The sequence below is a fragment of the Variovorax sp. genome (assembly GCF_965279555.1).
In the GTDB taxonomy this organism is placed as follows: domain Bacteria; phylum Pseudomonadota; class Gammaproteobacteria; order Burkholderiales; family Burkholderiaceae_C; genus Variovorax.
In genome coordinates, this window is the sequence record NZ_OZ257247.1 from 832,574 (window position 1) to 890,244 (window position 57,671).

Annotated in this window: 43 protein-coding genes and 2 pseudogenes (2 of these 45 running past the window's edge); 23 read left to right on the plus strand and 22 right to left on the minus strand. The window is 66.2% G+C overall.

Annotated elements, in window-relative coordinates; all coding sequences use genetic code 11:
• The 9 genes from ACQY8B_RS04130 to ACQY8B_RS04170 all read left to right on the plus strand — a co-directional run.
• Positions 1–1,125, plus strand: partial view of an MFS transporter gene (locus tag ACQY8B_RS04130; protein WP_422085531.1) — the 3' portion only. The gene continues 45 nt to the left of window position 1, outside the view; 1,125 of the gene's 1,170 nt are visible here — the last part of the coding sequence; its start codon lies beyond the left edge, outside the window; it ends in the stop codon at positions 1,123–1,125.
• Between the two features lie 40 nt (positions 1,126–1,165).
• Positions 1,166–2,539 (plus strand): cache domain-containing protein, encoded by a 1,374-nt coding sequence (locus ACQY8B_RS04135; protein ID WP_422085532.1) that lies wholly within the window; start codon positions 1,166–1,168, stop codon positions 2,537–2,539.
• Entirely contained in the window at positions 2,536–3,171 is a 636-nt protein-coding gene (locus ACQY8B_RS04140) for a response regulator (protein ID WP_422085533.1), read from the plus strand. Before ACQY8B_RS04135 ends, ACQY8B_RS04140 begins: the two co-directional genes overlap by 4 nt.
• A 797-nt stretch (positions 3,172–3,968) precedes the next feature.
• Positions 3,969–4,478 carry a DUF1993 domain-containing protein gene (locus ACQY8B_RS04145; RefSeq protein ID WP_422085534.1) on the plus strand — a complete coding sequence of 170 codons (510 nt, stop codon included), beginning with the start codon at positions 3,969–3,971 and terminating at the stop codon, positions 4,476–4,478.
• A gap of 776 nt (positions 4,479–5,254) precedes the next feature.
• Entirely contained in the window at positions 5,255–5,998 is a 744-nt protein-coding gene (locus tag ACQY8B_RS04150) for a HEAT repeat domain-containing protein (protein ID WP_422085535.1), read from the plus strand.
• A 133-nt stretch (positions 5,999–6,131) separates the two neighbouring features.
• On the plus strand, positions 6,132–6,734 hold the full coding sequence (locus ACQY8B_RS04155; protein ID WP_422089150.1) for a hypothetical protein: 603 nt from the start codon (positions 6,132–6,134) through the stop codon (positions 6,732–6,734).
• A 61-nt stretch (positions 6,735–6,795) separates the two neighbouring features.
• Positions 6,796–7,614, plus strand: coding sequence for a class I SAM-dependent methyltransferase (locus ACQY8B_RS04160; protein WP_422085536.1), 819 nt, complete (start codon positions 6,796–6,798; stop codon positions 7,612–7,614).
• 83 nt (positions 7,615–7,697) lie between these two features.
• Positions 7,698–8,330: a DUF938 domain-containing protein gene (locus tag ACQY8B_RS04165; protein ID WP_422085537.1), complete on the plus strand. Its 633-nt coding sequence runs from the start codon at positions 7,698–7,700 to the stop codon at positions 8,328–8,330.
• A 16-nt stretch (positions 8,331–8,346) separates the two neighbouring features.
• Positions 8,347–8,589 carry a hypothetical protein gene (locus ACQY8B_RS04170; protein ID WP_422085538.1) on the plus strand — a complete coding sequence of 81 codons (243 nt, stop codon included), beginning with the start codon at positions 8,347–8,349 and terminating at the stop codon, positions 8,587–8,589.
• Between the two features lies 1 nt (position 8,590).
• Here the strand turns inward: ACQY8B_RS04170 and ACQY8B_RS04175 are convergent, their stop codons facing one another.
• Positions 8,591–10,720: a putative bifunctional diguanylate cyclase/phosphodiesterase gene (locus ACQY8B_RS04175; RefSeq protein WP_422085539.1), complete on the minus strand. Its 2,130-nt coding sequence runs from the start codon at positions 10,718–10,720 to the stop codon at positions 8,591–8,593.
• A gap of 212 nt (positions 10,721–10,932) precedes the next feature.
• Here ACQY8B_RS04175 and ACQY8B_RS04180 point away from each other — a divergent pair, with 212 nt between their 5' ends.
• The 4 genes from ACQY8B_RS04180 (at position 10,933) to ACQY8B_RS04195 (ending at position 14,516) form a co-directional block, all read left to right on the plus strand.
• The gene (locus ACQY8B_RS04180; protein ID WP_422085540.1) at positions 10,933–11,979 is read left to right on the plus strand and encodes an SAM-dependent methyltransferase; all 1,047 of its coding nucleotides are present in this window, start codon (positions 10,933–10,935) and stop codon (positions 11,977–11,979) included.
• Complete coding sequence (locus ACQY8B_RS04185; protein WP_422085541.1) at positions 11,976–12,776, plus strand: DUF1295 domain-containing protein; 801 nt, start codon at positions 11,976–11,978, stop codon at positions 12,774–12,776. Before ACQY8B_RS04180 ends, ACQY8B_RS04185 begins: the two co-directional genes overlap by 4 nt.
• On the plus strand, positions 12,773–13,438 hold the full coding sequence (locus ACQY8B_RS04190) for a DUF6134 family protein (protein WP_422085542.1): 666 nt from the start codon (positions 12,773–12,775) through the stop codon (positions 13,436–13,438). Before ACQY8B_RS04185 ends, ACQY8B_RS04190 begins: the two co-directional genes overlap by 4 nt.
• A gap of 73 nt (positions 13,439–13,511) precedes the next feature.
• The gene (locus ACQY8B_RS04195; RefSeq protein ID WP_422085543.1) at positions 13,512–14,516 is read left to right on the plus strand and encodes an alpha/beta fold hydrolase; all 1,005 of its coding nucleotides are present in this window, start codon (positions 13,512–13,514) and stop codon (positions 14,514–14,516) included.
• A gap of 21 nt (positions 14,517–14,537) precedes the next feature.
• On the opposite strand, the gene ACQY8B_RS04200 is transcribed toward ACQY8B_RS04195, so the two are convergent.
• From ACQY8B_RS04200 to ACQY8B_RS04215, 4 genes are all read right to left on the minus strand, one after another.
• Positions 14,538–17,618: an autotransporter outer membrane beta-barrel domain-containing protein gene (locus ACQY8B_RS04200; RefSeq protein ID WP_422085544.1), complete on the minus strand. Its 3,081-nt coding sequence runs from the start codon at positions 17,616–17,618 to the stop codon at positions 14,538–14,540.
• Between the two features lie 277 nt (positions 17,619–17,895).
• On the minus strand, positions 17,896–19,209 hold the full coding sequence (locus ACQY8B_RS04205; protein WP_422085545.1) for an MFS transporter: 1,314 nt from the start codon (positions 19,207–19,209) through the stop codon (positions 17,896–17,898).
• A gap of 58 nt (positions 19,210–19,267) precedes the next feature.
• The gene (locus ACQY8B_RS04210) at positions 19,268–20,908 is read right to left on the minus strand and encodes a GMC family oxidoreductase (protein WP_422085546.1); all 1,641 of its coding nucleotides are present in this window, start codon (positions 20,906–20,908) and stop codon (positions 19,268–19,270) included.
• A gap of 131 nt (positions 20,909–21,039) precedes the next feature.
• Complete coding sequence (locus ACQY8B_RS04215) at positions 21,040–22,677, minus strand: methyl-accepting chemotaxis protein (RefSeq protein WP_422085547.1); 1,638 nt, start codon at positions 22,675–22,677, stop codon at positions 21,040–21,042.
• A 323-nt stretch (positions 22,678–23,000) separates the two neighbouring features.
• Here ACQY8B_RS04215 and ACQY8B_RS04220 point away from each other — a divergent pair, with 323 nt between their 5' ends.
• A complete protein-coding gene (locus ACQY8B_RS04220) occupies positions 23,001–23,807 on the plus strand; it encodes an IclR family transcriptional regulator (protein ID WP_422085548.1) in 807 nt (268 codons plus the stop codon).
• Positions 23,808–23,838: 31 nt separating this feature from the next.
• Here the strand turns inward: ACQY8B_RS04220 and ACQY8B_RS04225 are convergent, their stop codons facing one another.
• A complete protein-coding gene (locus ACQY8B_RS04225) occupies positions 23,839–24,171 on the minus strand; it encodes a hypothetical protein (RefSeq protein WP_422085549.1) in 333 nt (110 codons plus the stop codon).
• Between the two features lie 202 nt (positions 24,172–24,373).
• Here ACQY8B_RS04225 and ACQY8B_RS04230 point away from each other — a divergent pair, with 202 nt between their 5' ends.
• Positions 24,374–25,600 (plus strand): DUF2252 domain-containing protein, encoded by a 1,227-nt coding sequence (locus tag ACQY8B_RS04230; RefSeq protein ID WP_422085550.1) that lies wholly within the window; start codon positions 24,374–24,376, stop codon positions 25,598–25,600.
• A gap of 132 nt (positions 25,601–25,732) precedes the next feature.
• On the opposite strand, the gene ACQY8B_RS04235 is transcribed toward ACQY8B_RS04230, so the two are convergent.
• From ACQY8B_RS04235 to ACQY8B_RS04290, 12 genes and pseudogenes are all read right to left on the minus strand, one after another.
• Positions 25,733–29,161, minus strand: coding sequence for a calcium-binding protein (locus ACQY8B_RS04235; RefSeq protein ID WP_422085551.1), 3,429 nt, complete (start codon positions 29,159–29,161; stop codon positions 25,733–25,735).
• A gap of 125 nt (positions 29,162–29,286) precedes the next feature.
• Positions 29,287–29,751 carry a hypothetical protein gene (locus ACQY8B_RS04240; RefSeq protein WP_422085552.1) on the minus strand — a complete coding sequence of 155 codons (465 nt, stop codon included), beginning with the start codon at positions 29,749–29,751 and terminating at the stop codon, positions 29,287–29,289.
• Between the two features lie 4 nt (positions 29,752–29,755).
• Complete coding sequence (locus ACQY8B_RS04245) at positions 29,756–31,246, minus strand: HlyD family type I secretion periplasmic adaptor subunit (RefSeq protein ID WP_422085553.1); 1,491 nt, start codon at positions 31,244–31,246, stop codon at positions 29,756–29,758.
• On the minus strand, positions 31,243–33,486 hold the full coding sequence (locus ACQY8B_RS04250) for a type I secretion system permease/ATPase (RefSeq protein WP_422085554.1): 2,244 nt from the start codon (positions 33,484–33,486) through the stop codon (positions 31,243–31,245). Before ACQY8B_RS04250 ends, ACQY8B_RS04245 begins: the two co-directional genes overlap by 4 nt.
• Positions 33,487–33,677: 191 nt before the next feature.
• Positions 33,678–34,475 (minus strand): sulfite exporter TauE/SafE family protein, encoded by a 798-nt coding sequence (locus ACQY8B_RS04255; protein WP_422085555.1) that lies wholly within the window; start codon positions 34,473–34,475, stop codon positions 33,678–33,680.
• Positions 34,472–35,299: pseudogene (locus ACQY8B_RS04260) on the minus strand (AMP-binding protein); the annotation flags it as partial. The pseudogene ACQY8B_RS04260 and the gene ACQY8B_RS04255, both read right to left, overlap by 4 nt.
• Position 35,300: 1 nt before the next feature.
• A pseudogene (locus ACQY8B_RS04265) lies at positions 35,301–35,621 on the minus strand (Bug family tripartite tricarboxylate transporter substrate binding protein); the annotation flags it as partial.
• Positions 35,618–36,418 carry an IclR family transcriptional regulator gene (locus tag ACQY8B_RS04270; protein ID WP_422085556.1) on the minus strand — a complete coding sequence of 267 codons (801 nt, stop codon included), beginning with the start codon at positions 36,416–36,418 and terminating at the stop codon, positions 35,618–35,620. The gene ACQY8B_RS04270 and the pseudogene ACQY8B_RS04265, both read right to left, overlap by 4 nt.
• 518 nt (positions 36,419–36,936) lie before the next feature.
• Positions 36,937–38,013 (minus strand): IS110 family transposase, encoded by a 1,077-nt coding sequence (locus ACQY8B_RS04275; RefSeq protein WP_422084604.1) that lies wholly within the window; start codon positions 38,011–38,013, stop codon positions 36,937–36,939.
• Between the two features lie 293 nt (positions 38,014–38,306).
• Entirely contained in the window at positions 38,307–40,043 is a 1,737-nt protein-coding gene (locus tag ACQY8B_RS04280; RefSeq protein ID WP_422085557.1) for a cobaltochelatase CobT-related protein, read from the minus strand.
• A complete protein-coding gene (locus tag ACQY8B_RS04285; RefSeq protein ID WP_422085558.1) occupies positions 40,040–41,023 on the minus strand; it encodes an AAA family ATPase in 984 nt (327 codons plus the stop codon). Before ACQY8B_RS04285 ends, ACQY8B_RS04280 begins: the two co-directional genes overlap by 4 nt.
• Positions 41,024–41,049: 26 nt before the next feature.
• Positions 41,050–41,883 (minus strand): IclR family transcriptional regulator, encoded by an 834-nt coding sequence (locus ACQY8B_RS04290; RefSeq protein ID WP_422085559.1) that lies wholly within the window; start codon positions 41,881–41,883, stop codon positions 41,050–41,052.
• A 161-nt stretch (positions 41,884–42,044) separates the two neighbouring features.
• Here ACQY8B_RS04290 and xsc point away from each other — a divergent pair, with 161 nt between their 5' ends.
• Positions 42,045–43,868 (plus strand): sulfoacetaldehyde acetyltransferase, encoded by a 1,824-nt coding sequence (xsc, locus tag ACQY8B_RS04295; protein ID WP_422085560.1) that lies wholly within the window; start codon positions 42,045–42,047, stop codon positions 43,866–43,868.
• Positions 43,869–43,875: 7 nt separating this feature from the next.
• A complete protein-coding gene (locus tag ACQY8B_RS04300) occupies positions 43,876–45,078 on the plus strand; it encodes an acetate/propionate family kinase (RefSeq protein ID WP_422085561.1) in 1,203 nt (400 codons plus the stop codon).
• Between the two features lie 15 nt (positions 45,079–45,093).
• Here ACQY8B_RS04300 and ACQY8B_RS04305 read toward each other — a convergent pair whose 3' ends face one another.
• Complete coding sequence (locus ACQY8B_RS04305; RefSeq protein ID WP_422085562.1) at positions 45,094–46,035, minus strand: LysR family transcriptional regulator; 942 nt, start codon at positions 46,033–46,035, stop codon at positions 45,094–45,096.
• An 82-nt stretch (positions 46,036–46,117) separates the two neighbouring features.
• Here ACQY8B_RS04305 and ACQY8B_RS04310 point away from each other — a divergent pair, with 82 nt between their 5' ends.
• The 4 genes from ACQY8B_RS04310 (at position 46,118) to ACQY8B_RS04325 (ending at position 53,101) form a co-directional block, all read left to right on the plus strand.
• The gene (locus ACQY8B_RS04310) at positions 46,118–49,063 is read left to right on the plus strand and encodes a molybdopterin-dependent oxidoreductase (protein ID WP_422085563.1); all 2,946 of its coding nucleotides are present in this window, start codon (positions 46,118–46,120) and stop codon (positions 49,061–49,063) included.
• Positions 49,064–49,227: 164 nt separating this feature from the next.
• A complete protein-coding gene (locus ACQY8B_RS04315) occupies positions 49,228–49,893 on the plus strand; it encodes a 4Fe-4S dicluster domain-containing protein (protein ID WP_422085564.1) in 666 nt (221 codons plus the stop codon).
• Positions 49,894–49,897: 4 nt separating this feature from the next.
• Positions 49,898–50,830: a dimethyl sulfoxide reductase anchor subunit family protein gene (locus tag ACQY8B_RS04320; protein ID WP_422085565.1), complete on the plus strand. Its 933-nt coding sequence runs from the start codon at positions 49,898–49,900 to the stop codon at positions 50,828–50,830.
• 255 nt (positions 50,831–51,085) lie between these two features.
• The gene (locus ACQY8B_RS04325; protein WP_422085566.1) at positions 51,086–53,101 is read left to right on the plus strand and encodes a histidine-type phosphatase; all 2,016 of its coding nucleotides are present in this window, start codon (positions 51,086–51,088) and stop codon (positions 53,099–53,101) included.
• Between the two features lie 42 nt (positions 53,102–53,143).
• On the opposite strand, the gene ACQY8B_RS04330 is transcribed toward ACQY8B_RS04325, so the two are convergent.
• The 3 genes from ACQY8B_RS04330 to ACQY8B_RS04340 all read right to left on the minus strand — a co-directional run bounded on the left by ACQY8B_RS04330 (position 53,144) and on the right by ACQY8B_RS04340 (position 55,459).
• The gene (locus tag ACQY8B_RS04330; protein ID WP_422085567.1) at positions 53,144–53,968 is read right to left on the minus strand and encodes a hypothetical protein; all 825 of its coding nucleotides are present in this window, start codon (positions 53,966–53,968) and stop codon (positions 53,144–53,146) included.
• Between the two features lie 82 nt (positions 53,969–54,050).
• Positions 54,051–54,581: an Lrp/AsnC family transcriptional regulator gene (locus tag ACQY8B_RS04335; RefSeq protein WP_422085568.1), complete on the minus strand. Its 531-nt coding sequence runs from the start codon at positions 54,579–54,581 to the stop codon at positions 54,051–54,053.
• Between the two features lie 89 nt (positions 54,582–54,670).
• Positions 54,671–55,459, minus strand: a complete 789-nt coding sequence (locus ACQY8B_RS04340) for a DeoR/GlpR family DNA-binding transcription regulator (RefSeq protein WP_422085569.1) — start codon at positions 55,457–55,459, stop codon at positions 54,671–54,673.
• 224 nt (positions 55,460–55,683) lie between these two features.
• Here ACQY8B_RS04340 and deoC point away from each other — a divergent pair, with 224 nt between their 5' ends.
• Positions 55,684–56,751, plus strand: a complete 1,068-nt coding sequence (gene deoC / locus ACQY8B_RS04345) for a deoxyribose-phosphate aldolase (protein WP_422085570.1) — start codon at positions 55,684–55,686, stop codon at positions 56,749–56,751.
• Positions 56,752–56,756: 5 nt separating this feature from the next.
• On the plus strand, positions 56,757–57,671 hold the 5' end (the start) of the coding sequence (locus tag ACQY8B_RS04350; RefSeq protein ID WP_422085571.1) for an aldehyde dehydrogenase family protein. It continues 1,533 nt past the right edge of the window; 915 of the gene's 2,448 nt are visible here — the first part of the coding sequence; its start codon is at positions 56,757–56,759; the stop codon falls past the right edge of the window.

Sequence of the window (57,671 nt, forward strand, 5' to 3'; positions counted from 1 at the left end):
AACATCTACTACGCGCAGCCGCTGATCGGCCCCATCTCCGACACGCTGCAGCTGCACGCCGGCCTGGCCGGGCTCATCATGACGCTGACCCAGCTCGGCTACGGCGCCGGCCTGCTGCTGCTGGTGCCGCTGGCCGACGTGGTCGAGAACCGGCGGCTGATCGTCGGCGCGCTCTTCGGCGCGGTGATCGGGCTGGTGGGCATCGCGCTCTCGGACTCGGCCGTCACCTTCCTGGCCGCTTCCTTCGTGGTGGGCGCTTGCGCGGTCGCGGCGCAGGTGCTGCTGCCCTTTGCCTCGCACCTGGCGCCCGAGGCCACGCGCGGCAAGGTGGTCGGCAACATCATGGCCGGCCTGCTCGGCGGCATCATGCTGGCGCGGCCATTTGCCAGCCTGGTGGCTTCTGCATTGGGCTGGCGCGCGGTGTTCTGGCTGTCGGCGGTGCTGATGGCCGCGCTCATCGCGGTGCTGTGGCGCGTGCTGCCGCAGCGCCGGCCGCATGCATCGGTGGGCTATGCGCGCACCATGGCCTCGCTGCCGGGCATCGTCTGGAACACGCCGGTGCTGCGCCGGCGCGGGCTGTACCAGGGAATGATGTTCTCCGGCTTCCAGGCCTTCTGGACGGCAGTGCCGCTGGCGCTGGCGCATGAATTCGGCATGGGGCAGGGCGGCATCGCGGCATTCGCGCTGGCCGGCGCCGCCGGCGCGCTGATGGCGCCCATCGCCGGCCGGCTGGCCGACCGAGGGCTGACCCGCCCGGCCACGGGCATCGCCATCGCGGTGGCGCTGTTCTCCTTCTTGCTGGGGGCGGTGGCCATGCACTACCGCTCGCTGGCCGGGCTGGTCGCGGCGGGCATCCTGCTCGACGGCGCGGTGCAGCTGTGCCAGGTGCTGAACTTCCGCAGCCTCTTCATGCTGGCGCCGGAGCTGCGCGGCCGGCTCAACGGGCTGTTCATGACCTTCATCTTCATCTGCGCGGCGGTGGCCTCCGGCATTGCGGCGGCCGTGTATGCCTTCCATGGCTGGAGCGGGCTGTGCCTGCTGGGTGGCGGCTATGTGCTGGTGGCGCTGCTGTATTACGCGACGGAGTTCAGGCGCGGTGCGCTGCCCGTGCCCACCGGCACCTGAGGACGAAGCCGGCGGGGGCCGGTGGTAGGCTTGCCGCCCGATGAATCTCCGCATCAAGATCGTTGCGCTGGCCGTTGCACCGCTGCTCATCGCACTGGTGCTGGTGGCCCTTGCCGTGCGCCACCAGGAGCACGACCTTGCCCAGCGCGAGCGCGCCCTCATCGAGAACAGCTACATGGCCCAGCGCCGCAGCGAGCTGCGCAGCTACGTGGACCTGGCCGTGAGCAACCTGCTGCCGCTGTACGAATCCGGCCAGGACGACGAGGCCACCCGCAACGAGGCACTGCGCCGGCTGGCCGCGCTCAACTATGGCGACGACGGCTACTTCTTCGTCTACGACATGGACGGCAATTCCCTCATGCATTCGCGCCAGCCCGAGCTGGTGGGCCAGAACCTCTGGGGCATGCAAGATTCGCAAGGCCGCTTCACCATCCAGGAACTGATCAAGGGCGCCAAGGAAAAAGGCGGCGCCTACGTCGAATACGAATGGCGCAAGCCGTCGAGCGCGCAGCTGGCGCCCAAGCTCGGCTACGTCACCGCCATGCCGCGCTGGAACTGGATGGTCGGCACAGGCCTGTACCTGGACGACATCCAGTCGACCATGGACACGCTCGACCGGCAGATGAACGCCAACGTCACTGCCACGCTGCTGTGGATAGCGGGCATCGCCGCGCTGTGCATGGGCGTGGTCAGCGCCGCCGGCCTGCTGCTGAACCTCAGCGAGCAGCGCACGGCAGAAGCCAAGCTGCGCCTGCTCGCGAGGCGCGTGGTGCAGTCGCAGGAAGAAGAGCGCGGCCACCTTGCGCGCGAACTGCACGACGGAACCAGCCAGACGCTGGTGTCGGCCAAGCTGCTGATCGAATCGGCAGTGGAGTCGCTCGGCCACAAGCAGCAGGCCACGCCGCCCGCTCTCGTCAAGGCGCTGCAGCGGCTCAACGATTCGCTGATCGAGGTGCGCCGCATCTCGCACCGGCTGCGCCCCGCATTGCTCGACACGCTGGGCCTGCCCGCTGCCCTGGAGCGGCTGGTCGACGAGTTCAGGGACGAGGGCGCCGTCGATGCGTCGATGATGATCGAGGGCGAAGCCTTCGAACTGCAGCCCGAGGTGAAGACCGCGCTCTTCCGCCTCACGCAAGAAGCGCTGACCAACGTGCGCAAGCATGCCAACGCACAGCATGTGCACATTGCACTGGCCTTCGACGAGAAAGGCGGCGTGCGGCTCGAGGTGAGCGACGACGGCACCGGCTTCGACATCGATGCCGTTCAGCTCGACCCGCGCCGCGGCATCGGCCTGCGCAACATGCGCGAGCGAATGGAAGCCATAGGCGGCCAACTGACCATGTGCTCGAACGAAGGCCGCACCTCCATCGAGGCCGAAGTGCCGGCCCGCAACGCAAGGCCCGCATCCGCATGACCGCCGACAGCATTCGCCTCTTCCTGGTGGACGACCACCCGCTGGTGCGCGACGGCCTGCGCGCGCGGCTGGGCAGCATGCCCAACCTGGAGATCGTCGGCGAGGCCGGCAGCGCGGCCGAGGCGCTTGCGCAAGTCGACAGCGTGCGGCCCGACCTCATGCTGATGGACGTCGGCATGAAGGACATGAACGGCATCGAGCTTGCGGCCCTGCTGCTGCAGCGCCAGGGCGCGCCGCACATCGTGATGCTCAGCATGTACGACAACCCCGAATACGTGCAGAAGGCCCTGCAGGCCGGTGCACGCGGCTACGTGCTGAAAGACGCGCCTGCGGCGGAGATCGTCGCGGCCATCGAGGCCGTGTCGGCGGGCGGCACCTTCCTGAGCCCGGCCGTGTCGAAGAAGCTCTTCCGCACGCAGGAGCCGCGCCCCCTGCTCACGCCGCGCGAGAGCGAGATCCTTTCGGCTCTGGGGCGAGGGGAGTCGAGCAAGCAGATTGCGCGCGACCTGGGGCTGAGCGTGCGCACGGTGGAGGCCCACCGGCAGAGCATCAAGCGGCGGCTGGGCATCGAGGGGCAGGCGGAGCTGATCAAGTACGCGGTGGAGCATGCGCGGAAGTTCGGACAGAACTGATTGACTGACTGGTCGATAGCGGTCACATCGCGAATACCTGCGCCATTCGAGAATTTCTGGGCAGAAGTTTTTCTCGCGCAGGGCTGGTTTTCTCTACAGTGAATGCCCTTGTGATTTCACACCCTGCTACCGATGCAACGCGCATCGATGCAAACGTGGAGCACAAAAGGCGACGGCCAAGGTGCGCGAACACCTTGACCGTCTAACCAAGTGACGTGCATTTACTTTGGAAAGCGAGCACACCAAATGGCTGGACGAATTATGGCCGGGCCTTCAAGGCCGGCATCCGCGGACGCGACCGCTCCCACTACACCGGGGGCGTCTGATCTTCTCGAGAACAAACTGGAGCAACTGAACTCGCTGCTGTGGTGCTTCTACGGTGCGGGGGACGAGTGGTTCCAGGACGCGGGGGAGGCGCATCGGGAGAATCTGCTTTGGATTGCTTCTGATTTGGCGCGGGAGGCTGTGGCGTTGTTTCAGGAGATGAGCCCGGCTGGATAGGGGGCCTGGGGCGCCGAGTCTTTAACGATGGCTTGGCGCTTACCTGGCCTTCTGGCCCCATTCGCGCGTTTTCCGCTTTGCAGCGATCGCGGTCTGTCGTGCGTCTGCAATTGACGTCCGCTTCTTGCGAATGAACTGCCCTTCAATGCGGCCGCTCCGACTACCGGCGGGAAAAAAAGTTGGCCACAAAAGCCGGGGCGATTCAGTTCGCCCTGTGCTGTTAGCCTTGCATGGTCGGCAGAGCCTCTGCCACGCCAACTCCGGCCATCGCGCCCAATTTTAGAAGTGAACTCACTATGACCAGCCCGCTCTACAACGCCTCCGTTCCCGTCATGCAGCAGATGCTGCGCGCCATGTCCGACGTGCTCAAGAAGGCCGAAGACCACGCGACGCAAAAAAATATCGATCCAAATGCGCTGCTGCAGGCGCGGCTGTTCCCTGACATGTTTCCGCTGGTACGTCAGGTACAGATCGCCGCAGACTTCTCCAAGGGCATCGCCTCCCGCCTGGCTGGTGCCGAGGTGCCGTCGTGGCCCGACACTGAGGTCAGCTTCGCCGACCTGCAAGCGTTGATCGCCAAAGCTTTGGCCCATATCGGCTCCTTCAAGCCTGAGCAATTTGATTCAAGCGAGAGCCGCGAGATCGTATTGCGCCCCGGCACACCCAAGGAAAAGAAGCTGGCCGCAGGCGCATATCTTCTGCACTATGGACTGCCGCAGTTTTTCTTCCACGTGACCACCACCTATGCCATCTTGCGCCACAACGGTGTTGAGATCGGTAAGCGCGACTACATGGGTGCCTACTGACCCAAGACAGACAGGAGGCCAGCCACTCTGGCCACTGCCGCCCGATAGCAACTAGAGCCTGCGTCGCCGCGCGATTTGAGCTAACTGTGGATGGAGGCTTTATCTACCCTAATTTGCTTGGTGCCTGGTCAGACCAGTTTGCCGATGTTTGTAAACTCAAACTCGACTAAAACGTACCGCAGCAAGAAGTCGGATTCGGTCAACACCTGAGCAGAAATTCACGAAGCTTCGGCGGCGCGCCGCGCGAAGCTCGAATGGCGGGCCGCCGGGCCGTGGCGGGTAGAGATTCCTCCACGAACGTCACGGATTTGCCTTCGCTGCGCCTCCAATTCTTCGAAGGTGCAATGCACTCAATTTATCCGGAACGTCTTCTGAAGCTTACCTTCGAGGCTCGGATGAATGGCGGCTTTGAAGCAGCGCGTATGGCTGCAGTGGCCGCCGACTGTAGCCAGTCGCAACGGCATCGTGAAGGCGCCCAAGCTGACTTCTGCGCTACTCGGAAGGGGGCCTTGCGGCGGGTTCCTAACACGCACCTCTGCTGATTCGTAGTGTGCGGCTGGTGGTCCCACCTTGACTACTTGATGGAACATGCAGGCGCGGACTAGGCGTCGCCTGTCAGCTACGATCTGCTTTTCTCAAGATGGGTCGACTTCGTGATAGGTCGTAGCCGCGCTCGATACCAACATCTGTGCTCTAAGCAAGATGCGCAAAAGGTGCGCTCGGCAACCGTCAACGGGGGCGCTCTTCACCGTTCGTTTCGAAAGAGAGCATCTGGGATGAGTGTGTCCGCCAAAGAGAGTAAGGCCATAGAAACGCTGCGCGGCCGATTCAAGGCGATCCGCACTGACACCGACGTCTCGGACATGTTCGACTTCGGGGCCGATCTGCTGGAGCTTCAATCGGCCGCCGCGCTGGCCTTCCATTACGAGTTGCTGCGCGACACCGGCATGGACAGCGAGCTGTACGACTGGCTTTGCCGCAAGTTCAGCGAACGCGGCGACGAAGCCGAGGACCATCTGCTGGCCAGCTTCGAATGGGAGCAAGACCCGGCGATGCAAGCAACGGTGTTGCAGATGCTCGGCACGTTCAAGTACCGCAAAGGCCGGCGCCTGAAGGAAACGGCGGCACTCGCGCGCGCCGCGCTCACGTCGCCGCACGAAGACCTGCGCTGCAAGGGGCTGTGGGTGATCGGCTGGCTCGGCGGGACGACGGACATCGCGAAGGTGGCGCCGCTACTCGCCAACGACTCCGCCGTTGCAAACCGCGGATGGGCCGCCAGTGCGCTGATGCAGATTGTGCTCAACCACCGCAGCGCGGCGCCCAAGGCGCTCGACTGCCTGCGCGCGGCCCTGGAGGTTGAAAGCGATCCGGTCGCGCTTCGCGGCATCCTGGTCGCGGTGCAGGAAATCGCGGGCAAGAAATTCGGTCTGAGTTCAAGCTCTTACGACCCACCATCCGAAGAGAAGCTGCAGGCGGCGCTGGCGAAGGCACGCCGCATGTTCGCGCGCTCCGCGGGATGATCGACGTCCAGTTCCGGCCGCATCTGCCGTTTCTGCCCCCCTCCGGCCGAACTGGTCATCGCCCTGCGGCGTAGCCAGGACGCGTCGAAAGATGCCAGAGGAATCAATTGGACGAGTTCGAAGCCAATCAAGAATGCGATGCCCGGCACCGGTGAGACGAATCACTTCAACGCTCTGTGCCTTCTGTGCGCGCGTGGCGTACTCGCGTTCGACTTCCTTGGGTAGCGACCGCGGTGGGCGTGGTGGTGAACTTTTCCTCCTACGGGCTCTGTTCGTCTTCAGCCTTTTCTTTCAAGCGGTCCAGCAGCTCTCTCCGCAACAGACCGGGTTGGCCTTCTTGCCTGTGACGGCCATCCTGATGGTCATGAACATCGTCGCCGGAAGGTTGGTAACTCGCGTAGGTCTGCGAGCCCTGATGGTCGCCGGACTGGCGCTCGCCTCGTTTGGCTATCTGCTGCTGCTTCGGGTCGACGCCGACCGCTCCTATCTGACACTGGTGCTACCGATGCTGCTTGCAGCAAGCGGCATCGCGTTGGTGGTTCCAACCATGACCAACGCGACTTTGTCAGCAGTCGACGCGGCGGCAACCACCCGCTTCTTTTTCGACGCGCCTTCACACTGGACCATTCAACGTCACGACGTTGACGGGGCTTGCAGACAGGGCCACCATGGGGCAACGTGGCCGATGCCCGATCAGGCCGCTCCTGTTGAAACCAACCGGCCGTCGCCGGATTAGGCAACCCCGACACGGCACTCAAGGGCAACGCTCCGAACAGGCGCTTTCAAGGAGACACCCCATGGCCGAAACCGACAAGCTCTTCGCAGGCTCGATCCCCAAGCTCTACGACGCTCTCATGGTCCCCTTGATCTTCGAGGCCTACGCCGCCGACACGGCCGAGTTGGTAGCCGGCTCCTCCCCAGGTGCGATCCTCGAAACAGCCGCCGGCAGCGGCGTGGTCACGCGTGCGCTTGCGCCCAGGCTAGCCCCCGGCACGCGCTACGTGGTGACCGACCTCAACCAGCCCATGCTCGACTACGCCGCCAGCCGGCAAGCTGCGGATGGCCGCATCAACATCGAATGGCGGCAGGCCGACGCGCTCAAGCTGCCGTTCGAAGATGCATCGTTCGATGTCGTCTGCTGCCAGTTCGGCGCGATGTTCTTCCCCGACCGCACCGCCGGTTATGCCGAGGCGCGCCGCGTGCTGAGGCCGGGCGGGCGCTTCGTCTTCAGCGTGTGGGACCGCATCGAGGAGAACGCCTTTGCCGACGAGGTCACCAAGGCCATGGCCGGGCTGTTCCCGCAAGACCCTCCGCGATTCCTGGCGCGCACGCCGCACGGCTATCACGACGTTGCGCTGATCCGCGAAGACCTGAGCCGCGCAGGCTTCGCCAGCATCCAGATCGACACGCGCGAGAAGCAGAGCCGCTCGCCCTCGGCGCGCGACGTGGCCACTGCCTACTGCCAGGGAACGCCGCTGCGCAACGAGATCGAGGCGCGCGATGCCGGTTCGCTGGAGCGCGCCACGGACCATGCGGCGCAGGCGATTGCAAGCCGTCATGGCGAAGGCCCGGTGGCCGGCAAGATCCAGGCGCATGTGATCGTGGCGGCAGGGTAGTTGAGGGAGGGCTGGCCGGGCGGGGCCGACTGCGGGTACAAACCGAGGTTCCTGTTCTCACCTGCCTGCTTGTTCTTCCTCCAATGTCCAGCCTTCCTCACAGCCCTTCCGCCGACCGCAACAAACAGCCGATCCTCGATGCGTTGACCGCCATCCTTGGCGAAGAGGGCGCCGCACTGGAGATCGCGTCCGGCACGGGCCAGCATGCGGTCTGGTTCGCGGCGGCGATGCGCAAGTGGAGCTGGCAGCCCACCGACGCCGACGCGCGCATGCTGCCCGCGATGGCAAGCCGCATCGCGGAGGCCGCGTTGCCCAATCTGCGTGCGCCGCTGCTGCTCGACGTGATGGCGCCTCGATGGCCATCGCAGGGTTCCGCGTTTGCGGGAGGGCAGGAAGAGAAGCAGTTCGAAGCGATCTTCTGCGCCAACATGCTGCACATCTCGCCCTGGGCCACATGCGCCGCGCTGATGCAAGGTGCCGCGCGGCATCTGCGTCCTGGCGGAGTGCTCGTCACCTACGGACCTTATTTCGAAGCAAACGTGCCGGCGGCGCCGGGCAACATCGCGCTCGACGAAGACCTGCGCGCACGGGATTCCGAATGGGGCATCCGTCGCCTGGACGACGTGGCCGCGCAGGCGCAGCAGGCTGGTCTTGCGTTGCGGCAGCGGCATGCGATGCCTGCCAACAATCTGCTGCTGGTTTTCGGGCTTCGGTGATGCTCCGAATCAGGCCATGAATCTATCTCTTCGAATTCTTTTCATCGCCGGCGGCGCAATGCTGCTCGGTTTCATATCGAATGTCGTCCTGGTCGGGATCGGCCACTGGTATGAAACGAGACTGGCTCGCAGCGAGTACGACCTCTCCGACGCCTTCATGATCGCGGTCTTCGTGCAGGCACTTTGCGTCGTTGCCGGGGGGGTTGTCGGCAATTGGCTGTACCGGCGGTCGCGCAACAAGACGAGCGCCGAAACCTGACCTAGGCCGCCTCCACATACCGACTGGAATACCAATCCAGCAAATCCCCCGCAGGCAGCGGACGCGAAAACAGAAAGCCCTGCAGCTCATCGCATCCCATCGCGATCAGTATGTCGCGCTGGGCCTCGTTCTCCACGCCCTCGGCCACCACGCTCAGGCCCAGCGCGTGGGCCAGGCGGATGACGGCGTCGATCACGGCCCTGGCGTCTTCCTTGGTCTGCAGGTCCTGCACGAAGCTGCGGTCGATCTTGACCTGGCGCGCGGGCAGTTTGCGCAGGTGGCTCAGGCTTGAATAGCCGGTGCCGAAGTCGTCGATCGACAGGAACACGCCGACCCGCGCCAGCCCTTCGAAAGTGCGCTGCGTGGCCTTGATGTCTTCCATGGCGACGGATTCCGTGATCTCGCACAGCAGCAGCGTCGCCGGCACGTTGTGCCGCAGCAGCGCCCGTTCTACGCGCGCCACGAAGTCGACCTCGCGCAGTTGCATGACGGACAGGTTCACGGCCACGCACATCCGCGTGCCCTGGGCCTGCCATTGCGCGATCTGCCGGCAGGCCTCGTCGAGGATCCAGTCGCCCAGGTGCACGATGAGGCCGAAGCGTTCGGCCAGCCCGATGAATTCGGTGGGGCCGATCAGGCCGTGCTGCGGATGGTTCCAGCGCACCAGAGCTTCCACGCCGCTGATGCCGTGGCCCACGCCGTTGATCTTGGGCTGGTAGTAAAGCTCGAACTGCTTGAGTTCCACCGCGCGGCGCAGGTCGCTCTGCAACTGCAGTTGCTTGGCGGCATCGGCGCCCATGTGCGACTCGAACATCACGTAGTTGCCGCCGCCCGCGCGCTTGGCCTCGTACATGGCCGCGTCGGCGTTGGCCACCAGCTTGTCGGGCTCGCCCTGTTCGGGGTGCAGCACGATGCCGATGGAGCAAGCGATTTGCAGTTGCTTGCCCTGCACGTTGAAGGGCTCGCCCAGCGCGCGCAGCACGCGGTTGGCGGCTTCCGCGCATTCGGCCCGGTCGCGCACGCCTTCGAGCAGCAGCAGGAACTCGTCACCGCCGATGCGGGCCACGGTGTCGCTTTCCCGGGTGGTGCGGGCCAGCCGCTCGGCGGCGACGCACAGGATGCGGTCGCCGGCCGAGTGGCCGAAGGAGTCGTTGATGGGCTTGAATCCGTCGAGGTCGACGAAGAGAACGGCAATGCACTCTTCGACCTGCAGCTGGTTGGCGCGGTTCATGCGCGCCAGGGCGTGGCGCAGCCGGTCTTCGAACAGCACGCGGTTGGGCAGGCCGGTCAGCGCGTCGGTGAAGGCGCGCTTCTGCAGCTCCTGGTTGGCTTGGGTGAGTTCGGCGTTGGCCTCTTCGAGCGAGCGCGACAGGCGCCTGGCGACCAGCTGCAGCCGCGATTCCAGTATGGAGGTGAAGAGCGTGCCCAGCAGCAGCAGCCCCGAAGCCAGGCCGACGATGGCGGTGAGCCCGGTGCCGCCCAGCTGGCCGGCGCTGAGGCAGACCGAATCGGCCGGGAAGCCGGCCGCCGCCATGCCGGTGTAGTGCATGCCGCAGATCGCTATGCCCATGACGACCGAGGCCAGCAGCTGGAAGGCCACGCGATGGGTGTTGTTGGCATTGCCCAGGTATTTGAAGATGACCAGCGCCGCGGCCGAGGCGCCCAGGCCGATCAGCAGCGACAGCAGCACGGTCGGCAAATGCCAGACGATGGGCGGCGCCATGTCGAGCGCGGCCATGCCGATGTAGTGCATGCCGCAGATGCCGACGGCCATTGCCAGCGATGCCACGGCGATGCGGCGCATTCCGTAGTCGGCCTCGCTGGCCACCCACAGCGCGACGCCCGATGCCATGACGCCAGCCAGCCAGGAGGCAAAGGTCAGCCCGCCGGAGAAACCGAGCGAAATGGGCAGAGAGAAACCCAGCATGCCCACGAAGTGCATCGACCAGATGCCCGTGCCCATGGCCAGCGAGCCCAGCGCCCACCACAGCAGGTGCGGCCGTCCGCTGGCATGCTGCACGCGGCGCGACAGGTCCAGCGCCACATAGGAAGCGAGAGTTGCAAGCAGCAAAGACGCTGCGACCGCCCACAGGTTGTGGTGCGAGGGAAGAAAGGCAGGGAGGTTGTTCACGGTGCGGAAGCCGTTCGATTGCGCCTGGCGAGCACCGCGCCGGCGCTCATGTCCTCAGGCAGAAGCCGGCCATCGCGGATGAGTCTGCCACAGTTTTTTCCGGCGGGCGCCTTACCATTCGATCCGGAAAAAGGGGTGCATCCAGAAGCCGCTTTGCTGCGTACGGGTGTCAATGGCACGCATTCCGGCGTGCCTCCAGCCTAGGAAAAGTCATGCCGCAGGACATCGCATTCGCCATCCGCTGGGTCGAAAAGGGCCTGGTGCCGGACCCGGTGGTTCGCCGGGGCATTCGCCGGCTGCTTAAAGACCGGCTCGCGGAGCTGCATTCGGGCAACGCGCTGGCGGTGGCCGAGCTGACGCAGGATTTCGTCGCCCGCATGGGCGCGGCCAACCTGGCGCCGCTGCCCGAAAAAGCCAACGAGCAGCACTACGAGGTTCCGGCCGCCTTCTTCGGTGAAGTGCTGGGAAACCACCGCAAATACAGCAGCTGCTACTGGCCCGAGGGCACCCGCACCCTGGAAGAGGCCGAATCCGCCGCGCTGGCCGCCACCTGCGAGCGCGCCGGCCTGGCCGACGGGCAGGACGTGCTCGAACTGGGCTGCGGCTGGGGCTCGCTCACGCTCTGGATGGCCGAGCACTACCCGGGCAGCCGGATCACGGCCCTGTCCAATTCCAATTCCCAGCGCGAATACATCGAGGCGCAGGCGCTGCGGCGCGGCCTGGGCAACGTGCGGGTGCTCACGCGCGACATCAACGTGTTCGACACCGACGAGCGCTTCGACCGCGTGGTGTCGGTCGAGATGTTCGAGCACCTGCGCAACTGGCCGCAGGCCTTTGCCAATGTGGCGCGCTGGCTCAGGCCCGGCGGCCGCTTCTTCATGCATGTGTTCGCCCACAAGGAGGCGCCGTACCCCTTCGAGGTGCGCGACCCCAGCGACTGGATGAGCAAGTACTTCTTCTCGGGCGGCATGATGCCCAGCGACGACCTTGCGCTGCACTGCCAGGACGACCTGCGCCTGCTGCGCCGCTGGCGCTGGGAAGGCAGCCACTACCAGCGCACGGCCGAGGCCTGGCTGCGCAACATGGACGAGCGCCGCGACACGCTGCGCCCGCTGTTCCAGGCCACCTACGGCGCCGAGGCCAACGTGTGGTGGACGCGCTGGCGGCTGTTCTTCATGTCGGTGGCGGAGCTGTTCGGCTTCGACCATGGGCAGCGCTGGTGGGTCAGCCACTACCTCTTCGAGCGACGCGGAGCATGAGCGGCATGGTGGGGGTGGCGTTGGCGGGCTTGGCCCTGACTGCATCTCTGGGCTTCCTGACCTGGATGGCCAGCCTGGTGCGGCATGACGTCAGCCTGATCGACCGCATCTGGTCGGTCTGCATCGTGGGCGCGGGCATTGTCTATTTCTTGCTGCTGCCGGTGCAGACGGTGCGCGGGCTGTGCATGGCGGTGCTGGGCGCGGCGTGGGCGGTGCGGCTTTGCTTGTACGTCACCTGGCGCAACTGGGGTCACGGCGAAGACCGGCGCTACCAGGCGATCCGTGCGCGCAGCCAGCCGAACTTCGGCTTCAAGAGCCTGTACCTGGTGTTCGCGCTGCAGGCGGTGCTTGCATGGATCGTCTCGGCGCCGTTCCTGCCGGGCATGGCGGCGGCGCGGCCGCTGGGCGCGCTCGACGCGCTGGGCATCGTGCTGGCGCTGTTCGGCATCTTCTTCGAGGCGATCGGCGATGCGCAGATGGCGCGCTTCAGGGCCGACCCGAAGAACAAAGGCCAGGTGATGGACCGCGGCCTGTGGCGCTACACGCGCCATCCCAACTACTTCGGCGAAGTCTGCGTCTGGTGGGGCCTGTGGCTGCTGGCCCTTGGCGGCGCGGGGTGGGGCGGGGCGTGGAGCGTGGTGTCGCCGCTGCTCATGACCTGGCTGTTGCTGAAGGTCTCGGGCGTGAGCATGCTCGAAAGCGACATCGGCGAGCGCCGCCCGGCGTATCGCGACTACATCGCGCGCACCAACGCCTTCCTGCCGGGGCCGGTGCGCGGCAACCACAAGGCGCCATGAGAAAAATGAGGAAGAAGCACTGGCTTTGCGCGCTGGCCGCACTGGCTGCGCTGTCGAACGGGGCGGCCACCGCCTCGGCCGCCGGCCCATCGGGCGGCGAATGGGATTTCCGCGTGCTGCTGGACGACTCGCCCATCGGCGAGCACCGCTTTGCGCTGGCCACCAACGGCAGCGAGCGCAAGCTGGTGAGCGAGGCGCGCTTCGCGGTCAAGCTGCTGGGCGTGACGGTGTACCGCTACCGTCATGAGGCCACCGAGCTGTGGCGCGGCGACTGCCTGCACCGGCTGACCTCGAAGACCGACGACGACGGCACGCCCGAGAAGGTCAACGCCGAGCCCGCGGGCGACAACGCGCTGGCCGTCGCCACGCCCAAGGGCACGCAGTCGGTCGACGGCTGCGTGATGAGCTTCGCCTACTGGAACCCCGCCATCCGCACGCAGGCCAGGCTGCTGAATTCGCAGAGCGGCAAGCTGGAGCAGGTGCGCATCAGCAAGGCCGGCAGCGGCACGGTGGAAGTGCGCGGCCAGCCGGTGGAGGCCACGCGCTGGCGCATTGCGACCGACGCGCAGCCGATCGACGTCTGGTATTCGCAGCAGGGCGAATGGCTGGGGCTCGACTCCACGGTCAGCGGCAACCGCAAGCTCAGCTACCGGCTGAAGTAGCAGGGGCTGTGGCGGTGCCCGGCTGGCGGTGGCACCATCTGCCGCAGTGAAGCCCTCGTTGAAACGTATGTCGATGCGCATCGTCCTGGCTGGCGCGGCTTGCCTCGTCTTCGCCGTGCTGGCGGGGGTGGTGTACGAGCAGCTCGGCCGCTACCGCGCTGTGCGCGACTTTCCCCCGCCCGGCAGGATGATCGACGTTGGCGGCGGCCGCCGCATACAGCTCGACTGCCGCGGCAGCGGCTCGCCCACGGTGGTGTTCGAGGCGGGGCTGAGCATCGACGGCTCGCTGAGTTGGGCGGCGGTGCAGCCGCAGGTGGCGGCGCACACGCGCACCTGCTCGTACAGCCGCGCGGGGCTGATGTGGAGCGACCCTTCGGATGCGCCCTACAGCGCCAGGCAAGTCGCGCAAGACCTGCACACGGCATTGGCCCGCGCGGGCGAGCGGGGGCCGTTCGTGCTGGTGGGCCAGTCGATGGGCGGGCTCTATTCCATGAACTTCACGCAGCATTTCGGCGACGATGTGGCGGGGCTGGTGCTGGTCGATCCCTCGCATCCGGACCAGGTTGCGCGCGTGGCGGCATTCATGGTGGAAACGCGATCGCTGCAGTCGCGCATCGGCGTGGCGCTGGCGTGGTCGGGGCTGCTGCGGGCGGCGGCTTCGGCGCTGCTTTCGCAGGCGCCGCACCAGACGGCGCACGATGCGCAGGCGGTTCGCGCCTTCGCGCCCAAGTCCATGCGCACGCAACTAGTGGAAGGCGATGCGATGGACGACACGCTCGCCGAGACGCGCGGCTTCAGGAACCTCGGCAATCGCCCGCTGGTGGTGCTGACGGCGATGGCGCCCTACACCGAGGCCGAGCTTCGCGGCATGAAGATCACGCCCGCCCAGGGCACGCAGGTGCAGGCCATCTGGGAGCGGATGCATGCGGAAATGGCGACCTGGTCTTCGCGAAGCGTGCACCGGCTGCTGCCGAATGCGGGCCACGACATCCAGTTCGACGACCCGCAGGCGGTGATCGACGCGGTGCTGTCGGTCGTCGCCACCGTGCGATCCGACCAGGGGGCCGCGCCGCACTGAAGCGCGGCGCCCCTGCCGGGCCTACCAGCGGATCTTCACGCCCACGCTGCCATTGATGCTGCTGCGCACACGGGTGTCGCCACCCGAGGACCACAGCTTGCCGATTTCCGCATAGAGGCTCGCGCTCTGCGTGAGCTGCAGCGTGGCGCCGGTCGCCAGCTCGGAGCTGGTGCCGCCGGTGCGCGTGGCGATGGGGGTGGTGCCGGCAGGGCCGACGAAATTCGCCACGTCGGTGCCGCTGCTGCTGCGGTACACGTTGACGCGCACATAGGGCTGCAGGCGACCGGCGGGCGTGTCGATCTCGCCCTTGACCCGCACGCCGGCACGCGCCAGCCAGCCGTCGTGGTTGTTCTGCTGCACCAGCGCGCCGACGATGCTGCTGTTGCCCAGGTCGAGCCGCTGGTGCACCAGCTGCAGTTGCGGCTCGATGACCCAGCCGCTTCCGATGGCGAAGGACTGGCCCACTTCCACGGACGCCAGCAGGCTGTTGCCCTTGCCCGTACCCGAGAAGCCCAGGGTGGGCGATTCGGTATAGCGGTGGCGTCCTGCCTGCAGCACGCCGTCCACGTACAGGCCGCTGTCGTTCTTCCAGGTGGCGTAGGCGCCCAGGTATTCGCTGTGCAGGCTGTTGGTGCCGGCCGCCGCGTTCTGCAGTCCGCCGACGAAGCCGTTCACTCGCATGTCGCCCTCGAGCTGGCCGACGTACACGCCCACGCGCCAGTTGGGGTCGGCCCACAGGTCGGTGCCGGCCTGGAAGCCCGTGAGGCGCCCGCTGCTGGTGGGGCTGACCGTGCCGCTCTGGCCGATGGTGCGGTCGGTGCTGATGACGCGGGCCCAGGCCTGGCGGTAGCCCATCTCGGGCGTGGCAGTGTTGGTGCCGCCCGAAAGGCTGACGCCGGTGTCGTCGCCCACGCGCTGGTGCAGGTTGGACAGCATCGCGAGGTTGGACTGGCGCAGTTGTTCGGGCAGCGCCGCATACAGCGGCACTTCGGAGCGGTAGGTGGGCACGAGCACGCCGCCGCCGGTGCTGCTGCCGCCGCCGGTCACGGGCGCGCCCGTGACCGGATCGACGGTCATGGTCGAGCGCAGGTACCAGTTCTCGCCCGCGCCGCTGGCGTCGGCCGCATACAGCCGGTACTGGTAGGCGCCGGCGTCGACATGGCCGCCCGCGAGGTTGAAGGCGCTCTTCGTGGTCTGCGCGGTGGTCGTCGCGCCATTCACGGCGCTGATCACCTCGATGCCGTTGCCTGATGTGAGCGCGCCCAGGCCGCCCAGGTTGGTGACCTGCACGTTGGTCGTGCCGCTGGCAATGGCGGTGCTGCCGCTGAGGATCAGCCGGTCGCTCGCGCTGCTGCTGCCGCCCAGCGCCGTGCCCAGCCGCAGCGTGCCGCCATTGCCCACCCACGGCCCGGTGACGGTGAGCGTGGTGCCGGGCGCGCTGCCCACCAGCGAGACCGTGCCGCTGTTGGCCAGCGAAGCCACCGTCTGGCTGTGGCCTGCCAGGTCGAGCGTGGCGCCCGATCCGACGGTGAAGGCGCTGGCGCTGCTGAAGGTGTTGGCCGCACCCGCGGCCAGCGTGCCGGCCGATACGTTGGTGCTGCCGGCATAGGTGTTGGCGCCGCTCAGCGTCAGCGTGCCCGCGCCGCTTTTCACGAGGCCGCTGGCGCCCGAGATGGGGCCGGTCCAGCTCAGGCTGTGGCCGTTGGTGTCGATGGTGCCGGTGCCGCCGAGCAGCAGGGCGCTGCCCACGCTCAGGCCGTCGGCACCGGCAATCACGCTGGCGGTGGCGCCGCTGTCGATGGCCACGGCGCCCGTCAGCGAGTTGCCCGTGTTCAAGGTCAGGCTGTTGGCGCCGCCGGTGAATTCGACGGCCGCCGCGCGCGTCACGCCGTCGCCGCCCAGCCCGCCGGCAATGCTGCCGCTGTTGGTGATGGCGAGGTTGGCGCCCATCACGCCCACGCCGCCAGCACCATTGGCACCGCTGGCGCCGCCGTTGCTGTTGGCGCCGCCAGCGCCACCGGCACCGCCGGTGATGCCGCCGCTGTTGGTGATGGCCGCGCCGCTGCCGGTGGACGACAGGCCGATGCCGCCGTCGCCGCCGCCGCCGGGTGTGCCGGTGCCGCCCGCTGCGCCGCCGGCCGCACCGCCGGCTCCGCCCGCGCCCCCGGTGATCTGGCCGGTGTTGCTCATGAGCACGGTGCTGCCCGCCAGCGTGACGCCGTGGCCGCCGGCCCCGCCGCCGCCGCCCGAGGCGTTGGAGCGCGGCGTCGCCAGTTCGGAGCCGCCTGCGCCGCCCACCCCGCCGGTGATGGTTCCGGTGTTGCCGAACGTGAGCCCCGGCGTGGTGGCGTTCAGGTAGAAGCCGCCACCGCCGCTGCCGCCGCCGCCGGCCTGCGAAAACGCGCTGCCACCGCTGCCGCCCGCGCCGCCCGTCGACGAGCCCGTGGCCGTGTAGCTGCCGAGCGGGCCGTTGAGGATCGACCCGTAGCCCCCCGCGCCGCCGCCGCCGGCCGCCCAGAAACCGTTGCCGCCCGCGCCGCCGGTGCCGCCGGTGAAGCTGTTGGACGTGGTGCTGATGTTGTTGCCGATCGTCGTGCCCTGGAAGCCGCCGCCGCCGCCGCCGCCATAGCCGTTTCCGTTGTTGGCGTCGCCTGTCTGGGCCTGGCCCGCGCCGCCGTCCGCACCCTGTATCACGCCGGGGCTGACGACCGTGCTGCCGCTGCCTGCCGCGCCGCCCGCGCCCGGGGTGGCGCCGCCGGGGAAGTTGGTGGTGCTGGCGGCCGACCCGGCCGTGACGCCGGAGGGCGTCGACGAGCCGCCGGTGCCCCCGGTCGCGTTGATCGAGGTGTCGTTCAGGCCGCCGTTGCCGCCGCTGCCGTTGCTGCCGCCGGAGCCGGCGCTCAGCGTCGGGTCGCCGACGGGCTGGCCGCCCGCGCCGCCCGCCGCCAGCACCGGTCCCGCCCCGAGGAGCAGTGCAGCCAGGGCCACGGCCCGCAGGTCGCCGCCCTTGGCGGACGACCGTGAATGGCCGCGAGAAGTTTCAGGCGCGGCCACCCAGGTGCCGAGCGTTGGATTCCAAAGGGTGCGGAAAATCTTGTTCATGGCGTCTTTTTCATTAGTGGCTTGTTTCGTGCAGGCGCCCGTATGCAGCAGCAAGCTCTTCCTCTTGCTCCTCCACAGGCCGCAAATCTCAAACTTCAAGCCAAAAATGTAAGTACGCGTACAGGCTGGCGATATGCCTGAAAGGGGGTACCTGCCGGGGGCGTATCGGCATGCAACAGAGCCATCTCACAGACCCTGGGCAAGCCCCAGGAGGGGTGCCGTGCCGAACTGCATCCACAAGTAACCGATGTTTCTTGATGGATGCAAAAGTACTCATTTAACGCGAGGCCACCGCCACGGGCGCGTCCTCCGGCGACGGCGTGCGCCCGATCATCCAGGCGCACACTGCCGACACCACGCCCGCGAACAGCACGTAGAGGCAGATCTGCCACGGCTCGCCGCCGCCCGATTTCAGCAGCGCGGTCGCGATGATGGGCGTGATGCCCGAGGCGAAGATGCCCGAGAACTGGTAGACGAAGCTGATGCCCGTGTAGCGCACCTTGGCGTCGAACAGGTCGCAGAACAGGGCAGCCTCCGGCCCGTACACCGACGCATACAGGATGCCGAAGGGCACGATGATCGACAGCCATATCAGCAGCACGTTGCCGCCGCTGTGCGTCATGAGCCAGAAGCCCGGAAACGCCGACAGGGCCGTGATGAGCGACCCCCACATGTACACCCTGGGCCGCCCCAGCCGGTCTGACATGCGCCCGAAGAACGGAATGGCGAAGCACATCACCACGGCGGAGACCATCACGCCCAGCAACGCCTCGGTGCGGCTGATCTTGATGGTGCTGGTGAGGTAGTTGATGGAGAACACGCCGAAGATGTTGAAGAACACCCCGTCGATGTAGCGCGCGCCCATGCCCTTGAGCACGTTTCCGGGGTAGCGCCGGATCATGTCCATGAACGGAATGCGCAGCTCTGCGTTGCGCGCCTTCACGGCCGCGAACTCCGGCGTTTCCTTCACGTGCAGGCGGATGTACATGCCCACCATCACCATCGCGCCGGAAATCAGGAAGGCGATGCGCCAGCCCCACGACAGGAACTGCTCGTCGGTCAGCAGCCACGACAGCAGCGCCACCACGCCCGAGGCCAGGCACAGGCCGATGGCCAGCCCGATCTGCGGCAGCGACGCGTAGAAGCCGCGTTTTTCCTTCGGCGCGTATTCGTACGCCATGAGCACCGCGCCGCCCCATTCGCCGCCCAGGCCGATGCCCTGCGCCACGCGAAGCAGCAACAGCAGCAGCGGCGCCGCGATGCCGATCTGCGCATAGGTAGGCACCAGCCCGATGAGGAAGGTGGCCACGCCCATGATCATCAGCGTGATGACGAGCATGCTCTTGCGGCCGATCTTGTCGCCGAAGTGGCCGAAGATCACGCCGCCCAGCGGCCGCGTGACGAAGCCCACCGCGAAGGTGGTGTACGCCAGCAAGGTCGACACCACCGGGTCGCTGCCCGGGAAGTAGAGCTTGTTGAACACGATGCCGGCCACCACGCCGTACAGGAAGAAGTCGTACCACTCGATGGTGGCGCCCACCAGCGCCGAAACCACCACCCTGCGAATCGCTTTCTCGTCGCTTGCACTCATGTTTGTCTCCGATGAGGTTGTCGTGGCGGCCTCTGCGGGCCTTGGGTTTGAAAAAAACTCAGTGCGCGGCGGCTGCCGCTCTCACGTCCTCTCTGATCAGGTCGACGGCCTTCTCGGCCATCATCACGGCGGGTGCGTTGGTGTTGCCCGACACCAGCGTCGGCATCGCCGAGCAGTCGATCACGCGCAGCCCCGCCACGCCGTGCACCCGCAGCCGCGCGTCGACCACGGCGAGCGCGTCGCTGCCCATGCGGCAGGTGCCGGTGGGGTGGAAGATGGTGGCGCCGTTGTTGCGACAGAACTCCAGCAGCCCGTCGTCGCTCGTGATGTCGGGGCCGGGCTTCACCTCGCGCTTCACGTAGGGCCGCATCGCGGGAGATTCGGCAATCGCGCGCGCCGCCTTCACGCCGGCCACGGTGGTTGCGCGGTCGAGTTCGGTGGCGAGGTAGTTGGGCTGCATCGAGGGCGGCTCGGCCGCGTCGATCGAGCGGATGCGGATGTACCCGCGCGACTCGGGCCGCAGCTGGCACACCGACATCGTGAAGCCGGAGTAGGGGTGCACCTTGCCGCCCGCCATGTCCGCCGAGAGCGTGGCCACGTGGAACTGGATGTCGGGCGTGGCCGCCAAGGGTCGGCCGTGCGCATCCTTCAGCGCGCGCATGAAGCAGCCGCCCTGGTTGATGCCCACGGCCAGCGGGCCGGTGCGGTGCAACAGCCATTCCAGGCCCATGCCCATCTGGCCGAACCAGGAGTTGAGCTGGTCGTTGGTGGTGATGGGCTTGGCGCACTCGTAGCCCAGGCGGATCTGCAGATGGTCCTGCAGGTTCTCGCCCACGCCCGGCAGTTCGTGCACCACCGCAATGCCGAAGCGATCGAGCAGCGCGCGCGGCCCTATGCCCGAGAGCTGCAGCAACTGCGGCGACTGGATCGAGCCCGCCGACAGCAGCACCTCGGCGCGGCAGCGCGCGGTCTTGAGCACGCGGTCTTGCCGGTAGGTGATGCCGACGGCGCGGCGCCCGTCGAACACCAGCTTGCCCGCCAGCGCACCGGTCTCGATGCGCAGGTTGGGCCGCCGCTTCACGGCGGGCGTCAGGTAGGCCTTGGCGGTGCTGCAGCGCCAGCCCTTGTGCGTGGTCAGCTGGTAGTAGCCCGCGCCTTCCTGCGCGGCGCCGTTGAAGTCGTCGGTGCGCGGCACGCCGGTCTGTTGCGCGCCGCCGATGAAGGCTTCGATCAGCTCGTGCTTCGCCGCGATGTCCGACACCTTCAGCGGCCCGTTGCCGCCGTGGAAGGCGTCGGTGCCGCGCTGGTTGCCTTCGGACTTGATGAAGTAGGGCAGCACGTCGTCGTAGCCCCAGCCGGGGTTGCCGAGCGCGGCCCAGTGGTCGTAGTCCTCGCGCTGGCCCCGGATGTAGATCAGCCCGTTGATCGAACTGGAGCCGCCCAGCGTCTTGCCGCGCGGCCAGTAGATGCGCCGGCCGTTCATGTTGGGGTCCGGGTCGGTCTCGAAGCGCCAGTTGTAGGTCGGGCTCCACATGGTCTTGCCGTAGCCGATGGGCAGGTGAATCCAGAGTGAGCGGTCCGCCGGCCCCGCCTCGAGCAGCAGCACGCGGGTGGCCGGGTCTTCGCTCAGCCGGGCGGCCAGCACGCAGCCGGCAGAACCGGCGCCAACGACGATGTAGTCGAACTCTTCATCAGACATGCAGTGGGCGCCTGTGGTTCGGGAATAGGAACAATCGCTTCGATCGGTCGCATCCTAGGCTAATGATTTTCGGAACGCAACGTTCCGTTTTTAAGGTTTACCCGCATGCCTGCCCTGGGCGCTCGCCCGCCCTACGCCAGGGCGTGTTCCAACGGGATTCGACGCACCGGCGCGGACGCTTGCGCAGAAGAGGCGCCGTGACGGGGGGCTTCGATCCGGAAGACCGAGACGGCTTGCACCAGTTGGTCGGCCTGGAAGTTCATGTTTTCTGCAGCGGCTGTGCTTTCCTCGACCAGCGCGGCATTTTGTTGCGTCGCCTGGTCCAACTGCGTCACCGCCTCGCTGACCTGCGCGACACCAGCGCTTTGCTCGGAACTGGCCGCGCTGATTTCACCGACGATATTCGCGACACGCCTGATGGCGTGGACGACCTCCGACATGGTGGCGCCGGCGCGATCGACCAGCACCGAGCCGGTTTCAACGCGGTCGACACTTGCGCTGATCAAGACCTTGATCTCCTTGGCGGCGTCGGCCGATCGGCCGGCGAGGCTGCGCACTTCGGAAGCAACGACCGCAAAGCCTCGCCCTCGCTCGCCCGCACGAGCCGCCTCGACGGCCGCATTCAGCGCAAGGATGTTGGTCTGGAAGGCGATGCCGTCGATCACGCCGATGATGTCGGCGATCCTCTTGCTGCTGTCGTCAATGCTCTTCATCGTCTCCACCATCTGCACCACCACCTCCCCACCCTGAATCGCCAAGGTGCTTGCGCTGTCGGCGAGCTTGTTCGCTTCGCTGGCGTTGTCGGCGTTCTGCTTGACGGTGGAGTTCAGCTGCTCCATGGAGGCCGCGGTTTCTTCAAGTGAAGACGCCTGGGACTCTGTTCGACGCGAAAGATCGTTGTTGCCTTGCGCAATCTCGGCGCTCGTGGCGGCGATGCTGTGAGCAGAAGAGTGAACCTGACTGATGAGATTCACCAACTGGCGCTGCATGGCGACCATGGAGGCCAGCACGCTGCCCGCCGGTGCCTTGTGCGCGTCGTCGATTTCGCTCAGGTCGCCCTGTGCGACTTTGTGTGCCGCCACGCTGAGTTTGGCCGGCTCGCCGCCAAGCGCCGAGAAAAGACGGCGCGTGATGAAGATGCCGAGTGCCACAGCGGCAAGCACCGCAAAGATACTCAAGGCCAGCAGTAGGGCCAGCTGCCTTGAATAGGCCGCTGCGGAAGCCTCGACGTTCTTCTGGGATATCTCTGCGTTGTAGTCCGTGTATTCCTTCGAGGCGGCGAGAAGTTGCACGAGCAACGGCCGGCACTCGACGTTCATTTCTTCGATGGCCTCGTCACGTTTGCCGGCGTCAGCGAGTTCGACAATGGACAGCGCGACGGGCAAGTACTCTTTTTCGACCTTGTCGATCTTTGCAAAGATGGCCCGCTCGCGATCTGTGACGTTGGGTCCTGTGTCGAGTGCTTCCTTGAGCTTTTTCAAGCTGGATTTCAATTGTTCGTTGCCGTCGACCGCCATCGCCTTGGCCAGGTCGCGATCAGCCCGAGAGCCCACGAGCACCATGTCGCGCACGCCGATAGCCCGTCGACTGGCCGCGATACCGATGCCGGCGGTCAGCGCCTGGCGGTGTGCGATGCCGGCGATGTAGCCGGAGAATCTGTCGTTCGCTGCACTCAGCGAACGCAGAGCCAAGAGGCTCACGAGCAGCACCAGCAGCGCGAGCATCGCGAAAGTCGCGGAGAGAAGTTTCCGCGTTGAGAGATTTTTCATGAATCCGATTCCAGAGGAGGGGGGAAAGCAAACCCGCAAGACGCATTACCGGAACTGCGAAGTTTTGATTGGCTGATTCCGTGCCATTCTTTTTCGGCCATGAATGCGGGTTTCTTGAGTCCTTATGTTCTCTTTTTCTGCGTTGTTAACAGATGATCTGTTTTTGTTTACAAGTTGGGTTCTTTCATTTTTATTTTTCGGCGAGCCAATGAACTTGCAACGCTGAAAGGCCTTGAATCCGGGCGGTGGAACAATTGCTTCGTTCGGCCGCATCCTGGGCCATTGATTTCCTGAACGATTTTTCATTTTTAAGGGTTACCCGAATGCCCCGTTCCGCGCGCCCGCCTGCCGCAGTGATTTCTCCCGAGGAGCCGGAGTCGGCCTCCGCCTCCGGTTCGTCGGCCGAGCGCAGCCTGCGCCTGCTGGCGCTGCTCGCCAACGAGGGCCGGGCGCTCACGCTCGCCGACCTGGCCGCGCAACTCGGCCTGCCCAAGGGCACCGCGCACCGCATCTGCACGCAACTGCTGGCGACGGGATTTCTGGCACGCGACGTGGACGAGCGCTCGTTCAGCGTCGGCCCTGCGCTGCGCAAGCTGGCCTTCGACACGCTGAACCACGGCGTGGTGCGCGGCCTGCGCCACGAGGTGCTGTCGGAACTGGTGCGCGAGGTCGGCGAGACCTGCAACCTCACCACGCTCGATGGTGCGCGGGTGCTCTACCTCGACCGCGTGGAAGCGCAATGGCCGCTGCGGTTGACGCTCGACGTGGGCTCGCACGTGCCGCTGCATTGCACTGCCAGCGGCAAGCTGTTCCTTGCGCAGATGCCCGAGAAAGAGCGTGACGCGCTGATCGACAACCTGCCACTGGAGCGCATGACCGCCAACTCCATCACCACCGCCGACGCGCTGCGCACCGAGTGCGACGCGATCGCGCAGCAGGGCTATTCGTGCGACCGCGAGGAGTTCATTGCCGGCCTGGTGGCGGTGGCCGTGCCGGTGCGCGATGCACAAGGCGCGGTGCGCGCTGCGCTGGCCGTGCATGCGCCGACCGCGCGGATGTCGATGGTCGATGCGTTGAAGCGCATAGAAGCGCTCAAGGCCGCGGCCGGGAAGATGACGGCGTTGCTCTGATGCTCTGAGGCCCGGCAACGCCGCCCGGCTCTTACTTGCCGATCTGCTGGCTGACCGCGTTTTCCTGCTGGTTCAGCGCGCGTTGCTCGGTGCGCGTGATGTGGCTGCCATCCTGGCTGGCCATCGCATGCTCTTCGCGGCGGATCTGGTGGTCTTCATGATGCAGGCCGGCCGCCTGTGCGCGGGTGATCTGGCCTGTCTTCACTTCGTTGTGAATGCGCCGGTCCTGGTTGGCCAACCGGTGGTTGACCTCGGTGCGGCGCGGATGGTCCTTCTGCCACTGGGTCTCGGCCAGTGCACCGGTGGAGACGCTGGCGACCGCCACGGCGGCCAGGGCGAGGGCGATGAAACGACGGTGGAACATATGCACTCCTTGGTGTGAAGAGGTTGCGTGCCGGAGTGGCGCCGCATGCCTGAAACAACGAGCCTTCATCGGCGGTCGTGGACGCCATGCGCGTATCGGCCGCGTAAAGCTGCGTTACCGCATCCGCACTGCGCAACTGAGTTCAGAATCCGCCATGACAGGGCGCGCGTCGCGCGCTCGCGAATGAAAGGGGAATGCAAGCATGCTGAACGTCGCCGAGACCATCCGCAACTACAACGCCGGCCGCGACCCCGACCGCCTGGCGATGAAGTACGCCAACATGCGCACCAACGCCTTCGTGTTCCTGCGCGGCACCTGCCACCTGTTCTACGAACGCCTGCCTTCGGAACCGCTGTTCGCCGGCAAGGCGCCCGCCGGCTGGGTGTGCGGCGATGCCCATCTGGAGAACTTCGGCAGCTACAAGGGCGACAACCGTCTCGTCTACTTCGACCTCAACGACTTCGACGAAGCCATGCTGGCGCCCGTCACTTGGGAACTCGTGCGTTTCCTGTCGAGCATCCTCATCGCCGGCGACAGCCTCTGCGCGACCACCGACGACGCCGATGCGCTGTGCAACACCGCCCTCGACGCGTACATCGGCGCTCTGTTGCTCGGCAAGGCCCGTTGGGTAGACCGCGACAACGCCGACGGCCTGATCGAGCAACTGCTCGACACCCTCAAGGCGCGCACGAGGCCGGCCTTCCTGGACAAGCGCACCGACCGCAAGGGCCATGGACGCGTCATCCGCATCGACGGCAAGCGCGCACTCGCCGCCAGCGATGCGCAGCGCGACCGCGTGACCAAGCTCGTCGGCGCCTATGCCGCGACGCAGGACAAGCCCGAGTTCTTCAAGGTGCTCGACGTGGCAAGGCGCATCGCCGGCACCGGCAGCCTGGGTGTGGAGCGCTACATCATCCTGGTCGAAGGCAAGGGCTCGCCCGATGGCAACTACCTGCTCGACCTGAAGGAGGCGCTGCCTTCATCGCTCGCGCCGTACCTGAAGCTCGCGCAGCCTGCATGGCCTTCGCAGGCGCACCGCGTGGTGGGTCTGCAGCGCCGCATGCAGGCCGTGTCGATGGCGTTCCTGCAGCCGATCGTCGACGCCAAGCCGGCTGCTGCTGCCTCCTACGTGCTGCGCGGCCTGCAGCCCAGCGAAGACCGCGTGAACCTCGACGTGAAGCGCACATCGCTCGACCAGATCCGCGGCGTCACCAACGAAATGGGCCAGCTCATGGCCTGGGCACAACTGCGCAGCTCCGGCCGCGAGGGCTCGGCTACCGCCGATGCGTTGATCGACTTCGGCGGTTCGGCCAAGTCGTGGCGCAAGGATCTGATGGACGCGGCGCACCAGTGCACGGCTCAGGTGGTGAAAGACTGGAAGGATTACTGCGAGGCTTATGACGCGGGGGCGATGGTGCCTGCCAGGTAGCGCCAACAGTACGGGGTAATTGCGAGCGTCTCGGCCTGAGTGTCTCGTTTTTCGATCTATCTCAAACGAGAGTTGGGCCGCTGCTGATCACTCAGGAGCGGCCCAACATCTACTCAAAAACGGCTCGTTGGCTCAATGCCAATTTGCAGCGATTACCGTGTTCAAGCCACTTTGGTGGCTGTTTGGCAACGTAGTTTGTCCCGCGACTGGTGGTGAGAATGTCGCCATCGCATCCACGAGATTTTGCACTTGGCTGTCGAGCAAGGTCTTTCCGTCGCTCGTTTTGAATTGCTCAATGCGATAGCCACTCGACGAATACCAGTTGCTGATGGTCAGCCGGTTGTCGGTGCCGATGACATCGATCGAAAGGTCACTGCCGCTCCTGCTGAACCAAAGCTGATCCGCTGAAATATTCGCCCCGAATCGGGCGACGTCGATATTGCCTGCGGTGGTGTCGTAGTCGTAGACGGTGTCGCGCCCGGAGTCACGCGCGAACAGGTAGGTGTCGTTGCCCAGGCCGCCTTCCAGGTAGTCGTTGCCCGCACCGCCGTCCAGCGTGTCGTTGCCGACACCGCCATAGATGGAGTCGTTGCCCATGCCGCCCAGCAGCGTGTCGTTGCCCGCTTGGCCATACAGGATGTCATTGCCGGCCTGACCGTTGATGACATCGTCGGCCGTGGTGCCGGTGATGGTGTCCGCACCTGCGGTGCCTGCGAACATCCGCTCCTTCAGCGCAGCGATGTCCCACACCGTGCCGTCGTCGAACTTCACCTGCTGGATTGCGCTGTACGCGTTGAGCGGGTCGTCGTTGTAGAGGAAGTACCCCAGCGTGATCTTGTCGCTCGTGCCCGCGATGGAGAGCACCATGTCGTTGCCCGAGCGTGTCGCCACGATCTCCCCGGGTGCCACGCCGGCCTTGAACCGCAGGGTGTTGAACTTGCCCGCGCTCGTGTCGTAGTCCGAGCTGATGCTGTCCTGGCCGTCGCCCTTGCCGAACAGGTAGGTGTCGTTGCCGGCACCGCCTTCCAGGTAGTCGTTGCCCGCGCCACCGTCCAGCGTGTCGTTGCCGACACCGCCATAGATGGAGTCGTTGCCCATGCCGCCCAGCAGCGTGTCGTTGCCCGCCTGGCCATACAGGATGTCGTTGCCGGCCTGACCGTTGATGACATCGTCGGCCGTGGTGCCGGTGATGGTGTCCGCACCTGCGGTGCCTGCGAACATCCGCTCCTTCAGCGCAGCGATGTCCCACACCGTGCCGTCGTCGAACTTCACCTGCTGGATTGCGCTGTACGCGTTGAGCGGGTCGTCGTTGTAGAGGAAGTACCCCAGCGTGATCTTGTCGCTCGTGCCCGCGATGGAGAGCACCAGGTCGTTACCCGAGCGTGTCGCCACGATCTCCCCGGGTGCCACGCCGGCCTTGAACCGCAGGGTGTTGAACTTGCCCGCGCTCGTTTCGTAGTCCGAGCTGATGCTGTCCTGGCCGTCGCCCTTGCCGAACAGGTAGGTGTCGTTGCCCAGGCCGCCTTCCAGGTAGTCGTTGCCCGCACCGCCGTCCAGCGTGTCGTTGCCGACACCGCCATAGATGGAGTCGTTGCCCATGCCGCCCAGCAGCGTGTCGTTGCCCGCTTGGCCATACAGGATGTCATTGCCCTCACCGCCCAGCAGTGTGTCGTCGCCTGCGCCTCCGTCGAGGCTGTCGTTGCCTGCGCCTCCGTCGAGAATGTCGTTTCCTGTTCCGCCGCTGAAGTTGTTGCCCGCCGCACTGCCGACATAGATGTCATCTTTGGCGCCGCCTGTAGTCGAGGTCCCCGCATAGACGTTCAAGCTGGCAAGCTCTGCCCGAAGGGCAGAGTCCGAGGGGAGCGATTCGATCCAACCGCGTAGACGCTCCATTCCATCGAATCCCACTGCGCGCAGCGTGTTCTGTGCATATCGGTTGAGTTCGACCAGATCGACCAAAGCCGCTCGTTCGTTGTTGGCCTTGAGTCCATCCAGCTTCGCGACCAGCGCGGTCAGATCGAACCCGATGGCCCCGCTTTCATTAATTGTGAGGCCGACGGATTCCAGGTAGGGCTTGAGCCTGGTCTGCAGCACTAGAGCGCCGTAGACACTTTCCCTCAAAGCGTTATAGGCCTGCTGTAACAGTGCGACTTGGGCTGCCGGAGGATTGATGCCGTAGCTCGGGTGGGTGATAGTGATTCCACCCGAAGTGCTTGTATTCGAGTTGCTCGTGAACCCCGCAACTGTTTGTACGGTCGCAGTGGTGCTCGGCTTCTCATAAAAGCGCTCACCGTTGAACACCTCCAGTACGCCAATGAGATTGCGGAACTGCTCTATCGTCATACCTGCAGGAGCGGTAATTCTCAGGTTGATGTTCTCCTTGACGCCCAGGTTGTCTTCGATGCTGCTCCAAAAGTCGCTGCTCTTGCCCCAAGTCGTGATCAGGTTGTCGATCAGCACCATCTGCACTTCGCGCGTCGTGGCCGAACTGAAGGCTGCGAGCGCTATTGCCAGCGCCGGGTTCAGACTCACGGCCTCCGCCAAGTCTCGTACCCTGCCGGAGCCTTGCATCGTTGGCAATGCCTTGGCGATGTCGGTCAGGGGAATGTGATCGGTGAACTCGCGATGGAAGTTGCTCGAGTCCAGGTCGATTGCGCCTGTCGAGAGGCTGGCGGATCCCACGCTGAGGGTTTGATCGTTGCGTGTGAAGCTGGCGCTTTGCGCGATGAAGTTGCCGTTGATGGTTTTGCCAGCCTGGCTGCCGCCCGTGGTGTTCGTGGCGCTGCCCATCACCCCGATGCGGTTGATGCCCAACTGGTCAATCGAAAAGAGCTCGCCCGCGTCGGAGATGCCATCCTGATTGAGGTCGCGCCATACCTTGACCTGATTCCAGGCCATGTCCGAAGCGGTGAAATTGCCATCACCGTTGCTATCCAAATCAGCCAACGCATCGAACCCATTGGCAGCGAATTTGCCGTTGCGCTTGAGAGTGTCGACGCCAAAGAGTTCGCGCCCGGAAGTGATGAAACCATCGTCATTGAGGTCGCGCACCAAGATACCGTCGTCAGGGCCGATCCAGCCGGTGCCGGTCTTGATGCCATCTGCATTGTGATCAAAAAGGACCGCGCCTGAGGCTCGCTTAAGTTCCAAACCATCCCCGTCGAGATCAAGCATCAGGGGATCTACCGACTGGCGCCAACCTTTGGCGTCTCCGAAGTGATCATTCACGAGAGAGTCAACTCCGGGCCATGGCATACCAGTAAATGGGTCTCCACCAGGCAACGGCGTCGGGACTGCTGGCTCTTTCCAAGACCGATGATCAATCGGGTCGTTGATAGTTTCTCCTTGCTTTACCTTGTCGTAGATCCATTTTTCCAATGGATCGGTCGTTTCGCCTTTATTTTTTGCGTTTCGCCAATTTTCATATTCGCGACGACCTACATCATTGTTCCAACGATCCATGTTGTCATCTGCAGGATTGTTTGGGTTTCTTTCCTCATACCAATCCATTAGCCGTTTAGAGATATTTTTACCAAAACGCTCGGTCAGTTGAGCGCTCATCATCGCGTGCCTAAAGGCATCGTACGCATCGTTGGTACCAGTCGCGGGGCTGTTGGGATTCAATGGAAACCCGCCAAGGCTTCGTGCTAGCTCATACATTTTGGGGGCAAAAATCGTACCGGGCATTATTTTCTTTCAAAGTTGTACATCAACTGTCCATTGTCTTTGGTGAAATAAATCATGCTATTTGAATAGTGGCAAATGGACTCTGTGTCACGGGAAAGCACTGCGACGTCCTCGGGAATTTCTATCCAATAGCTTTGATCTCTGCTGTTAAATAGCCACCATATAATTATTTTTTTTCTCTCAATTTCTTTGTATCCGCTAACCGGGCGGCCAACTGATTTTTCAAATACTTCTTCTCTTGGTGTGTATTTCCCTTGAATGCAGATTTTGGTAATTTCTTTTCCGAAAATTTCATCTATTCGCTGCGCTTCGGGCGCATTGTTGGATATTTTTTTTAAAATTTTCTCTTCTTCAACTTTATCCCTGCCGCGGTCTTTTTGATTTGAGCAGCCGGCAAAATTGCAGATGAATAAAAATAATAAAATCCGAGGGATTGTTATCGCTAATGCTATTGGACTTTTCATTGATTTATCTTTCGCGTAAGCTCTCGCTTGTGGCTTTCTGAACCGGGCTGAGTAGAAACTCAATGACTCTTCGCGTGCCCGTCTTGATCTCCGCTGTGAGATTCATCCCCGGCGACAACTTGATCGGCTTGCCATCCACATCGATGGTCGTGTCGTTGAGGTTCAGCGTCACCGGGAAGATCGCCCCACGCTTCTCGTCATTGACCGCGTCGGCTGTCACCGTTTTCACGGTCGCGTTCACCGTCCCGTAGCGCGTGTACGGGAAGGTCTCCAGCTTGATCGCCGCTTCCTGCATCGGGCTCACGAAGCCGATGTCCTTGTTGTCCAGCGTCACCTCTGCGGTCACCTGCGCCCCATCGGGCACGATCACCATCAACGGCTGGGCCTCCGTGACCACGCCGCCTTCGGTGTGCGTGGCCAGTTGCTGCACCGTGCCCGCCACTGGCGCTTTGAGCGTTGTCAGGCGTTCGCGCTGGCCGGCCTTGGCCAGGTCCTGCGTGCCTTGCTGGCGCTTGAGTTCAGCCGCGGCCTCCCGCGTTCTCAGGCTGTGCTTGGTCTCGGCGATGTAGGCAGCCCTCGTGTTCTCGCTCTCCCTCAGCGTGGCATTGGCCTCGGCCAGCCGTGCGCGCTGCGTGGCCAGGTCGCGCTCCAGCTCGATACGCTCCCTCGTGCGGTCCTGGTTCGCATGACTCGACATGAAGCCTTGGTTGGCCAGTTGATGGAAGTCGGCCTCTCTTTGCCTGGCAATCGGCACCGTGGTCTCCAGCTTGGCCACCATTTCGCGCACCGTGGCGATCTCGGCCTGGCGGCGGTTGATCTCTGATGCCGCCTTCGCAAGCTTGGCCGTGATGTCGCTCCACTCGTCGCTCAGCTGGGCTCTGGCGGCGTCGATGTCGACCTCCGACCAATTGCTAGGAATGTTCTTGCCCAGCTCGACGGCGCGGGAGGTCGTCGATGCCGCATTGAGCGCCTGCTGTAGCGCGCGCGTGCGCAGCACCTCGGATTGCACGGACTTCAGTTGCTCGTCGATGCTGGTCTTGTCTGCATTCGCTGTGGTGGGGTCGAGCTCGACCAGCGGCTGGCCCGCTTCGACATGATCGCCGTCCCTGACCAGCACGCGCTTGACCACGCTCACCTCCAGCGGCTGGATGATCTTGGTGCGCTCGCTCACGATGATCTTGCCGGGCGCTACAGCCACTATGTCGATCTGCCCGAAGATGGACCATGTCAACGCGATGAGGAACAGCGCGATCAACGCATAGGCCAGTCGCCGGGGTGCGGGGTGTACAGGGGTGTCCTGCAGGCTCAGTGCCGCGGGCAGGAAAGCAGCCTCATCGGCCAAGCGTCTGGGTCCAGCCAGTTCATGGCGATGCTTCCAGGCGGCCCTGAAGATCGCCCTATAGCGCCCCAGCAGATCGAAGGCAGGGTGCCGCAGTATGTCGCGCGCGTGAGGCGCATTGGCTGCTGGCGCCGTTGTAGAAACCTCCGGCGTCATGCTGGTGCTCCCGATCCAGCCCCTTCGGGCGGATGTCCACCACCCTGCATGTTCCACAGGTGCGCATAGATGCCCTTGGGCCGGGCGAGCAGACTCTCGTGCGTGCCACCTTCGACTATCTTGCCCTTGTCCATCACGATGATGCGGTTGGCATGCCGCACGGCACTCAGGCGATGGGCAATGATGAAAACCGTGCGGCCTTTGCAGATGTGCGCCATGTTGCGCTGCACGATGGCCTCGCTCTCGTAGTCCAGCGCGCTGGTGGCCTCGTCGAAGATCAGGATGCGCGGATGGGTGAACAGCGCCCGGGCAATGGCGATGCGCTGGCGCTGGCCACCGGAGAGGCTGGCGCCTTGTTCGCCCACCATCGTGTCGTAGCCCTCGGGCAGCTCGCTGATGAACTCATGGGCGCCGGCCAGTTGGGCCGCATGAATGATGGCTTCGAGCGGTGCGGCCGGATCGACGATGGCGATGTTCTCGCGCACGCTGCGGTTGAAGAGGGTGTTCTCCTGCAAGACCACGCCCACTTGCCTTCTCAGTTGTGCCGCGTCGATGAGGCTGATGTCGATGCCGTCGACCAGCAAGCGTCCTTGTTCGGGGGCATACAGGCGCTGGATGAGCTTGGTCAGCGTGCTCTTGCCGGAGCCCGAGCGCCCGACGATGCCGATGACTTCGCCGGGGCGCACATCGAGGCTGACGCCGTTGAGCACGGGGGCTGCCTCGGGGCGGTAGCGGAAGGTCAGGTTGTCCAGCGTGACGCGGCCCTTTAAGGCGGGCAGTTGGGCGGCGGTACTTGGAGGGACCTCGGTGCGGGTGTTGAGGATGTCGCCCAGGCGGGCCATGGAGATGCCGGTCTGCTGGAAGTCGGTCCACAGCTGGGCCATGCGCATGATGGGCTGCGACACGCGCTGGGCGAACATGTTGAAAGCGACGAACTGGCCGACGGTCAGGTCGTTGTTCATCACGAGGTGTGCGCCGTACCAGAGGGTGGCGGCATTGACGAGCTTGCCGATGAGGTTGACACCTTCGTGTGCCCAGCTCGCGAGGTTCTGGGTTCTGAAGCTGGCGGAGATGTAGGCGGCGAGCTGGTTGTCCCAGCGGCGCCCGAAGGCCGGCTCGAGTGCGGTGGCCTTGACGGTCTGGATGGCGCTGACGGTCTCCACCAGCATGGCCTGGTTCTCCGCGCCGCGCGCGAACTTCTCGTCCAGGCGGCTGCGCAGGATCGGCACCACCGCCAGGCTCAGGCCGAAGTACAGCGGCATGCTGGCCAGCACGATCAGGGTGAGCGGCACGCTGTAGAACAGCATGACGGCCACGAAGACGATGGAGAAGACGACGTCCAGCAGCACTGTCAGGGCATTGCCGGTCAGGAAGCTGCGGATGTTCTCCAGTTCGCGCACACGGGCGACGGAATCGCCCACGCGCCGGGCCTGGAAGTAGGCCAGGGGCAATTGCACGAGGTGGCGGAACAGGCGTGCGCCGAGTTCGACGTCAATGCGGTTCGTCGTGTGGCTGAAGACGTAGCCGCGCAGGCCATTGAGCAGTGACTCGAAGACGACGACGACCAGCAGGCCGATGACCAGCACGTCCAGTGTGGTCAGGCCGCGGTGCACGAGCACCTTGTCCATGACGACCTGGAAGAACAGCGGGCTGACCAGAGCGAACAGCTGCAGGATGAAGGAGATGAAGAGCATTTCACCTAGCAGCTTCCTGTGCTTGACGAGGCTGGGGATGAACCAGGAGAAGTCGAACTTGGCCAACTCGCCGGCGAGGCTCGCGCGGCTGGTGATGAGGATGAGTTCGCTCGTCCAGTGCGCGGCGAAGACTTCCAGGGGTTCGATGACGGGGCGTCCGTTCGATGAAGAAGGGTCTTGCAGCAGGACGCGTTGGGCATCGCACTGGGCCAGGATTACGAAGCGTTCCTGACCGGATTCGTCACGCAAGACCGCTAGCGCAGGCAACGGCGTCAGGGAGAGGCGCTCCAGCGTGGTGCGGGAGGACTTGGCTTTCAGGCCCAAGTTCCTGGCTGCGCGCAGCAGTGCGGCGGTGTCGACAATCTCGGAAGAGGCAAGGCCCAGTTGATGCGCAAGAAGCGAAGCATCGGCTGCAATCTGATGGAAGCGTGCAATAGTGCACAGCGCAACAAGAGACGGGTTCGCCGCAGCCCCCGCGTCAGGTGCTTCTTGCGGTCGCGCGCACTCCTCCCCGTGCGGCTGCACGCTTGCATCCACCATTCCCATGGCACTCCCTGATCAACTTATTCTGAAACATCAAGATAGCCGATTGGAGGGCTGGGAAGAAAAGACGCCCTACGAAGCATCTGTGCATTAACAAATAGCGGGGCTTTAATATTTTCTGTGTAGAGGCGGAAGGCAAGACTGCAGGTTTGACGGCAAGCGTGCGCCTCAACTCCTTGCATGAGTGAGGACGATTAAGAAAGTAACCCGGCCACCGACCGCACCACACTCACCGTCGCCAACGCAATCAGCAGATTCAGCACATGCTTCCTGAACTGCTCCGGCGACACGCCCTTGAACGAGCGCTGTCCCCACCAGATGCCCGCGAGCATCGGCGGGGCCAGCCACAGCGCCCACTTGAGGGTGTCCGGCCCCAGCAGGCTGCCGGATGCATGCACTGACGAGGGCATCAGCGCCGCGCAGATCAGCGACACCACGTCGCTGAAAAGCAGCAGCACGATGAGCGTGGCGCGCAATGTGGCGGGCGCCATCTTCACGGTGCTCAGCAGCACGGCGATGGCGATGCCGCCGATGGCCGCCACGCCGTTGATGAAGCCCGAGGCCAGCCCCGCCGACAGCCGCACGCCGCGCGTCGGCACCAGCGTGAGGCGGGCACCGGCGCGCAGCAGCAAGGCTGCCGACATCAGCAGCGCGCCGATCAACAGCCGCAGCGGCGTTTCGGGCAGCCATGCGAGCAGCGCCACGCCGATGGGAATGCAGATGAGGTTGCCCAGCATCAGCCAGCTGAGCCAGGGCATGTCGACATCGCGCGCGATGCCGCGCAACTGGCTCAGGCTGGCGAGGATTTCCAGCATGAAGATCGCCGGCACGACGAGCGCGGGCGACACCACCAGCGACATGCCCGCCACCGTGATGGCCGAGAAGCCGAAGCCCGCGAAGCCGCGCACGATGCCGGCCGCGAACACCACGCACAGGCTGTAGGCGAGCGTGGCCGGTGCCAGCGGCGGCACCAGCAGTTCGGCGGCGGTCATGCCTCGAACAGCGGCAACAGCTTCAGGCGCTGCACCTTTCCGGAAGGCCCGCGCGGCAGGTCGTTCACGAAGCGGTAGTGGCCGGGCGTCTTGTAGCGCCCGAGCACCTCGGCGCCGAAGGCGCGCAGCTCGTCTTCGGTGCAGGTGCAGCCTTCGCGCAGCACGATGCACACGCCGATTTCCTGGCCGTAGTGGCGGTCGGGGACGCCCACGGCCGCGGCTTCGCGCACGGCGGGGTGGCGCAGCAGCGCTTCGTCGATCTCGCGCGGCGCGATGTTCTCACCGCCCTTGATGATCAGTTCCTTGATGCGGCCGGTGACGAAGAAGAAGCCGTCCTCGTCGCGGTGCCCGAGGTCGCCGGTGCGCAGCCAGCCGTCGGGCGTGAAGCTGGCGCGGGTGGCTTCCTCGTTCTTGTAGTAGCCGAGCATCACGTTGGGGCCGCGGATCACGAGTTCGCCGGTCACGCCGTCGGGCACGGCAGCGAGCCTGGCGTCGACCACGCCCGCCATGCAGCCCGACGCGCGGCCCACCGAGCCCAGCTTGCGCGCGGCCGGGTCCATGGGGTTGGAGAACGAAGGCGCGGCGGTTTCGGTGAGGCCCATGGTCTCGACGATGCCGATGCCGAACTTCTGCTCGAAGGCGCGCAGGTGCTCCGGCGGCAGCGCGGCCGAGGCAGAGCGGCAAAAGCGTATGGCCAGCGTCTGCGCGAGCGGCGGCTTCGGGCCCTCGAGCAGGTACGAAATCATGGTGGGCACCAGGTTGATCCAGCTGCACTGCATCTGCGCGGCCTGTTCCCAGAAGCGGCCGGCCGAGAACTTCGGCGGCGGCCGGGTTGATGGTGTGCGACGACAGCGTGAACAGCACCGTGTAGCCATCGGGCGCCGACTTGGCCACCAGCTCGGTGCCGATGGCGCCGGCCGCGCCGCCGCGGTTGTCGATCAGCACCTGCTGGCCCAGCAGTGCGGAGAAGCGCTCCTGCACGATGCGCGCGATCACGTCGGTGCCGCCGCCGGGCGGGTAGGGCACGACCAGCCGGATCGGCTTGTTCGGGTAGTCGCTCTGCTGGGCCTGCGTGGCAAAGGGCACTGACAGCGCGGCGACGGCCAGCAGGCCCGCGCGCAGCCAGGGGGCGAAGAACAGCTTCATTCGAGTCTCCTTCTCTTTGTGGTGTTCGTGGCGGCGGCCCCGGCGCTCGCGCGGTAGCCGAGCGTGATGCTCGCGTCGCGCGCGCAGGCCGTGATGCGGTCGGCCAGCTCGCGTGCCTGCGTGCGCGCGAAGCGGATCGAGGGCACGCTCATGCCGACGGCCGCGACCGCCTCGCCGCGTGCGTTGAACACCGGCACGCCCAGGCCGCAGACGCCAAGGCGCCATTCCTCGCGGTTCTCGGCGTAGCCGCGTGCGCGTGTGCGCTCCAGCTCGCCAAGCAGGGCGTCGAAGTCGGTGATGCTGTTCTTCGTGTGTGCGACTAGCGTGCCCAGCCGCTGCTGCAGTGCGGGCACGTCGAGCGATGCGGCGGCGAGCAGTGCCTTGCCCGAAGCCACGCAATAGGCCGCCGCGCGGCCGCCGACGCGCGAGTACGCGGCCACGGGCAGGGGGCTGTCGAACTTGTCGAGGTAGACGATCTCGGCACCGTCGAGCACTGCGAGATGGATGGTCTCGCCCGTGGCCTGCGATAGCGCCGCCAGATGCGGCCTCAGCAGCGCGCCCACGTCCGCTGCCTCGCCCACCAATGCGCCCAGCTCGAAGAGGCGCAGGCTCGGCCGGTAGGCGCTGGTGTCCGGGTCTTGCACGGCCCAGCCGCATTCGACCAGCGTCTGCAGCGTGCGATGCGCGCTGCTGCGCGCCATGCCGAAGGCCTGCGCCAGATCGATGACGCGGCAGTCGCGCTGCTGGCGCGCCATCCACTCGATGGCGGCAAGACCCTTGGCAAGCGTTGAATCCATGAGACTCCTTGCTGTTCCAAATATTGGAACGACGTTCCCGGATGTGAAACGCAATGTATGAAGCTTGGTCATCCTTTGTCAATCAGGGACTTGGATGTAGTGCCAAACGCCTCAAGGACCCTCTGCCGTTTGTTCGGTGCGGGTGCACAGGCCGCCGGGTACTCCCCTCCGCGAATGTTCCCCGGCCTGTGGCCTCCTCCTTTTACCGGGACTTCTCACCCAGTCAAGGCTGTTTTCTTGCCAGGCTGTATTGCCTGCCGTGTGATGAGGACCAAGCTGCAACGAAACGAGGAACAGACTGCACATCTACCGTCGGTCTTGTTGCACCGGCTCGTGGCCGTGCGGACCCAGATACGAACCGCTCAGCGGGGCTCCATTCATTTCTCGTGATGCCCACTGCAATTGGCGCCACCAAGGAGGAGTCGAGCTTGCCCGCTGCCGGTCTGACCTGTTCATTGCATCTTCGAACTCACGTCTGGCAAGCAGATAAACAACCGAGCTTGTTCAAGTGGATCGCGCTACGTGGCAATGACCGCGGCGATGGCGCCTGGCGGCTTGGTGCTCACGTGGTGTGCATCGAAGGCCCGGCCCCTTGCGAACACGGCCCACAGGATGCGCGCGTTCTTGTTGGCCAGCGCCACCACCGCCGTCTGCCAGCCCGATCTCTCGCGCAGCGCCTGTGCCCAGCGCGAGATCGGGTCCTGTCGTCTGTGCGCTGTCAGCACCACCGATTTGGCCCCCTGGATGAGCAACGTGCGCAGGTACGAGTCGCCTCGCTTGGTGATGCGCCCCAGGTTGTTCTTGCCGCCGCTGGAGTTCTGCCGGGGCGTCAGGCCCAGCCAGGCGCCGAACTGCGCACCATTCTTGAATTGCTTGAAGTCGACCACGGTGGCCACCACAGCGGATGCGGTGACCGGCCCCACGCCCATCAACTGCTCAGCCTGACGCACCTGCTCGCTGGCCTTGCCGTGCGCGGCGATGCGCTCGTCGCACCATTGCATATGCGCATCGAGTTCCTGCCACTGTGCATAGGCGCGCTGCAGCGCCAGCCGGGCCAGGCCACCCAGTTCGTTACTGGCGTCTTCGATCGCGTCGGGCAGCGCCCGGCGCAGCGCCTCGGGGCTTTGGGAGAACACCACCCCGAACTCCGCCAGCAGACCCCGAACGCGGTTGATGCAGGCGGTGCGCTGTGCCTTGAAGCCCTCGCGCAGGCGGTGGATGCAAAGCATGCTCTGCTGCTCGACGCTCTTGATGGGCACGAAGTGCATGTGCGGGCGCGAGGCGGCCTCGCAGATGGCGGCGGCATCGTTGGCGTCGTTCTTGCCGCTCCTGCCCTGCGGCCGATAGGGCAGGACATGTTGCGCAGCGATGATGCGCGCATCCAACCCCAGGGCGAGCAGCTTGCGTCCCCAGTGATGGGCGCTGGAGCTGGCCTCCATGGCGACCAGGCAGCCCGCGGGAAGTTGCACGCACCAGGCCAGGAATTTGTCGCGTCTCAATGCGCGCCCGCTCACGCGCAGCCCAGCGCCGTTCACCGCGTAGACCTGGATCACGCTCTTTGCCAGATCGACGCCAACTCGGGTAATCTCGTTCATGGGGCTTCTCCTTCAAAAGGTTTCAGATTGACTTCGCAAATCAATCTTGGCACTCGATGCCGTGACCGTGAAGCGAGAAGTCCCTTCGCATTCATTTCGCTGCGGGGAGCACCCGACGCCCTGCGCACTGGACGCGCTGTCGGTTTGCGGCCGATGAACAAGTGCTCTGAACGATCACGCTGGCGGGGTGCCTTGCGCAGCGAAATAAAGGAGGAGGGCGAAGCCCGGGGGACATTCGCGGAGCAAGGTACCCCGTCGGCGTGAGCGCGCCCCGAACAGAGCACCAACGGCCCTCAGCGTCGATACCCCCCGGCCATCAGTCCGATCACCTCCCGGAAGATGGCGTTGCCGCTGCTGCTGGCCAGGTCGAGCACATGGCTGTGGCTGTAGTAGGGGCTCAGATCGAGGCCCACGCCGATGCCTGCAATGGCGATGTCGCCGCGCTGCTCCTGGCGCGCAACCACGTCGCGCAGGTGGTGGTCGAGGTAGTGCGCATCGTTGGCCAGGTGCGTGGCACTGTCCATCGGCGAGCCATCGGAGATCACGAGCAGCAGCTTGCGCGGCTCGCCGCGCTGGCGCAGCCGCGTGCAGGCCCAGTCGACCGCCTCGCCGTCGATGCCTTCGCGGAAAAGGTCGGCCTTCAGCAGCGCCGCCATCGCGGGGCGTGCGCGGCGCCACGGTGTGCCGGCGGCCTTGAAGACGAGGTGGCTGCGCTCGTTGAGGCGGCCGGGATGCGGCGGGCGGCCGGCACGCACCCATTCGCGCTGCGGGCGACCGCCGTTCCATGCGCCGGTGGTGAAGCCCAGCACTTCGCAGGCCACGCCGGCCTGCTCGAGCGCGCGTGCGAACACGTCGACCATCATCGCGACCGATTCGGCATGCTCCTTCATCGAGCCCGAGCAGTCGATGAGGAAAGTGGCGATGCAGTCGGCCAGCGGCTCCATGCGCTCGGTGCGGAACAGGCGGCGCTCGGTGGGCGATGCGACGAGCTGCGCGAGCCGGCGCCCATCGATCAGGCCTTCTTCCTGCCCGCCGTTCCAGCCGTCGCGCTCCGGCTCGGCCAGCAGGGCGCGCAGCTCGCGCGCGAGGCGGGCGATGTTCACGCCCTGCGCGGCGATGCGGCGGTCGAGCTTGTCCCTGTGTTGCGCCAGCACTTCCTTGCGCGCGAGCGTGGCTGCGTCGTGCTCGCGGTCGTAGGCCGTGGTGAAGACGCGGTAGGCGCCGCCCGCGTCGTCGAGCACCGCGCTGCGGCCCGACTCGGCGGTGGTGAAGCGCTCGACGATCTCCTGGTCCATGTCGGCCACCAGGCTGAACACGCTGCGCTTGTCGTCCACGTGCGGATCGCGTGCTGCGTCGCCGCCTTCTTCGCCCGCTTCGTGCAGCATCGCGGCCACGGTGCGCGCGATGGCAAGGGCATGCACCGCATAGGCGGCCTGGTCGGCGCGGTCTCTTCGCAGGCCGGCCAGGGCATGGCCGATCAGCGGCGCGAGCGCGAAGCGCGTGGCTTCGAGCATGTCCTCCGTTTCTTCCACCACCTGCTGGCCGCTCACGCGGGCGCGGCAGATCTGCGCCACGGCGTACAGCAGCAGGCCGCGTGCGGTGTCGGTCAGGCCTGAGTGATGGAAGGCCAGCGACCATTGCTCATGCCGGTGCCGCAGGTTGTGCCGCATGCCGGCCATGACATCGGGCGCCAGCGCCTCGACGCGGAACTGCTCCAGCATTTCGAACAGCATGCGTTCGACCGGCTCCTGTGGCTGCAGCTTTGCATGCAGCGCCGCATCCGACACGGTGAGCCGCAGCGCCAGCCCGTCGGCCACGCCGCGGAACGAGGCAAAGTCGTCGGTGTCGGGCGAGGGATGCAGGTGCGGCGCGAACCACGGCAGCGCGATGCGGCCACGGTGCAGCCGCCGTCCGCGAAAGTGCAGGTCGCGCTCGCCGCTGAAGGCGCGCACCACGCCCGCGCAGAGCTCCGCGACCTGCTCCTCCTGCCGCACGCGGCGCTGCATCGCGCTCGCGGGCTCGGAGCTCATTCGCGCGGACCTGCGCAGAGCTGGTGCGACTCCTTCAGCTCGCGGTCGAAGCAGCGCTGAAAGTATTCGGCCACCAGCGGCCGCTCGGCGTCGTCGCACTTGTTGACGAACGAGAGGCGAAACGCCAGCGCCGGGTCCTTGAAGATATCGATGTTCTCGGCCCAGGTGATGACGGTGCGCGGCGACATCAGCGTCGACAGGTCGCCCGCCGCAAAGCCTTTGCGCGTGAGGTCGGCCACCGCCACCATCGACGCGACCAGCCTCGTGCCCGCCTCGTCGGCCAGCGAAGGCACGCGCGCCTGCACGATGGCGATTTCTTCATCGGCCGGCAGGTAGTTGAGCGAGGCCACGATGTTCCAGCGGTCGATCTGCGCATGGTTGAGCCGCTGCGCGCCGTGGTACAGGCCATTGAGGTTGCCCAGGCCCACCGTGTTGGCGGTGGCGAACAGGCGGAAGAAGGGGTGCGGCCGCAGCACCTTGTTCTGGTCCATTAGCGTGAACTTGCCGTCGCGCTCCAGGATGCGCTGGATGACGAACATCACGTCGGGCCGGCCGGCGTCGTACTCGTCGAAGATCAGCGCCACCGGCCGCTGCAATGCCCAGGGCACGATGCCTTCCTGGAACTCGGTGACCTGCTTGCCTTCGCGCAGCACCACGGCGTCCTTGCCGACGAGGTCGAGCCGGCTGATGTGGCCGTCGAGGTTCAGTCGCACGCAGGGCCAGTTCAGCCGCGCCGCCACCTGCTCTATGTGCGTCGACTTGCCGGTGCCATGCAGCCCCTGCACCATCACCCGCCGGTCGCGCGTGAATCCGGCGAGGATGGCGAGCGTCACGTCGGGGTTGAAGCGGTAGACCGCGTCGACCTCGGGCACGTGGTCATCGCGCTCGCTGAAAGCGGGCACCCGCAGGTCGGTGTCGATGCCGAACACCTCGCGCACGCTGAGCATCCGGTCGGGGCGAAGGTCGGCGGTGTCGGTCACGTTGGGCTTTCTGGAAAGAAGAAGGGTCAGGCTTGCGCGCGGTCGGAGGAGGCCGCGCCTGCATCGATGCGGCTCAGTGCCTTGGCTGCACGCTGCATTGCCGGCAGCAGTGTCTTCGCCTTGGCCGCATCGAGCCGCATCACCGGCGCCTGCACCGCGATGCAGAGGTTGGATGGCGCGTCGTCGCCGGAGGGCACGAGCGTGGCGATGCACAGCAGGCCGGGCAGGAACTCTTCGTGGTCGATGGCATAGCCGTCCTTGCGGATGCGCTGCACTTCCTTTTCCAGCGCCTCCGGGTCGGTCAGCGTCTTGGGCGTGTACGGCTCCAGCGGTGCGTTCGACAGCAGCCGGCGGCGCTGCGCCGCGCTCATCTGCGACAGGAAGATCTTGCCGCTGGCCGAGCAGTGCACCGGCACGCGCGAACCCGAGTGCAGGTAGAAGCGCAGCGGCGCGGCGGTTTCCACGCGGTCGAGGTACACCACCTCGCTGCCCGACAGCGCGGTGAGGTTGCAGCTTTCGCCGATTTCTTCCACCAGCTGGCGCAGCACCGTGTGGCGCGCGCCGTGCAGGCTGTCGTTGAGCAGCAGGTTCTCGGCCAGCCGCCGCAGCCGCGTGCCGATGCCGTAGTGCCGGCCGTCGCCTTCGCGCTGCAGCAGCCCTGCGCCTTCGAGCTGCTGGAGCATGCGGTGCAGCGTGGGCTTGGGCAGGCCGGTTTCTTCGACCAGGCCCTGCAGCGAATAGCGCTGGTCTTTCGCGGCCATGACTTCGAGCAGCGCGAACAGGCGCATGGTGGGTGTGTCGCCCGCCGGTTCGGCGGCTTCCACGGGGAGCCCTTTGACGATCTTCATGGGCCGGATCATAGGTGGTTTACAAAAAAAGAGACAAGGCGTACCGATTTTTGTAAATTGTTTGACGCCATGCCGATGCCGTCCTATATTCCGCCGGAATGAATTCCGGAACAAGTCGTTCCGACTTTTTGGGTGCAAGCCACCGCCCATCATCCTTTCAGGAGACGCCTTCCATGAGCCAGAAGCAAGCCGCAGCCCCCACCCGCGAAGCCGTCAAGGGCGTGCAGAAGATGACGCCCTCCGAGGCCTTCGTCGAGACCATGGTCGCCAACGGCGTGACCGACATCTTCGGCATCATGGGTTCGGCCTTCATGGACGCGATGGACATCTTCGCGCCCGCCGGCATCCGGCTGATTCCGGTGGTGCACGAGCAGGGCGGCGCCCACATGGCCGACGGCTATGCGCGCGTGTCGGGCCGCCACGGCCTGGTCATCGGGCAGAACGGCCCCGGCATCAGCAACTGCGTGACGGCCATTGCGGCCGCCTACTGGGCGCACAGCCCGGTGGTGATGATCACGCCCGAGACCGGCACCATGGGCATGGGCCTCGGCGGCTTCCAGGAAGCCAACCAGCTGCCGATGTTCCAGGAGTTCACCAAGTACCAGGGCCACGTGAACAACCCCAAGCGCATGGCCGAGTACACGGCGCGCTGCTTCGACCGCGCCATCTCCGAGATGGGCCCCACGCAGCTCAACATTCCGCGCGACTACTTCTACGGCGAGATCCAGTGCGAGATTCCCAAGCCGATGCGCGTGGAGCGGGGCGCGGGCGGCGAGAACAGCCTGAACGCCGCGGTCGAACTGCTGGCTTCGGCCAAGTTCCCGGTGATCCTCTCGGGCGGCGGCGTGGTGATGGGTGATGCGGTGGAAGAGTGCAAGGCCCTGGCCGAGCGCCTGGGCGCGCCGGTTGCCAATGGCTACCTGCGCAACGACTCTTTCCCCGCGAGCCATCCGCTCGCAGCGGGTCCGCTGGGCTACCAGGGCTCCAAGGCCGCGATGAAGCTCATCGCGCAAGCCGACGTGGTGCTGGCTCTCGGCTCGCGCATGGGCCCCTTCGGCACGCTGCCGCAGCACGGCATGGACTACTGGCCGAAGGACGCGAAGATCATCCAGGTCGAGGCCGACCACACCAACCTGGGCCTGGTGAAGAAGATCACCGTCGGCATCCACGGCGACGCCAAGGCCACGGCCAAGGAACTGCTCAAGCGGCTGCAGGGCAAGACGCTGGCCTGCGACGCCACCAAGGCCGAGCGCGCCGACAAGATCAAGGCCGAGAAAGCCGCGTGGGAAAAAGAACTCGACGAGTGGACCCGTGAGCGCGACCAGTTCAGCCTGGACGCCATCGAGGAAGCCAAGGGCGAGAAGACGCCCACCGGCGGCAGCTACCTGCATCCGCGCCAGGTGCTGCGCGAGCTCGAGAAGGCCATGCCGCCGCGCGTGATGGTCTCGACCGACATCGGCAACATCAACGCCATCGCCAACAGCTACCTGCGCTTCGAGGAGCCGCGCAGCTTCTTCGCGCCGATGAGCTTCGGCAACTGCGGCTACTCGCTGCCCACCATGATCGGCGCCAAGTGCGCCGCGCCCGACCGCCCGGCCGTGGCCTATGCCGGCGACGGCGCCTGGGGCATGAGCATGGTGGAAATCATGACGGCGGTGCGCCATGACATTCCGGTCACGGCCGTGGTGTTCCACAACCGCCAGTGGGGCGCGGAAAAGAAGAACCAGGTCGACTTCTACAACCGCCGCTTCGTGGCGGGCGAGCTTGAAAGCGAGAGCTTCGCGGGCATCGCCAAGGCCATGGGGGCCGAGGGCATCGTGGTCGACAAGCTCGAAGACGTGGGCCCGGCACTGAAGAAAGCCATCGACATGCAGATGAACGAAGGCAAGACCTGCGTCATCGAGATCATGTGCACCCGCGAGCTGGGCGACCCGTTCCGCCGCGACGCGCTGTCCAAGCCGGTACGATTCCTCGACAAGTACAAGGACTACGTCTGAAGAACACATGACCGATTCGCTGCTGACGCTCAACGCGGGCTCCTCGTCCATCAAGGTCGCATTGTTCGATGCGGCACATCCGGGCGGCGGCGATGCGTTGCCGTCGGCGCGCTGGTCGGGCCAGGCGGACGGTCTGGGCGCGGGCCTGCAGGCGCGGCTGCGCGTTCGCGATGCGCAGGGCAAGACGCTGCTCGACGAAGCGCTCGATGGCGCCCGCGCCTCGCACCAGGGCGCGCTGGCCGCGCTGCTCGAATGGCATGCGCAGCAAAAGGAGGGCGGGCGCATCGCGGCGGTGGGACACCGCATCGTGCATGGCGGCACGGACTTCGTGGCGCCGGTGCGCGTCGACGCGGCATTGCTCGACGCACTCGCCAAGCTGGAGCCCCTGGCGCCGCTGCACCAGCCGCACAACCTGGCGGGCGTGCGCGCCGCGATGGCCGCATTCGAAGGCGTGCCGCAGGTGGCTTGCTTCGACACGGCCTTTCATGCGGTGCAGCCGGAGGTCAACCGGCGCTTCGCATTGCCGCGCGAGTTGCATGACGCTGGCGTGCGGCGCTACGGCTTCCACGGCCTCTCGTATGAATCGATCATTGCGCAGTTCGGGAGCATCGCGCCCGAGCTGGCGCAGCGGCGCGTGATCGTCGCGCACCTGGGCAATGGTGCGTCGATGTGCGGCATGGTCAACGGCCGCTCGGTCGCGACGACCATGACCTTCTCTCCACTCGACGGGCTGACCATGGGCACGCGCTGCGGCCACATCGACGCGGCCGTGGTGCCCTACCTGATGCGATCGCGCGGCATGTCGGCCGACGCGGTCGAGAAGCTGTTGTTCCGCGAATCGGGATTGCTGGGGCTGTCGGGCGTATCGAGCGACATGCGTGCGCTGCAAGCTTCGGCAGAGCCGGCGGCGGCCGAGGCGATCGGGCATTTCGCGGAACAGGTGGTGCAGCAGATGGGCATGCTGGCGGGCGCCTTGCGCGGCGTGGACGCCATCGTGTTCACCGGCGGCATCGGCGAAAACGATGCGCCGCTGCGCCAACGCATGCTCGAAGACTGCACCTGGCTGGGGGTGCACGTCGATGCCGCTGCAAACCGCGACGGCGCAGCGCGGCTCACCACGGCCGGCAGCCCCGTCAGCGCCTGGGTGCTGCGCACCGATGAAGAAGCGGTGATCGCGCGCCACACTGCGCGCGTGCTGCACATGGCCTGAGCGCGGGCTGATCGCTCAGCGCGCGGTGGCGCTGGTGGCCATGCGCGGCACCGTTGCGCCGCAGTGGCGCAGGAAGTCGGCGGTTGCGCCGCCCAGCAGCTTGTCGCGGTGCATCACCGTCGCCAGCTTGCGCACGCCGGCCGGCAGCCGCGTACGCAGTTCGACCAGGTGCCCGTCTTCCAGCGCCTGCGCCACCGTGTAGCGCGACAGGCAGGCCAGCCCGGTGCCCGAGGCCACCACGCGCTTGATGGCTTCGGTGCTCCCCAGTTCGAAGCCCACGTTCACCTGCTCCAGGTTCTGGATCAGCCAGGCATCGGTGACCTGCCGCGTGCCAGAGCCGTGCTCGCGCAGCACCCAGGTGGCCTGCGACAGTTGCTTGTGCGTGGCCACGCGGCCCGCCAGTGCATGGCCCGGCGCGGCCACGATCACCAGCTCGTCGCTGCGCCATGCGCGCACCACCAGGTCGGGGTGGGTCTGCGGGCCTTCGATGAAGCCCACGTCGACGTCGAAGCCCGCCACCGCCTCGATCACGTCGCGCGTGTTGGCAATGTGCAGCCGCACCTGGCTTTGCGGGTGCAGCGCGGTCCATTGCGACATGCGCTCGGGCAGCAGGTATTCGCCGATGGTGAAGCTCGCCGCCACGCGCAGCGGCGCCGCATGCTCGGCACTGAAGAGGGCCTGCACCTCGCCGGCCTGGTCGAGCAGCGCCTGCGCCTTGGGCAGCAGGGCGCGGCCGTTCTCGTTGAGCACCAGCCGGCGGCCGATGCGGTCGAACAGGAGCACGCCGACCGAGGTTTCCAGGTCGGCCAGCGCGCTGCTCGCGGCCGACTGGGAACGCGCGATACGGTCTGCCGCCGCGCGGGTGCTGCCGCCGCGCGCGGTGGCCACGAAAACTTCGAGCTGGCGCAGGTTCAGGCGCAGGCGCTGCGCCGGAGATTGATCTGTTTTTCCGGTCATGGTGAGAGATATTCTGCGCTTTTCCGATTGATCGAGGATGCCTAACATCGGCTTTGCCACGCCTGAAAACAAAGGACCGACAGTGTTCAGTTTCCTGTCCCGCGAGCCCGTGCACGACCCGCTGTCGGCGCCCACTCCCACGGCCGACACCACGGTCAAGACCACTACCTGCTACATGTGCGCCTGCCGCTGCGGCATTCGCGTGCATCTGCGCGAGGGCGAGAAGGGCCCGGAGGTGCGCTACATCGACGGCAACCCGAACCATCCGCTGAACCAGGGCGTGATCTGCGCCAAGGGCTCGTCGGGGATCATGAAGCAGGTGTCGCCCGCGCGCATCACGCAGCCGCTCTTGCGCAAGGCCGGCAGCGAGCGCGGGGCGGCCGAGTTCGAGCCCATCAGCTGGGAGCGCGCCTACGAGCTGCTGACCGAGCGCCTCGCAAAGATACGCGCCACCGACCCGAAGAAGTTCGCGCTGTTCACCGGGCGCGACCAGATGCAGGCGCTCACCGGCCTGTTCGCGCGCCAGTTCGGCACGCCCAACTACGCGGCGCACGGCGGCTTCTGCTCGGTCAACATGGCTGCGGGAATGATCTACACCATCGGCGGCAGCTTCTGGGAGTTCGGCGGGCCCGACCTGGAGCGCGCCAAGCTGTTCGTGATGATCGGCACCGCCGAAGACCATCACAGCAACCCGATGAAGATCGCGATCAGCAAGTTCAAGCGCGCGGGCGGGCGCTTCATCTCGATCAACCCGGTGCGCACGGGCTACTCGGCCATTGCCGACGAGTGGATTCCCATCAAGCCGGGAACGGACGGCGCGCTGTTCATGGCGCTGCTGCACGAGCTGATCGCGAGCGAGCTGGTGGACCATGCCTTCCTCAAGCGCTTCACCAATGCGCCGCAGCTCGTGGTGCTCGACGACTGCGAGCGGCAGGGACTGTTCGCCTTCGACCCCGACTCGCAACGCGGCCCGCCCGGCGACGGGCGCAACCCGCACAACAAGCTGGTGTGGGACAAGGCCAGCGGCAGCGTGAAGAACGCGTACCCTGAAGGCATCGCAGATGGCTGCGACCCGGCGCTAGAAGGCCACTACACGCTGGCCGACGGCACGCGCGTGGCGCCGTCGTTCCAGCTGCTGCGCGATCGCGTGGCCAGTTGCACGCCAGAGTGGGCACAGGCCATCACCGGCATCGACGCGGGGCGCATTCGCAAGCTGGCGCGCGAAATAGGCGAGACCGCGCTCAAGCAGGCCTTCGAGCTGCCGATTCCCTGGACAGACGCCTGGGGCAAGAAGCACCCGACCACGCAGGCGCGGCCGGTGGCCTTCCATGCGATGCGCGGTCTGGCGGCGCACTCCAACGGCTTCCAGACGGTGCGTGCGCTGGCGGTGCTGATGAGCGTGCTCGGCACCATCGACGCGCCCGGCGGCTTCCGGCACAAGGCGCCGTATCCGCGCCACATCGTGCCCAACTACCGGGCCTTCAACGACCCCGGCATGATCCAGCCGAACACGCCGCTCAATGCGGCTCCGCTGGGCTTTCCTGCCGGTCCGGACGAGCTGGCCGTCAACCCCGACGGCTCGCCGATCCGCATCGACCATGCCTTCTCGTGGGAGCACCCGCTGTCGGCGCACGGGCTCATGCACAACGTGATCACCAACGCGGCCAAGGGCGACCCTTACCGCATCGACACGCTGCTGATCTTCATGGCCAACATGGCCTGGAATTCGAGCATGAACACCATGGCCGTGCGCGAGATGCTCAACCGCAAGGACGAGAAGGGCGAGCACATGATCCCGTTCCTGGTGGTGTGCGACGCCTTCCAGAGCGAGACCGTGGCCTTTGCGGACCTGGTGCTGCCCGACACCACGTACCTCGAACGGCACGACGTGATGGGCATGCTCGACCGGCCGATCTCGGAGTTCGACGGGCCGGTGGATTCGGTGCGCGTGCCGGTGGTGCCGCCGACGGGGGAGTGCAGGCCGTTCCAGGAGGTGCTGATCGAGCTGGCCTCGCGGCTCAAGTTTCCGGCCTTCACCACGCCCGAGGGCGGGCGCAAGTACACGGGCTATCCGGACTTCGTCGTCAACTTCGAGCCTCAGCCGGGCATCGGCTTTCTCATGGGCTGGCGCGGCAAGGAGGGCACCGAGCACCTGCGCGGCGCGCCCAACCCCAAGCAGTGGGAGGCCTATGCGCAGAACAATTGCGTGTTCCAGTACCACATGCCCGAGACCATGCACTACATGCGCAACTGGAACCGCGAGTACCTCGACTTCGCGAAGGACAAGGGCTGGCGCCAGCGCAACGACCCGGTGCAGCTGGCGCTGTACTCCGACACGCTGCAGAGCTTCAGGCTCGCGGCGCAGGGCAAGAGCCCGGGGCGGCAACCGCCCGATGCATTGCGCGAGCGCATCGACACGTATTTCGACCCGCTGCCTTTCTGGTATCCGCCGCTGGAAGAAGCGGCGACCGACCTGGCCGCCTATCCGCTCAACGCGCTCACGCAGCGGCCGATGGCGATGTACCACTCGTGGGACTCGCAGAACGCATGGCTGCGGCAGATCCACAGCCACAACTACCTGCACGTGAATCCGCTGACCGCGCAGGCGGCGGGCATTGCGGACGGCGGCTGGTGCTGGGTGGAAAGCAGATGGGGCCAGGTGCGCTGCATGCTGCGCTACAGCGAGGCTGTGGAGCCCGGCACCGTGTGGACCTGGAACGCCATCGGCAAGGCCGACGGTGCATGGCAACTGGCACCTGGAGCCGACGAGGCGCGCAAGGGTTTCCTGCTGAACCACCTGATCAGCGAGGAACTGCCCTGCGAAGGCACTGCCAGCGGGACCATCAGCAACTCGGACCCGATCACCGGGCAGGCGGGGTGGTACGACGTGCGGGTGCGCATACGGCCGGCGGAGCCCGGAGAGCCTGAAGAAAGCTATCCGCAGGTTGCGAGCATGCCGGTGGTGCCCGGGGTGCTGGGGAAGGCGGCGAGTGTGTTGACGTACTTTGCGGGGAGGGGGAAGAAATGATGCAGTGGTTGAGAGATCTGCTGTCCCCCGTGTTGCTCCCTCCCCCTCTGGGGGAGGGCGGGGGTGGGAGCATCGGCGTCGGAACTGGAAGCCTCGCCGCATTGAAGGCCGGCGTGCCCCCACCCCGACCCTCCCCCAGAGGGGGAGGGAGCAATGTCAACACCATGCGCGCCGAACAAGGCGAAACCCTTGCCAAGCAACTCGCCCTCGTCATCGACCTCAACGTCTGCGTCGGCTGCCACGCCTGCGTCACCTCCTGCAAGCAATGGAACACCTCCGGCAGCGCCGGCCCGCTGGCCGATGAACGCCCTTATGCCGCCAACCCCACCGGCACCTTCTTCAACCGCGTGCAGACCTACGAGGCCGGCGCCTTCCCCGTCACCGAGACCATCCATTTCCCCAAGAGCTGCCTGCACTGCGAAGACCCGCCGTGCGTGCCGGTGTGCCCCACGGGCGCAAGCTACAAGCGCAAGGAAGACGGCATCGTGCTGGTCGACTACGACAAGTGCATCGGCTGCAAGTACTGCGCATGGGCCTGCCCCTACGGCGCGCGCGAACTGGACGAGGAGCGCCAGGTCATGACCAAGTGCACGCTGTGCGTGGACCGCATCTACGACGAGCAGTTGCCCAAGGAAGACCGCAAGCCCGCCTGCGTGAAGGCCTGCCCGACCGGCGCGCGCATCTTCGGCGACGTGAAAGACCCGGACTCCGAAGTGTCGAAGGCCATCCGCGAGCGCGGCGGCTACCAGCTGATGCCCGAATGGGAGACCAGCCCGGCCAACCATTACCTGCCCCGGCACATCACGCAGCCGGCGGACGCTAAGGAGTAGCCGCATGCATCCCGCGTTCTCGATTCTTTTCTTCACCACGCTGGCCGGCGCCGCGCAGGGCCTGGTGTGCGCGCTGGCGCTGGCGGTGCTGTTCGGCCTGGAGCTGGCGCCGGGCTTCCTGGGCATTGCGCTGGGCGTGGCCGAGGTGCTGCTGGTGGCGGGCCTTGCCGCATCGTTCATGCACCTGGGCCGCAAGACGCGCGCATGGCGGGCGGTGCTGATGTGGCGCACCTCGTGGATGTCGCGCGAGGTCATCGTGCTGCCGGTGTTCATCGCGCTGGTGGCGCTGTGGTGGCTGTCGTTGCGGCTGGGCATCGGCGCGCCGTGGTCGTGGCTGTTGCCGCTTCTGGTGCTCTACGGTGCGATGCTGCTCTGGTACTGCACCGCGATGATCTACGCCTGCCTGCGCTTCATCGAGGAATGGGCGCACCCGTTGACGGTGCTCAACTTCACGCTGATCGGCCTGTCGTCTGGGCTGGTGCTGGCGTGCGCGATGGCGGCCTCGAGCGGCGAGGCGCGCTTCGTGCAGGTGTTCGGGCCATGGGCGCTCATTGCCACGCTGGCCGCCTGGGCCGCGCGCGGCGGCGCCCTGCGGCGCAATGCGCGCCTGCGCCACAAGTCGACCTTGCAGTCGGCCACGGGTATCCGCGCGCAGAAGCTGGTGCAGAAGTCGATGGGCATGTCGGCCGGGTCGTTCAACACGCGGGAGTTCTTCCATGGCGTGTCGCTTGCGGCGCTCGGGAACATGAAGCTCGGTTTCCTGCTGCTGGCTTTCGTGCTGCCCGCGTCGCTGGCGACTTGGGGCATCGCGAGCGCTTCGGTGCTGCCGTGGCTGCTCGCGGCGTTGGTGCAGGCGCCGGGCCTGCTGGCCGAGCGCTGGTTCTTCTTCGCGCAGGCCAGGCATCCGCAGAACCTGTACTACCAGGTCGTTTCCTAGGCTTGTTCCTGCTTGCGCCGCGGGTCATAGGCGCGTCATGCACGGATGGAAGGATTCGAAACTTTTGTTTCCTGCCCTTCCTCCATGTTGCCGAACCTGCCTTTTCCCCGTGCCTTGACCGGCGTGCCGTCTTCGTCCCTTGGCCTTGTTGCGCTTCTGCTGGCCTCTTGCGGCGGGGGAGGCGGTGGCGGCGGTGTTCTTTTTTCGCTGCCTCCGGCCGCCACGACTCCCGCGCCGGCACCTGCCGCCACGAGCGTGAGCGGTGTGGTCGTGGGAAGCTATTTCGTCAACGCGAAGGTCTGCCTCGACATCAACGCCAACGGCCGCTGCGATGCCGATGAGCCCTCCACGCGTACCGACAAGCAGGGCGCCTTCGCGCTGACCGGCGCAAGCGCAGGCATCGTGGCCGAGATCGGCACCGATGCCACCGAACTCGACCCCGCCACCTCCACCTCGAAGCCGGTGACCTCGCGGCTCGTGCTGCGCGCGCCGAAAGAGGCACCGGGCGTCGTCGACTACCAGTCGAGCGCCGTGGTCGCTGAAATGGAAGCCGGCGGCCTCGACTTCAAGGCGGCCAGCAGCAAGGTCGCCATCTCGGTCGGCGTGGTTGCGGCCAAGCTGCTGGTCGACTTCAACACCGAGAGTGATCCGGCGGCCAAGGCCGCGCTCAAGGCCGCGTCCGACGAGGGGCTGCAGCGCATCCGCGATGCGCTGGCATCGGCCGCAGCCGGCGACGACATCAAGGCCGTGCTGACCGCCGCGGCCCTGACCGACCGCTACTACCAGACCAAGGCGCCATACCGTCCGCAGCAGGACGTCAGCACCTACGAGGCGCCGCCCGCGGGCTTTGCGCCGGTCTACACCGAAATGATCGCGCGCCACGGCTCGCGCGGGCTGTCCAGCCTCAAGTACGACCTGGCCGTCTACAACATGTGGGAGAAGGCACGGGACGACGGTGCGCTCACGCCGCTTGGGCAGAAGCTCGGGCCCGACGTGCTGAAGATCATGAAGGCCAACTTCCTGTTGGGCTATGGCGTGGCGGGCATCAGCACACCGGGCTACGGCAACGAGACGCAGGTCGGCATCAACGAACACACGCAGTTGGCGGCGCGGCTGGTGCAGCGGCTGCCGGCCTACTGGAAGCAGGTCGGCGACAGCGCCGGCTCGGCGCCTCGGCAGATCGTGACCGTGACCTCCGGCGTCGACCGCGCGGTCGACAGCGGCAACTTCTTCGTGCAGTCGCTCAAGGCGGCGCAGCCCGCGCTGGCGCCGCTCGTCACCTACCCGGCGGCACCGGCGCCTTACCCCGACACCGGCACCGCTGTAAGCCAGCCGGCCGGCACCAACCGCTTCCTGCTGTACTTCCACAAGCTGGTGAAGGCCACCGACCAGGTGACCAAGCCGGCCGACCCGCTCTACACGACCTACCAGGACAGCCAGGCCTACCAGGCCTACAAGTCCGGTGACGCCGACCTGGCAGCCAAGCAGAGTGGCCTCACGGTCACGCCGGAAGCCGCCGCGGCCGGCCGGGTGCTGCTGGAGCGCCTGTTCGCCAAGAGCTTCGTCGACAGGATCGCCGACGGCAGCTACAGCTTCGCGAATACAGGCACTCGCACTTTCGCGAGCGACGACGGCAAGTTCTCGGCCAGCCTGAGCGGTGACGGCAAGACCACGATCAAGTCGCCGGGCGACGCCGGTTCGCTGCTGTACGAGCTCTACGTGATCGCGCCGGCCATGCGCAGCGAGGCCGGCGTCGACTTCGCCGCCTACATGCCCGCCGCGCAGGCGAAGTTCTTCGCCGCGCTCAACGACGGCTCCGACTTCTACGACAAGGGCCCCGGCATGACCGAGAAGGGCGACATCACCTCGCGCATGTCGCAGATCCTGGTGGACGACATGTTCAACGAGGTCGACGCCATCGCGCGCGGCGACCGCTCGCATGCCGCCAAGCTGCGCTTCGCGCACGCCGAGATCCTCATGCCCTTTGCCGTGCGCATGGGCCTGAAGGGCGTGGACCAGAGCGTGCCCAAGGCCGCCAGCTTCAGCTACGGCAGCAACCCATGGCGCGGCGAGTACGTGTCGCCGATGGCGGCCAACATGCAGTGGGACGTGTACGCCGACGCCAGCGGCAAGCTGCTGGTGAAGATGCTCTACAACGAGAAGGAAACCGACTTCAAGGCGTCCTGCGACGGCGCGAAGAAGGCGGGCACCGCCCACTACTACGACTACACGGCCCTGAAGGCCTGCTACGGCCACGGGGTGGCGCAGTAGGCCTGCTTTCCGTTGCAGCGGCGGCCGGTCGGGCGACTGCGCCTACTTGCGTACCGGTTCGCGTATCGCGGCCCGCGCGAGCCGCCACGCCGCGAACAGGAACACCAGCGGCAGCACGATGGTCTGCAGCACGAACAGGGCGATCAGCTTCACGATGCGCTCCGCCCAGTCGGAGGCGGATTTCAGGATCTGGTCGTAAGTCGCCTTGAGGTTGGGCAATTTCGGCAGCCAGCGTTCGACGCGGTCGCGCCAGCCTTCCTGCGCCACGGGTGCCTCTTGCGTGGCATCGACCACGGCGGTCGGCGACTTCTCGATGCCCGACAGCGCAACCTGGTAGTCGTTGGCCATGAACACGCGGTAGAGGCCTTCGTTCGCCACGGCCGCCAGCGGCACCGCGAAGCGCACCAGCAGCAGGCCGATCAACGCCGACTGCAGCCAGCGCGGCGAACTGCCGCGCCGCCAGCGCCACACGATCCACGCCAGCGCCACGGCACAGACCAGGTAGGACATCAGGTGGTGCGCGCCGATGCTCAGCAGCACCAGTTGAATGCCGAAAGACACGCTGGCCGCGAGCATCACCGCCGCGAATTGCTCGATGAGTTCGTTCAGCGGCTTCAGCGCCTGCCCCGGCGCGAAGCTCACACCCACGCCGCCCGGCGTGGCGTCGACCTGCGTGCCCTGCGCCACCGACACCACCGCGCCCAGCGCGCGTGCCGCGGCAAAGGTGGTCAGCGCGCGCTTCAGCCCGTCGTTGACCTGGGCTCGCGCGGGCGCGTCGATGGGCGCGACCCAGCAGCCGACGAACACCAGCACGGCGATGAGCAGCAGATAGGCGCGTTGCAGCAGGAGGGGCTTGGGCAGGGGCATGGTCGAGGCGCTATCGGGGCGGAGGAGGTGGTCATTCTCCACACGACCCCCGGCACGCCGCGCCGATACCCTTGAGCGGCGTCTAGCTTCTGCGCGACCCCGTGGCGCGCGGCTTGCCCGGCGTGCCCGGCAGCAGGTGGTCGAGCGGCAGCGCCGTTTCCGACTTGATCTCGCGCAGCACGATGCTCGAGCGCACGTGCGTCACGCCGGGAAGGCTGAACAGAACCTCGTGCAGGAAGCGCTCGTAGTGCTTCATGTCGGGCACGGTCACGTTGAGGATGTAGTCCGCCGGGCCGGTGGCCGACACGCAGCGGATGATCTGCGGGCTCGCGGCCACGGCTTCTTCAAAGCGCTGCACCATCGCCTCGCTGTGGCGGTCGAGGTTGACCTCGGCCACGGCCGACACGTGCAGGCCGACCTGCTCGGGGTCGACCAGCGTGGTGTAGCCGCGAATGACGCCGGCCGCCTCCATGTCCTTGATGCGCTTCCAGCAGGGCGTTGGCGACAGCCCGACGGTCTCTGAAATCTGCTGCACGGTCTGGCGGCCGTCGTGCTGCAGCGCGGAGAGGATCTTGAGGCAGTGCTCGTCGAGTGAAACGGTGCCGGCATTCATCGCGGGATCGCAGGTAGTGGCGTCGCAGCGATTCTCACTGATCGATGTGTCCGGGCGGTGCCGTGCCCCGGCCGCCGCCGGCGCCGCGTCTATGCGTCGCGGGCGCGCGCGAATTCCAGCGGCAGGTCTTTGAACTGCTTCTTCAGCGAAGCCTCGGGCGAGCCGCCCACCACGATGCGTGCGAAGGCATCGAGCGGGCTGAAGAACGCCGGGCGCAGCGTGCCGAGCTTGCTTTCGTCCACCACCAGGAAACTCTGCGACGCGCAGCGGATGGCCGCCTGCTTCACGGGCACTTCATGGAAGTTGGAGCAGCTCGCGCCGCGTTTCAGGTCGATCCCGCCCGCCGAGATGAAGGCTTTGCTCACGCCCAGCCTGGCGAGGTACTGCAGGCCCTCGTCGGAGAAGAAGGTGGCCGAAGAAGGGTGGTAGAGCCCGCCCAGCAGCATCAACTGCGTGTTCGGGCGGCGGCTCAGCACCTGTGCGATGTTCGTGGAGTAACACGCCACGCTCAGCGGCATCTCGGGCGGCAGCGCCTCGGCGAAATGGACCATGGTGGTGCCGCAGTCGATGAACAGGCTGTCGTGCGGCTGCACCAGCCTGGCGGCGTGTTCGCAGGCCAGGCGCTTGTTGGCCGCGTGCTGGTCGCTGGCCTCGTCGAGCGAGTAGCGCTCGGCACCGGGCAGCGTGGTGGCGAGCACATAGCCTCCGAGGGCGGTGAGGGGAGATTCGGCCGACGACAGGTCGCGACGGACGGTCATTTCCGTCACGTCGAGCTGCAGGGCCGCCTGCTTGATGGGCAGCGGGCCGCCGGCCTCGACGAGTTCCTGCATCCTGGCCAGGCGCATGGCCCGGGCTTCGGCTCCGGCTGTTCTTCGCATGTTCGGTTTTCTCAGATCCACGTGCCGGAGTATCGGGCATCGCACGCCGGATTAATGTTTCTTGAAAAACATATTGCACAGATAAATGTTGTTGTAATAACATTTAGGCCAACACGAACAACATCGAGGCTGAGCAGCCATGCGGCGCAGCCCGGAGACAAAGACATGCCCCTTGCCTGCCCGCCGCAGCCGCGGCCCTTGCGCCTGACGGCGCCCGCCCATCCATGACCTCCACCTCCCTCGTTCGCCCCAGCGGCGCGGTGCGCTCGCGCCCGGCGCCGCCGGCTTCTGCCAACGCGGATGCCCCGGCCGTGCCGGCGGCACCCGCGCAGGCGCATGCCGCAGCTCCCCGCAACACCGCCCAGCCCTTCGATGCGGGTTGGATCGAAGGCATCCGCTTCAACCTCTCCGCTGCCGAGCGCCGCGTGGCCACGCTGCCCGGCCGCCGCTCGGTCAAGAAGGACGCGCAGGCCGGCTGGCTGCTCAAGGCGATCACCTGCATCGACCTGACCACGCTCAGCGGCGACGATACGGCCGAGCGCGTGAAGCGGCTCTGCGCCAAGGCCGCGATGCCGGTGCGCCCGGACCTGCTGGCCGCCCTCGGCTTCGCCGACCGCAAGCTGCATACCGGGGCGGTGTGCGTGTACCACCGCTTCGTCTCGACCGCAGTCGAGGCGTTGGCGGGCACCGGCATTCCGGTGGCGGCGGTATCCACGGGCTTTCCGGCGGGCCTGATTCCGCACGAGCTCAAGCTCAAGGAAATCGAAGCCTCGGTGCGCGACGGCGCCGCGGAGATCGACATCGTCATCACCCGCGAGCACGTGCTCACCGGCCAGTGGAAGAAGCTCTACGACGAGATGCTCGATTTCCGCCGCGCGGCGGGCGCGGCGCACGTGAAGGCGATCCTCGCGACGGGCGAGCTCAAGACCCTGCGCAACGTCGCCAAGGCCTCGATGGTCTGCATGATGGCCGGCGCCGACTTCATCAAGACCTCCACCGGCAAGGAGGGCGTCAACGCCACGCCGCTGGTCACGCTCGCGATGCTGCGGATGATCCGCCAGTACGAGGCCCGCACCGGCCTGCGCGTGGGCTACAAGCCGGCAGGCGGCGTCTCCACCGCGAAGACCGCGCTCGACTATCAGGTACTCATGAAGGAAGAGCTGGGCCGCGACTGGCTCGAGCCCGATCTGTTCCGCATCGGCGCTTCCACGCTGCTGGCCGACATCGAGCGCCAGCTCGAGCACCACATCACCGGCCGCTACTCGGCCTACAACCGCCACCCGATCGGATGAGCCCGATGAGCAGCATCAGCAGCAACAACAACTCCGCCGGCAGCAGCAGCGTCGCGCGCTATTTCGACACCATGGACTACGGCCCCGCGCCCGAGAGCGACACCGACGCACGCGAATGGCTCGCGCGCCATGCCGAAGGCTTCGGCCACTTCATCGACGGGCGCTTCACGCCTGCTTCCGACGGCGTGCACTTCGACACGGCCGAGCCGGCAACCGGCCAACGCCTGGCGCGCGTTGCGCAAGGCTCCGCGAAGGACGTGGATGCCGCCGTGGCGGCGGCGCGCGCCGCGCAGCCCGGCTGGCATGCCCTCGGCGGCCATGGCCGCGCACGGCATCTGTACGCACTGGCGCGCATGGTGCAGCGCCATGCGCGCCTGCTCGCGGTGGTCGAGGCGCTGGACAACGGCAAGCCGATCCGCGAGGCGCGCGACCTCGACGTGCCGCTGGCCGCGCGCCACTTCTATCACCATGCCGGCTGGGCACAGCTGCAGGAGCGCGAGTTCGCCGACCATGTGCCGCTGGGCGTGGTCGGCCAGATCATTCCGTGGAACTTCCCGCTGCTGATGCTGGCCTGGAAGATCGCTCCCGCGCTGGCGCTGGGCAACACCGTGGTGCTGAAGCCGGCGGAGCTCACGCCGCTGAGTGCCTTGCTCTTCGCTGAACTGGCGGCACAGGCAGGCCTGCCGCGCGGTGTGCTCAACGTGGTGACGGGCGACGGCGCCACGGGCGCGGCGCTGGTCGCGCACGACGGCGTGGACAAGATCGCCTTCACCGGCTCGACCGAGGTGGGGCGGCTGATCCGCGCCGCGACGGCGGGCACGGGCAAGTCGCTCACGCTGGAGCTGGGCGGCAAGTCGCCCTTCATCGTGTTCGACGATGCGGACATCGATGCCGCCGTCGAAGGCGTGGTCGACGCCATC

Coding starts and splice junctions, on each gene's coding strand:
- ACQY8B_RS04135 (WP_422085532.1), top strand. CDS start 1,166: ATGAATCTCCGCATCAAGATCGTTGCGCTGGCCGTTGCACCGCTGCTC.
- ACQY8B_RS04140 (WP_422085533.1), top strand. CDS start 2,536: ATGACCGCCGACAGCATTCGCCTCTTCCTGGTGGACGACCACCCGCTG.
- ACQY8B_RS04145 (WP_422085534.1), top strand. CDS start 3,969: ATGACCAGCCCGCTCTACAACGCCTCCGTTCCCGTCATGCAGCAGATG.
- ACQY8B_RS04150 (WP_422085535.1), top strand. CDS start 5,255: ATGAGTGTGTCCGCCAAAGAGAGTAAGGCCATAGAAACGCTGCGCGGC.
- ACQY8B_RS04155 (WP_422089150.1), top strand. CDS start 6,132: ATGCGATGCCCGGCACCGGTGAGACGAATCACTTCAACGCTCTGTGCC.
- ACQY8B_RS04160 (WP_422085536.1), top strand. CDS start 6,796: ATGGCCGAAACCGACAAGCTCTTCGCAGGCTCGATCCCCAAGCTCTAC.
- ACQY8B_RS04165 (WP_422085537.1), top strand. CDS start 7,698: ATGTCCAGCCTTCCTCACAGCCCTTCCGCCGACCGCAACAAACAGCCG.
- ACQY8B_RS04170 (WP_422085538.1), top strand. CDS start 8,347: ATGAATCTATCTCTTCGAATTCTTTTCATCGCCGGCGGCGCAATGCTG.
- ACQY8B_RS04180 (WP_422085540.1), top strand. CDS start 10,933: ATGCCGCAGGACATCGCATTCGCCATCCGCTGGGTCGAAAAGGGCCTG.
- ACQY8B_RS04185 (WP_422085541.1), top strand. CDS start 11,976: ATGAGCGGCATGGTGGGGGTGGCGTTGGCGGGCTTGGCCCTGACTGCA.
- ACQY8B_RS04190 (WP_422085542.1), top strand. CDS start 12,773: ATGAGAAAAATGAGGAAGAAGCACTGGCTTTGCGCGCTGGCCGCACTG.
- ACQY8B_RS04195 (WP_422085543.1), top strand. CDS start 13,512: ATGCGCATCGTCCTGGCTGGCGCGGCTTGCCTCGTCTTCGCCGTGCTG.
- ACQY8B_RS04200 (WP_422085544.1), bottom strand. CDS start 17,618: ATGAACAAGATTTTCCGCACCCTTTGGAATCCAACGCTCGGCACCTGG.
- ACQY8B_RS04205 (WP_422085545.1), bottom strand. CDS start 19,209: ATGAGTGCAAGCGACGAGAAAGCGATTCGCAGGGTGGTGGTTTCGGCG.
- ACQY8B_RS04210 (WP_422085546.1), bottom strand. CDS start 20,908: ATGTCTGATGAAGAGTTCGACTACATCGTCGTTGGCGCCGGTTCTGCC.
- ACQY8B_RS04215 (WP_422085547.1), bottom strand. CDS start 22,677: ATGAAAAATCTCTCAACGCGGAAACTTCTCTCCGCGACTTTCGCGATG.
- ACQY8B_RS04220 (WP_422085548.1), top strand. CDS start 23,001: ATGCCCCGTTCCGCGCGCCCGCCTGCCGCAGTGATTTCTCCCGAGGAG.
- ACQY8B_RS04225 (WP_422085549.1), bottom strand. CDS start 24,171: ATGTTCCACCGTCGTTTCATCGCCCTCGCCCTGGCCGCCGTGGCGGTC.
- ACQY8B_RS04230 (WP_422085550.1), top strand. CDS start 24,374: ATGCTGAACGTCGCCGAGACCATCCGCAACTACAACGCCGGCCGCGAC.
- ACQY8B_RS04235 (WP_422085551.1), bottom strand. CDS start 29,161: ATGAGCGCTCAACTGACCGAGCGTTTTGGTAAAAATATCTCTAAACGG.
- ACQY8B_RS04240 (WP_422085552.1), bottom strand. CDS start 29,751: ATGAAAAGTCCAATAGCATTAGCGATAACAATCCCTCGGATTTTATTA.
- ACQY8B_RS04245 (WP_422085553.1), bottom strand. CDS start 31,246: ATGACGCCGGAGGTTTCTACAACGGCGCCAGCAGCCAATGCGCCTCAC.
- ACQY8B_RS04250 (WP_422085554.1), bottom strand. CDS start 33,486: ATGGGAATGGTGGATGCAAGCGTGCAGCCGCACGGGGAGGAGTGCGCG.
- ACQY8B_RS04255 (WP_422085555.1), bottom strand. CDS start 34,475: ATGACCGCCGCCGAACTGCTGGTGCCGCCGCTGGCACCGGCCACGCTC.
- ACQY8B_RS04270 (WP_422085556.1), bottom strand. CDS start 36,418: ATGGATTCAACGCTTGCCAAGGGTCTTGCCGCCATCGAGTGGATGGCG.
- ACQY8B_RS04275 (WP_422084604.1), bottom strand. CDS start 38,013: ATGAACGAGATTACCCGAGTTGGCGTCGATCTGGCAAAGAGCGTGATC.
- ACQY8B_RS04280 (WP_422085557.1), bottom strand. CDS start 40,043: ATGAGCTCCGAGCCCGCGAGCGCGATGCAGCGCCGCGTGCGGCAGGAG.
- ACQY8B_RS04290 (WP_422085559.1), bottom strand. CDS start 41,883: ATGATCCGGCCCATGAAGATCGTCAAAGGGCTCCCCGTGGAAGCCGCC.
- xsc (WP_422085560.1), top strand. CDS start 42,045: ATGAGCCAGAAGCAAGCCGCAGCCCCCACCCGCGAAGCCGTCAAGGGC.
- ACQY8B_RS04300 (WP_422085561.1), top strand. CDS start 43,876: ATGACCGATTCGCTGCTGACGCTCAACGCGGGCTCCTCGTCCATCAAG.
- ACQY8B_RS04305 (WP_422085562.1), bottom strand. CDS start 46,035: ATGACCGGAAAAACAGATCAATCTCCGGCGCAGCGCCTGCGCCTGAAC.
- ACQY8B_RS04315 (WP_422085564.1), top strand. CDS start 49,228: ATGCGCGCCGAACAAGGCGAAACCCTTGCCAAGCAACTCGCCCTCGTC.
- ACQY8B_RS04320 (WP_422085565.1), top strand. CDS start 49,898: ATGCATCCCGCGTTCTCGATTCTTTTCTTCACCACGCTGGCCGGCGCC.
- ACQY8B_RS04330 (WP_422085567.1), bottom strand. CDS start 53,968: ATGCCCCTGCCCAAGCCCCTCCTGCTGCAACGCGCCTATCTGCTGCTC.
- ACQY8B_RS04335 (WP_422085568.1), bottom strand. CDS start 54,581: ATGAATGCCGGCACCGTTTCACTCGACGAGCACTGCCTCAAGATCCTC.
- ACQY8B_RS04340 (WP_422085569.1), bottom strand. CDS start 55,459: ATGCGAAGAACAGCCGGAGCCGAAGCCCGGGCCATGCGCCTGGCCAGG.
- deoC (WP_422085570.1), top strand. CDS start 55,684: ATGACCTCCACCTCCCTCGTTCGCCCCAGCGGCGCGGTGCGCTCGCGC.